This window comes from Fulvivirga sp. (assembly GCF_040218215.1).
Classification (GTDB): Bacteria; Bacteroidota; Bacteroidia; order Cytophagales; family Cyclobacteriaceae; genus Fulvivirga.
On record NZ_JAVJQL010000028.1, the window covers coordinates 576,717 to 634,387 of the forward strand.

Sequence of the window (57,671 nt, forward strand, 5' to 3'; positions counted from 1 at the left end):
TTTATCTTCTTAATCTTCAAGTGCTTAACATGGAAATTGATGCCAGCCCCAGCCGACCGATACTCTATAATTTAAAACCCCTTTAAATTTCTACGTTTTTAAAAAAATTGGAATAATTTAGAGTTTATGACCAGCGAAGAAAAGAAAGCCTACTTACTACTGAAGTCAGTCATTTTTCATTATCATGGGTTAGACGATGATGAAAGAGAGAATTTAAATACTACCGCTGAGGAGCTAGACGGTCATGATGAACTGGAGTGGGCCAATGAGTTTATCGCAATGGATTATTTCAACTCTTTTGAAAGAGCGCGGGAATACCTTAACGATGTGGTTGGCGATTATCCTAAAGAAAAAAGGGTGATGTACATCGATATGGTTTGGCAGGCTAACAATCTAAAAGGGTATGTTACCGAGCTTGAGGCTACAGCAATGCTGAAGCTTGCTAAAGACTGGAATGTAGAAGCCGATCTTATTGAATTAATCAAAAAGCTTTCTCAGGGCTAATTACAAACTCATCATGTCTTTAAACTTAGCTGCCTGACGTCTGCTCACTTCCACTTTATCCCCACCTTTTAAACGAACCATCAGACCCCCGTTAAACCACGGCTCAATACTTTCAACCCAGCTTAAATTTATAATATGCTTGCGGCTGGCACGGAAGAAACTTCTTGTATCCAGTTTTTCATCTAATGCATTTAAAGACTTATGAATCATTGGCCTGTTATTGTCAAAGTAAACTTTGATGTAATTACCATCAGATTCAAACACCCTAATATTTGAAAGGCTTACAAACCAGCACCTGTCACCATCCTTAACAAAAACCTGATCTTCCAAACCCAATTTCTTCTCTGTAGTTTCTGCAACCTTCGGTTTAGCTGTTGCTTCCGGAAGTTTAGAAATACTGTCTCTCAACCTATCCTCCTGAATAGGCTTTAATAAGTAGTCCAGGGCGTTTACTTCAAAGGCCTTTAAAGCAAATTCATCATAAGCCGTTGTAAAAATGACTTTAGGAACCTCATCCAGCATCTCTAAAAGCTCGAAGCCTGTCTTTCCTGGCATCTGAATATCCAGGAACAGGAGATCTGGAGATAATTCATTGACCATTTCATATGCTTCATCAACATTAGCTGCCTCACCAATTATTTCAATATTATCATATTCCTGAAGTAGCGTGTTTAGTTCCTTTCTTGCTAACCTCTCATCATCAACTATTAGTGCTCTCATATTTATTTTGTGGAATGATTAATTCTGTTAAAACGACATTTGGCGACTCATTGAAAATTTGAAGGGACGCATTATCGCCAAAAAGCAACTCCAACCTTTGTCGCGTGTTCTTCAAACCTAGTCCTGGTTTATTTCTAGAGGTACCGTTAAGCTTAAAGATACCACTATTTCTAATTTGTATCTTAAATTTATCCTCTTCCACGATGGTTTTCAAATATATACTGCCACCTTCCTTCAATTTTGAAATGCCATGCTTCACCCCATTTTCAACTAAAGTCTGAAGCATTAACGGAGGAACAAAAAACATGTTGGAATCAGGATGAATATCGTAGCTGGTTTTTAGCCTTTCCTCAAACCTTATTGTCTCCAGGCCCAGATAATCTTTTACTATCTTAAGCTCTTCGTCAAACCTTGTGACCTTCTTTTTATCGGAGACCAGGGAGTTTCGAAGGATATTGCTTAGTTGTGTGATCGAGTTCTTTGATTTCTTAGGATTCTCATCAACCAGTGCTCTGATGCTATTTAATGCATTAAATATGAAGTGTGGGTTGAGCTGAGATTTGAGGTTATTGAGTTCAATCTCGTTGATGGCCGCCTGATGCTTTAGTGAAATATTATACCGCTCAAAATAGTGATAGATGAAATATAGCACAGACCAAAGAAAAAAGATTAGGGCATAAACGGTTGAAAGTCCCAACAGATTAGAAAAACTCCAGGCTATTTTAGGGTTATACATACCTAAAGGCACAGAGATCATCATTCTGAGAATATAGACCAATACTGCCAGCACAAAAACCGATGCCACAATTCTAGGAATAAGTTTGGCCATATTAAGTGCCAACCAATTTTTAGCTATTACAAAGTTTCTGAATAAATGAGTGGTAATGAGAAAAAGCAAGGCCTCCAATACCCAAAAAGCTATCTGAAAAACAGAAAGCTGCATATCCCCTAATAATAGAAAGCCAAGAATTTGCACAAATGCAAATGTAAACCACCCTCCAATCTGAAGCGACCAATATAGTTTTAGCTTATTCAAAGTTTGTCCTAATGAAATGTTAAAATTAGGCAAAAACCGACTAGTAGATGATTATTTTTTTATCAATGGGATAAATAGAATTTTGAAGGGCTTAATAATCCGTTCGGGCCAGAAATAGCAACAAAAAGCCAGCAATGAAAATAAGTACCCAGGAAAGAATAGTCATTAGCTTTTTGTGATCAGGAAAAACCTCATTCTTGATCATGCCCATAACAATGAAAGCCAGGCCCGCAGAAATATAAAGCGCAAACTCCCAGTATTCAGCTATGAATAATTGATACCCTGAAAAGGCAATCATGATAAGTCCAATAATATACTGACTGTTCCTTGCCATTATTATTTCCTATTTTTTGGAACAAACTTACGAATGATCAGTCTTGTGCCTTTATCATAAGTAAAATAGTTCCATACCCAGTTACTAAAAACTATAAGCCTGTTTCTAAATCCAATAATAGAGATCAGGTGGATAAACATCCAGATCATCCAGGCAAAAAAACCTCCAAACTTCAAATTGCCAGGTAAGTCAACCACCGCCTTATTTCTACCAACAGTAGCCATTGACCCTTTGTCCATGTATTTAAAAGGCACTAGCTCCTTACTGCTAAGCAATCTTTTAAAATTTTTCGCCAGGTGATCACCTTGCTGAATAGCCACGGGCGCCAGCATTGGATGCCCCCTCTCAAACCCCTCACCTTTCATAATCGCAATATCACCTATGGCGAAAAGATCTTTGATGCCATCTACCTGATTAAAATGATCCACCAAAATTCTTCCCCTTTCTATGCAGCTTTCAGGCAATCCGTCTGGATAATTTCCTTCCACACCTGCTGCCCAAATTAATGTGTGGGTTCTTATCTCTTTGCCATTGTTCAATTTGGCTACTGCACCATCATATGACTCTACGAGGGTATTCAGTTGTACATTAACATCAAACTTCTTCAAATACTTTAAAGCCTTATTAGAGGCGAACTCTGACATGCCGCCTAACAATTTCCCCGAACCCTCAAGCAGGGTAATGTGCATCTGATTAAAATCCAATTCAGGATAATCTTTTGGTAAAATATTTTTCTTTAGTTCTCCCAACGCTCCAGAGACTTCCACTCCGGTAGGTCCACCACCAACTACGGCTATATTCATTCTTGAGTTGATCTCCTCAATATCATTGGCAATGGTGGCTGCTTCGAAATTTTGAAGGATATGGCTTCTTAAATCCAATGCCTGTGGAATCTGCTTTAAGGGAAAAGCGTTATGCATAATGGACTGGTTGCCATAATAGCTCGTTTTTGAGCCTGTGGCTATTACAAGATAATCATAATCGAGAGGGCCAATTTCTGTTTCAATCATCTTCTCCTCTGGATTAACCTTATAAACCTCGCCCATTCTAAAAAAGAAGTTCTTTACGGGCTCAAGCTGCTTTCTGAGCGGATCGGCTATTGAGTCAGGCTCCAACCCGGCTGTTGCCACCTGATATAATAATGGTTGAAATGTGTGATAATTGTTCCTGTCGAAGAGAACAATTTGAACGGGGAGATTTTTTAATTTTTTGACGAGTTTAACCCCGGCAAAGCCTCCACCAATAATAATAACTCTTGGATTTGATGTTTTAGGAACTGGTACCATTTACTTGCACTTTTTTTGGTTCAATTCACCTTTTTTATGGCGGTGTGAAGTTACATGCAAGAGATGTGATATATATTGAAAATCAGTAAAATATATTAAAGCTAATAAGGAACTCTTTTTTTCGTTTTAAGCTTTATACTATTACATCATTAATTCATAGTTGATGAGTTTTAAGGTTTTGGTTTGATAATAAAAATGCCGCTTTGTCAGTGGCATTTTTATTATCTTTTTATCACAATAGCTTCTTACTTCAAAGTATCGAAGAATTTCATGGCCGACTGGCCTAAATTATTGGAGATAATTTTTTTGTACTCTACACTTTCAAGAAACCCTCCATTCATAAACTCTGCCAGAATAGGCGACCAGTCATTAGACTTAGGCATAATTATCCCGAACTCTTCAGTTTTATCATCTCCACCAGGATGTCTTTTCACTGATTTTCTATTTTGAATGGCCTCAAAATAATAAGTAAAATCTACATTGGTAAATTTCTTTGAATCCGCCACAATAGCATCCATCGCCTGAGCAAATGAAGGAACGTACTCAATTTTCATTGCAGGAAAATACTGCTTCTTAATATCTAGAATTCGCTTTTCATTGGTTGAGTTCTTAATGGTAACAGCGGACATGCCTGCAAACTTTGATGAAATATCAGATAGCTGCGTCATTGTAGGCACGTTACTATTAGTCAATATCATACCAATGTTAGTTATATAAGGAGGGCTGAAGTTATAGACGCCTTTTCTGGCTTCAGTAATTGTTGTATTACTTAAACCAAATACACCGCCTTTTGAAGCTTTCACTTCATCCAGAAATTTTGTGAAGTCATTTGGGTTCTTGGCATTGTAACTCATCGAAACCTTGATGCCATGTTTTTCCTGAACATATTCCTGAAATTCCTTCATGATATCAACGCAAATGCCTGTCATTTCACCAGAGGCATTTTTAGAGGCAAAGCCCGGTGCTTCTGAATAGGTTAAAACCCACTTGGCTGACTTGGATGCTTTGGCTACAGCAAAAGTGTCTCCCTGACTTTGGGCAGTTGTCAAAGAAGAAAAAATGAGCAGTAATGCTACTGCAGAATAGAGTTTAAAAAGTGTTTTGAGCATGATGTTAACATTTTATTAAAAATGAAATCTATAAAAAAATATTAAACATCGTAACAAAAAACGCTAAAGTAGGAGGATTTTTAGGCTAATTCTTTGGCCAAAAAACGTGCTGTGTAACTATTTTTATTTTTAATTATCTGTTCTGGCGACCCCGAACAAACTATAGTTCCTCCACCTGATCCACCTTCAGGGCCCAAATCGATAATATGATCGGCCACTTTTATGACATCCATATTGTGCTCAATAATCAAAACGGTGTTGCCTTTGTCTGCTAAGGTATTTAGCACATCCAACAGGTGCTGGATATCCTGAAAGTGCAGCCCTGTAGTGGGCTCATCGAGAATGTAAAGTGTTTTACCTGTGTCTTTTTTGGATAGCTCAGTAGAGAGTTTTACGCGCTGCGCCTCACCACCAGAAAGGGTAGTGGCGTGTTGACCAAGCGAGATATAATCAAGCCCCACTTCATGAAGTGTTTTGATCTTGCGGACAATTTTAGGAAGGTGTTCAAAGAAATGAACGGCCTCTTCAACTGTCATTTCCAGCACATCGGATATTGATTTGCCTTTATACCTGACCTCTAAAGTCTCTCTATTATATCTTTTCCCTTTGCAGGTTTCGCACGGAATGTGAACATCTGGCAAAAAGTCCATTTCTATGAGTCTCAAACCTGCACCTTCACAGGTCTCACAACGACCACCTTTGACATTAAATGAAAACCTGCCTGGCTTGTAGCCACGAATCTTTGCTTCTGGTAATTCTGAGAATAAAGACCTGATATCTGTAAAAACCCCGGTATATGTAGCCGGATTAGAACGTGGAGTACGGCCAATTGGTGACTGGTCCACTTCTATAACCTTATCTAAATACTCAAGGCCTTCCACTTTCTTATATTCAAGGGGCTCAGTTCTGGAGCGATAAAATTTTTGATTCAGAATTGGGAAAAGGGTATCATGAATTAAGGTCGATTTCCCACTTCCTGAGACTCCCGTAACCAATGTGAGTGTTCCTAAAGGAATGTCCAGGTTTACATTCTTAAGGTTATTGCCTGTTGCTCCTTTCAACTTAAGATGTTCCCCTGTTCCTTTTCTTCTTTCTTTAGGGATTTCAATTTTTCTAGTCCCTTTTAAGTATTGGGCTGTTGTACTATTGAGTTTCAAAAATTCTTCCGGAGTGCCTTGTGCCACAACATGTCCTCCATGTCGGCCTGCACCAGGGCCAATATCAATAACATAATCAGATTCCATCATCATTTCCTGATCATGCTCCACTACAATGACTGAATTGCCCAAATCGCGAAGATCTTTTAAGGCCTTAATTAATTTGACATTATCCCTCTGGTGAAGTCCAATACTTGGTTCATCAAGTATGTATAAAACCCCAACTAACTGTGTTCCAATTTGCGTTGCAAGCCTGATCCTTTGGGCTTCACCCCCAGAAAGCGTTTTCAGAGGTCTATTTAAGTGCAAATAATCAAGACCAACATCCAAAAGAAAACCTATTCGCTTTCTTATTTCTTTCAGTACTTCTTCAGCAATCCTGTTCTGTTTATCATTCAGCCTGGACTCTAGCCCTTCAAACCAAGCCCTTAAAGTTTGGATATCAAATAAGGCAAGTTCAGCTATGTTCTTATTGTCTATAAGGAAATGTAGCGACTCTTTTTTCAGCCGCATGCCGTTACACTCGCTGCAAGTTTGAACGATTGTAAAGTCATTCACCCACTGCTGAATCTTTTCTGACCCACCTTCACGTTGCTTTTCTAAAAAGTGAATAATGCCTTCAAACTTAGTATTCCAGTCCGTGCCTGGATATTTTACTGAGCTTACCGCCACTGGCACATCGTCACCATATAGCAAAATATGAAGTACATCTTCAGGTATATTCTTTATTGGCGTGGTAAGGTTTACCTTGTTACGCTTTAGAATGGCTTCAATCTTCTTAAAGATCCAAATGTCCCTAAACTCGCCTAGTGGCAAAATGCCTCCTCTGCTAATGCTTAGGCTTCTATCTGGAATTACTGATTCTTCAGTTATATCTTCGGTAACACCTAGTCCATTGCACTTTGGACATGCGCCATATGGAGAGTTAAATGAGAAGTTGTTAGGCGCTGGTTCATCATAAGAAACCCCGCTTTTAGGATCCATCAGGTATTTAGAAAAATGATGGACTTCATTATTTTGGTCAAGAAGCATAATAACTCCCTTTCCTTCCTTCATAGCAGTGCCTAATGATTGACTGATTCGATATCGATCATCCGCCTTAGCTATTATTCTATCTACTACTACTTCTATATCGTGCGTCTTGTAACGGTCGGCCTGCATTTTAGGAACCAACTCCATAAGTTCCCCATCAACTCTTACTTTGGTATATCCTGATTTTCTGACCTGCTGGAAAAGCTCTCTGTAGTGTCCTTTTCGTCCCTTTACTATCGGTGCTAAAATGGTCAGTTTCTGTCCATCAAAATTGTTAAGAATGTGATCCAGAATCTGATCTTCAGATTGCCTGATCATTTTCTCGCCAGTAACGTATGAGAAGGCTTCACCAGCCCTGGCATATAACAGCCTTAGAAAATCATATATTTCTGTTACCGTACCTACAGTAGATCTTGGGTTACGGGAGGTTGTCTTTTGCTCTATGGAGATTACCGGACTCAGTCCATTGATCTTGTCTACATCTGGTCTTTCCAAATTGCCAATAAACGAACGGGCATAGGCAGAAAAGCTTTCCATATACCTGCGCTGACCCTCTGCATAAATAGTGTCAAAAGCCAATGAAGACTTACCACTTCCGCTAATACCGGTAATAACTACAAGCTTATTTCTCGGAAAGGTGAGGCTTATATTTTTTAGATTATGCTCACGCGCACCGATGATTTCTATGGAGTCGTAACCTGTATTGTCAACTGGTTCTTTCTCTAAAACTCCTTGTGATTTGGTCATGCAGATATTGGTGCCTTGTGAAATAAAAACACAAAGTTCGGTCTTTAGTTATTCTTTTACAATTGTAGTGCTAAATGAAAATCCTGATCAAAGATTTAGGCTACTTCTCTGCCTCTTGTAATTTCAAGCAGGTTGAACCAATCAGCGCTGTCCATTTTTACATCCAATGTTTTGGTTGCAGACTTTACCCTTTCAGGGTTCATAGTACCGATAACCGGAACAATAGGGGCGGGGTGGTTTTGTAGCCATACTAATAGTAAATCTCCAATGGACAAATTATACTTTTCAGCCATGCCTTGAACCTTCTTGTTTTCCAGAATACCTTTAATATTATTTCCTCCACCCACTGGTGACCAGGCCATTAAACCTAAGTCATGCTTTTGAAAGTAATCCAGGGTACCATCAAACATAGGTTCAGAAGCAAAAGCCGAAATCTCAATCTGATTTGTGACCAATGGAATACCGCAATCATTCTTCAAAAAACTAAACTGATGAGGTGTAAAATTTGAAACACCAAAATGCCTCACCTTGCCAGCAATCTTTAATTCATCAAATGCTTCACCAACTTCCCGTGGCCTTATAAGCGGATTAGGCCTATGGATTAATAATAAATCAAGATAATCTGCATTTAGGCTTTTCAGACTTCTGTTTACTGAATCAATAATATGGGCCTTTGAAGTATCATATTGCTTTGCCGTGTGATGCGGCCTGTTTTCGGAAATGAGTTTAATGCCACACTTGCTTACAAGCTGTATGTCTTCTCTCTTGACAGCGGAGTTTTTAAACCATTTGCCAAATATTCCTTCGCAGGTATAACCACCATAAATATCAGCATGATCGAAGGTTGTGATTCCAGACTCTAAAGCGGCCTCAACTAGTTTTTCAAACTGGTTTTGTTCGATTGAGTTAATGTGCCACATCCCTAAAACGATAGGGCTAATATTTAGTGTTGATCCTGAAAGACTAATTTTATTCATATGATAAAATTAGAAGCTTTTAAATTAAAGACAACTAACAACAGCCCCCTCCATCATAAAAATGAGTCGATTCTGAAATAAATATATCGTCTCTTTTTAAAGACGCCAGTGCTCCAGCAGTCTTATCACAAACAGACAACGGTTGATTTGGCATAAGCACATGTCCCTTGTGGTCATCAAAATATTCTTCATCACCATAATAAATGGCTGTTTTACCAGTAAAAACGCACGGCCCATCTGCTGGCATAGGATCTTTTATGGCACATACTTCCACACTCTCAATAAATATGTTAGTTTCAGTATCATAATGCTTTGGATCCAGAATTCTATATGGTCTTTTTGCCCTGATTTCAACAGTGCCAAAACCCACATCAGTAATCATTTTAATATAATCATTCAGTGGCAACGCCCCGCTTAAGCATAGCGCCCTCAGTCGCTCGTCATTTTGTAAAGCCTCTGGCATGGCCTGATCACAAACTGGATCTGAAAGCACCAATCTGCCATAAGGCTTCAAAACCCGATACATTTCTGAAAGTGCAGTCTTTAAATCATCTCTCGTGAAAATATTGAACAGGCAATTTTGAGCTGCTACATCAATAGTTTCATCCTCCACTGGTAAATTAAGGGCATCACCTTTTCTCAGATCAACAAATTCAGACTTAAACCAAGGGTTTTGCTTCTCCGCTTCTTTGAAATTTTGTCTGCTGGCATCAATCATCTCATCTACCACATCAAGGCCAACAACTCCACCAGTTCTTCTGCTAAAATAAGAGAACTGCAAAAGCTCCATACCTCCGCCTACACCCACATATAAAATGGTTGGGTTATTCACCAAATCCCTGGGATTCACGGTGCTGCCGCAGCCATAGTTCATGTCCAGCATGCGCTTTGGAATTTCCAGGCCTGGTAGCTGCCACACGGGCGTAGTAGTACAGCACAACCCTACATCAGGAGTTTCCGCTGCCCTTTTATAAACATCTTTAGTGGTTTCTAAATAAGTCTCCATTTATAATCTATTGATTAATTCTACGTATAATTCAGTTAGTTTTTCTTCAGCCTTTCCCGCAATTGCAATAATTTCAGCAATATCAACCGCCTTTAGATTATCAGGATCACAATCATCGGTAAGTACAGAGATAGCGCAGCATGGAAGACCCATATGATTGGCTACTATTACCTCTGGCACGGTAGACATACCAACAACATCAGCACCTATATTTCTTAAATATCTGTACTCAGCCCGTGTTTCCAGATTAGGGCCAATCACAGAAACATATACACCCTCATTGAGTTGAATTCCTTTCTCTTTTGCAATTGCCTTAAGTTCTGAGTTTAGCTTTTCATTGTATGGCTGACTCATATCCGGAAAACGTGGCCCCAGCTCATCATAATTTTTCCCGCGTAGTGGATTGTCAGGCTGAAGATTAATGTGATCATCAATCAGCATGAGCTGACCCTTTTTCCAATTCAGGTTCATGTTTCCCGCAGCATTGGAAAGGAGCAATTGCTTTATGCCAAGCATTTTTAACACCCTTACCGGAAAGGTGATTTGCTGCATGGAATACCCTTCATAATAATGAAAACGGCCGTCCATCGCCAATACTTTTTTACCATGGATTGTACCATACACTAATTTGCCATCATGAGACATGACGGTAACCAAAGGAAAATGAGGAATGTCTGAATACTCAATGGTCTTGATTACATCCATGGTGGCAATAAACTTACTGCCCAAACCAGTACCTAAAATGACCCCAACTTCAGGATTTTCTATGCCCTTGGACTGTAAATAGTCAGCGGCATCTCTTATCTGTTCAATCATACTTCAAATATATTGTAAAAGAATTACGCAACTGTACCCTGACAGCTTGAACCAGCTCCAGCAGTGCATCCATAGCAATGTTGATTGATTGCAATATTTCGTTTTGAAAGCTTTTCAAGATCGAAGTCCTTAATATGCTGGCCTGCCGATTTTTCCACCTTCATATCAAGCATCTGATTAAAATCACAATCATACATGTAGCCATCATAATCAATGGAAATGGTGTTTCTGCACATTACACCTTTTACTGCCGAAGGGTTAAATGCTGCAACTAGCTTTTCCATATAATCTTCATAGTTCTCAGTCCTTATCAAGAACTCCAAAAAGCGGCTTATTGGAATATTGGTGATGGTGAATAAACTATTAAATTCAATATCAAAGTTATTTTTGAGCTCCTTTTTAAAATCCCTCTCCAGTTCTGACTGATCACCTGGTAAGAAAGCACCACTGGGGTTATAAACCAAGTCCAACATCAGCCCTGAACCTGGCCTTCCATAACCAATGGCATTGAGCATTTTTAGCGCCTTAATTGATTTATCAAACACTCCCTCTCCTCTTTGTCTGTCTGTCTTATCAGGTTGATAAAATGGGAGCGAGGAGACTACCCTTACATTGTTTTCCTTGAAGAATTCCGGTAGGTCGTGGTATTTCGGATTAGCCAGAATGATGGTTAGGTTTGACCTTACAATTATCTCTTTGACACCAGCTTTGTTAGCTTCCTCAACAAACCACCTGAAGTCAGGATTCATTTCCGGTGCCCCACCTGTTAAGTCCAGCGTATGAATATTTGTTTTACGAAGAACTTCAAGACAATATTCCATCGTCTCCCGAGTCATGATCTCCTTCCTATCAGGGCCTGCATCTACATGGCAATGCTTGCAAACCTGATTGCACATGTACCCGACATTAACCTGAAATATTTCAATGGCACCAGGTTTTAAAGGGAATTCTCCTATTGGCTCTAATTTTTTCTTAAATGTTGGCAGCTTTCCTTCACCAAATATTCCGTTAGATAAAATCTTCACCTGGGTGGTTTTATCTGCAAGATCATGATGTTGGGCTAACAGTGATTTTGACATAGTTATTTTTTTACATCGACAATTTCTTGGCTTTATTCATCATCTGAACACCGTGAACCAAAGATGCACCGCCTCTGATAGCAGCTGCAACATGTACGGCCTCCATCATTTGCTTTTCAGTAACCCCTTTTTCCAATGTATCAGACGTGTAAGCATCAATGCAATATGGACACTGAATAGCATGCGAAACTGCCAGGGCAATCAGGGATTTTTCCCGTGCTGTAAGACCCCCTTCTTTGAATACTGCTCCATAATAATCAAAAAACTTCTTGGCCAAATCGGGCTCGAAGTCAGCTATATCTCCAAATTTTTTAAGGTCTGCGGGGTCGTAATAAGTCTTATCCATGTGTTAATTAAATTTAGATGATGAAGTTAAGGCTTTAAACACTTAAAAGGCAAAATTGATTTTGTTAACTCTCATCTAAATAATAAACATGTCAAGTATAGGACGTTTATAATAGCGAATTCCAAATCTGGTTGATTCAGAATGAAGGAATATGAAATGATAAGGGCAGTTCAAAAAGTCACTTACTCCTTTTACGACTTATTTTTTACTGCCCTTTAAAAAAATTAGATTGGATTAATCACCTAGCAAAACCAGGTGGCTCTTCCACTCTTGCGGAATACTATTAACATCCAAAATTCTTAATTCCTTTTCATCAATGCTAGCGGTTGACTTAGACAAAGTTTCCACTATGATGTCTGTTTCCAATTTATACATAGCACCTGTTGCTGGATCTACTATTAGCAGGCCTAAGGCCCCACCAAAAATCAAATTTCCAAAGTACCAGCCATCAATTTTACAATTTAGAGGTACTACTCTATCATCATAGCCATCAAGACTAAAATGTACTTGGTAACTGGCCCGTTTAAAATAACCCTGACCAGACTTAAGGCTTAAGGTCGCAGGAGTAGTTCCTTCAAAGACACTTCTTCCTTTTCCATCGGTAATTTTTAATTTGGCACTGGCTGGCTTGCTATTAATAACAATAGGATAGCTGCTTTTACTAACAATTGAGGCACAACTTGAGAATATTATCACTAATAAAACATGTAAGGTGTAATTCGTTTTTCCTTTCAAAAACATAAATTTTGATTTAAATAATACTAAAGAGTAAGTATTACAATAATCGTTAAATAATTATTAGTAAACCCAGATATCTTAATCTAAATAATAGGAATAGCAATTTGATATGATTTCCCTCGCCTCACTTTAAGATTGTCATCCCGAAGCCATGGGTTATGCCTTTTCAATAATTTATAGTTTATGCCCTGGTCTTTAGCGAATTGAACCAGATCTTTTATATCCGACTCTATGGTAACATAGCGCAATTTCTCTGACTCGTAAAGATGGCTGGCGTTAATGTTGAAACCGTATTTTTTTGGATTCTGAAATATCTCCTTAATGGCCAGCACCCTAAAAACATAACGTGAGGTTTCATCATTAAGCATCAAATCATAATAAGACCCCTCCTGTTGGTTATCCAGCGCTCTTCCCAATCCAGACATGCCCCTGTTGTATGAAGCCGCCACGTTTGTCCAGTTACCAAACTTTTTATAGGCTTTGTTTAAATATTTGCATGCTGCCTCGGTAGACTTAATTGGGTCATATCTTTCATCAACATCATTGCCTATTTCCAAGCCATTCTCCTTTCCTGCATCTTTTCTTATTTGCCAAAAACCTACTGCATTGGCAGGAGATACTTCGTTCATAAAGCCTCCCTCAATGGCGGCCAAATATTTAAAATCTTCAGGTATGCCATTTTCCCTTAGTATTTTCTCCATTTCTGGAAACCATTTGTTAGCCCTCTTCATAAGAAATATCGTGCTGCTGTGCCAATAGGTATTGATATGAAGTTCCCTATCCAGGCGCTCGCGTACATCGGGAATGTTAAGCGGCACTCGCTCCCCTGCAAATGTAAGGGTGTCGGGCAGCTGCAACGAGATGGCATTTCTATACTCTTGAAATTCCGTTGGAGGCAGGTCTATATTTTTAGGATAAAATGCCTGACTTGCCGGAGTTGGCTCATTGCCTCTTTTGCTTTCATTGTATTGTATGTAAGAACATACTACAATGAGCGTTAGTAATGAGATAGCATGTGGTAGGTATTTCATAGAATTTGAACTTATGGGCTTCGTTTAAACCATAACGCTTCCTACAGTTAAAAATTCGGTGAAAGGAGATATTTAGCATAAAATTCATCAATGGCTGCAACTGCTTCCGTTGGTGTATCCACTATCTTGAATAACTTAAGATCTTCTTCATTTATGTTTTTCTCAGCTAACATAGTTTTCGTTATCCAGTCTAAAAGCCCTCCCCAATAATCGCTACCTACCAGAACAATTGGGAATTTGCCAATTTTTTTTGTTTGTATTAAAGTCATGGCTTCAAAAAGCTCATCAAGAGTACCAAAACCTCCTGGCATAACTATAAAGCCCTGTGAGTATTTTACAAACATTACTTTGCGAACAAAGAAGTAATCAAAGGTGATCAGTTTATCCTGATCTATATAGTCATTCCCCTTTTGCTCAAAAGGAAGAATAATATTTAAACCTACAGACTTACCCCCCTGATCTTTAGCTCCTTTGTTTCCAGCTTCCATAATACCAGGACCACCTCCTGTAACTACACCATATCCATGGCGTACCAATTTGGCTGCAATCTCCTCGGCCATTTTATAATATTTATGATCTGGTTTAGTTCGTGCAGAGCCAAAAATGGAAACACAAGGCCCTATTTTTGCCAATTTTTCAAAGCCTTCAACAAACTCAGACATGACCTTAAAAATCACCCACGAGTCATAACTCTTAATCTCATTCCAATCCTTTTCTTCAAATGCCCTCAGAATTTTTTGCTCTTCATCATTGAGGTCTTCGATCTTGCGTATATTATCAAGTTTAGTCTTTTTCTGTGTCATAGCTTAAAAAATTAATGCGGGTAAACTTAAAGAATCGGCTTTACTTTTTATAACAAATCCTCCAGTGCTTTCTTAAGTTCTGGAAACTTAAAATTAAATCCCACCGACTGGATTTTCTCAGAGGAGACCCTGCTGCCACCTAATACCATGGCCGCTCTTTTTCCAAGGATGATTTTTAATATGAAGCCTGGTACGTTTGGCAAAAAGCATGGCTTACCAAGAACTTGGGCAACGGCTTTTGTAATTGTTTTATTCGTTTCCGGGTTAGGCCCTACTGCATTGAATATGCCTTTCACATCCTTATTTTCAACGGCATAAATGAACATCTCGCAGAGATCATCAATATGTATCCAGCTCATGTACTGATCTCCTGAACCTAATGGGGCACCAACCCCATATTTAATAGGTTTTGCAAGTTCATAAAGTGCTGCCCCTTTTTCGCTAAAGACAATGCCAATACGCAATTTGGCCGTTCTTATTCCTAAGGTTTCAATAGCATCAACTTCTTCCTCCCAGGCTTTGGTAACCGTGGCCAGGAAGTCATCCCCAAACCGACTGCCTTCCTTGACCCAAACACCACCAGTATCCCAACCATAATAGCCAATGGCAGAGGCTGAAATAAAGCTTTCAACTTTGTGGTCAATTTTTTCAAGTGTGGATTTTATAAGCTGTGTGGACTTCGTTCGGCTATCCAATATCTCCTTTTTTCTCTGAGGAGTCCACTTTTTGTCTGCTACACCAGCCCCGGCCAAATGAATTATGGAATTTACATTTTCAAAGGCCTTTTCATCAACAGTGCCTGCATTAATATCCCACTGAAAAGATTCTATACCATTTTTAATCCCAGATGAGCGGGACAGGTATTTAACAGTGTAATTTTTTGATTGAAGAATTTCTGTCAGGCGTGTACCCACCAGTCCGGTACCGCCTGTGATAAGAATAGTCTTGGGCATAGAAGTTGTTTTACATAATGCAAAACGACTGCGCCTATAAAATGTTATTAATTTGTGATAACAAGCCTTTTCACAGCAGCTTCACCTTTAACGGAAATCCTTATAACATATACCCCTGAAGACAAGTGAGGATTCAGCGTTGGCTGGTTGATAAAATCAACCCGGCCTTCAAAAACTTTATTATTGGAAATATCGAAGATTTCTACTAATGTAGAATCATCGCACTCAAAACAGCTCAATGTTATTGGGGCTTCTGAAACACTTGGATTTGGAAATACCTCGATAGACGATGAAGGAAGGCCATTGTTTACAAAAATGACATCAGAATATTCGTATACACCATCAAAGTCAATAATCTTTAATCGGTAATAAGGGCCTTGTCCGGTACTGATTTGCTGATTAAACTGATAGTTATTGACGTAGGTAGAGTTGCCATGTCCTTTTATCGTTTTGTGAAACGGTTTAAAGGCCAAATCCTGTTCAGCGTATTCAACCTGAAAATAGTCGAAGTTAACCTCAGTGGCTGTTTTCCAATTGAGATGTAATATGCTCTGGCTCATAAAACCGTTAAACTCAATTAACTCAACCGGTAATACCCCTCCATTTTCCACAAAGTTAAACAAGTCCTCATCCTCAGCTTCAAGGTCATTTTCGTCTTCAATATTTTCGTATGGGCTCGAAGCGCTACCACTACAGCCTCCATATCCATTACAACCATCAATTTGTCCACCACCAGTCACATTGGAAGTACCATAAACATATAGGTTATTGGAATTATTTACGTTACCATTAGTCACACTTAAATTTCCACCAACCACTATCCTACCTGTGTTATTTAAGTTGAATGCACCATTGCTTAAGTTCAAGTTGCCTGTAACTATCAAAACAGCTCCCGCTCCAAGAGTAATAGTTCCCTGGCTCATATTTAAATCTCCATCTACGTATAAAGTGTCATAAATAGTCAAGTTTGGTCCAGACCCAGCAATGTTGAGCGTTACTGCCGACCTTATATAACCATATAGATCAATCACTGATGCACTCCCATGAGTTGGATTTCCCGGGTTATCCAATGGGCTTGCTGCAGGAGTATGGCTCCAAGTGGCATCATCAGACCAAAGGCCGGTATAATTATCATTTGAAGTATAAGAGTTTTGACCGAACGACATTTGAAAGGTCATAAGGAAAGGGATCACCACATATAATTTTCTTACCATTGCAACCAGCTTTTTAAACAATATACAAATATAAGTACCTAACAATAAATGTTTTACCCGTCTGTATAAATTAATGCACGCGTGTATGGTTCAGACAATTAATGTCCATATTTGAAAGAACTTAAAGTAGGTTAAAATGGGCTTGGCAAACGTTTTAAATATTATGAATCAGAATGATGCTGAGAAATATTTCGCTCTATAAATTAAACTTTTGACGCAATAAATTTTGTCCAAAAAAAAAGGGGTACGGCTTTTTGAAACCTTAAATTTGTATCAGCAATAAAAGATTCCACTCAAATATTTAAAACAGAGAATAAAATCCAATGAAAAAGTTACGGTACACGATAATCGCTCTCTTTCTGACTATTTTGGTAAGCTGTAGTCAAAAAAATGAGACCGACTCATATGCAGGTTTAGATTATGAAGAAATATGTGAAGAGTTTGATAAATATGCCTTTGAACAAAAGGCATTGCTGGATCAAATAAGAGCAAAATATAAAAGTGATAAACATTTTATAAACTCATTCAATCAAGAACAAATAAGCTGGATTCAATATCAGGATAAAAGGCTTAGGGCTCTTTACCCTAAAGACTGGGATACATATTATAGAAAAAATTATGGAGAACCCGCGTTTAATGGGTGTAAGTGCAAAGAGTTGATAAGGCTCTCAAAAATCAGAAATGAAGACTTAAAAATCTATTTGGAAGGTCCGGATGCCGGACAAAAAGATTGCCCTATACAAGGGAACAATTAAAAAAAAGGGGCCTAGAGCCCCTTTTTTAATATTTTTTGGGATGAAATTAGAATGAGTATTTAATTCCTGCGCTAATTGAAACCCCTGGATTAAAACGTTGAAAGGTTTCATTTGGCGAGTCTTCAAAGCTTGAAAATGACCGCTCAAAAAACTGTTCCAATTTGTCATTGAGAATATTAGATACTCCACAATTAACCGTCCACTGCTGACTAGTACCAAATTTCTTATTCATATTGAAGTTTAAGCTATGAAATGGCTGGGAAAATACGTCAGGATCTAACCCTCCACCTACAATAACCAGTGTCTCGCCTTTTACATTATAAAATAATCCAGCATCAAAGCCTCTCTCGAAATCACTGTAGCCTATTCCCGCATTTACAATCCAAGGTGCCTGACCTGACATATTTCTTGTTTCATCAATTACTTCACCAGCCCTTGCATTTGTTCTTCTAATTGAAAGCTCTGACTCCTGCATATCAATAGTTGACTCTACAACGGTAACATTACCATTGACGCTCCAATTAGGGCTGATAAAATCCAGTGATTTTCTAAATTCAAACTCAACACCAAATAGTTGACCATCTCCAACATTACGTGGCTGATACTCCACATTGGTTCGTTGTTCGGGAATTCTGACCAATTCGATTGGATTTGCAAATGATTTATAAAAGGCTGAGAAAGAAACAATTTGTCCCCTCTTCATAAATAACTCCCATCGCAGGTCAATATTATCTATTAAGGTTTCAACTAAGTTGCCTTCCCAATTCCCAATTGCAAAAAGTCCACCATTAAAGATTCTATTAGATACTGGATCAAATATTTGAGCAAAAGAAAGCTCTTTAAATGAGGGCCTTGCTATAGTTCTGGAATATGACAGTCTTAGGTTCTGCTCCTCACTAAGGGCATATATAAGATTCGCAGATGGGAAGAAGTCCAAAGCATCCAGCACTTTGTCATTATCTAAAACATTTCCTAAGATACCATCAGCCTTTACCTCTGCTATAGCATCTTCTACACTCGCTCCTTGAGCAATTCTACTGCGTATATAACCTGCTGCCTGTTGATCTCTACCAGTATGTCTTTGAACAAAATTTTCGGCTCTTAAACCAACTATAGCTTTTAGTTTATCAGTCGGTGAAAATTCAGTGGAAGCATAAAATCCTGTATTGCTTGCATTTGCATTATATTCATTTGGGTTAGGATTACTGAAACCAGAAACCAAGAAAACATTGCCCGCTGGAAATACTGTCTCATCAGTCCATACTTCTGTACCATTTCCAGTCCAATCAAGTTGTTGACCATTTAAGAAATTCACGTTGAAGTCTACAATTCTATAATCTCTTTCTTTATAGGTATGACTTAAACCAAATTTAATTTTTGCATCTCTACCAAATATTTTTAGATCGTTGGTAATATCCACCTTTCCAACAATATTGATCTCGTCAAGTTCCCTCCATATTCTTGTTGGGTTTCCAGCAGCTCCTGCTGCAAAACGTAAGTTGTCATTTATTCTTGTGAAAGCAGTTTTTCTGACATCTGGATCATCTTGAGCAGATAAAGTTGTTGACCCTCTCCAATCAATGGTCCATTTATTACTCCCAAGGTGGTGCTCACCGTTAAGAAATATGTTTGTTATTTTTCTCTCATTATACTCCAGGTTTTCAGAAACCCCAGTATAACCTGATTTTCCTGTGGCAAGTTCGTCATCAACAAGTTCAAAGGCACCTGACCTACTCTGTCCATTTTGTAATCTCATGACAGTTAATCGGTATTTAGACAAATCTGTTTTGTAAGCTATTCCAGCTAAACCACCAAGCAAAACATTGTTTTCTGCTTGAAGCCCTTGTATTGTAAACGCTCTTTGAAAGTCCTCTTTTGAACGATCATTGAGGTCATTTTGATATTCACCATAAAAAGCGTCATCGTAAAACGTTGTATTATTTTTATAATTACCCGTTACCAGGTAACCTATGTTGTTTCCATTCCCAAGCTCAAACTGATTAGCCAGAGTCAAACCCAGGCTGTAATTCATAAAACTACTCTGCTGTGTCACCCCCATTGTTGGGCTAAATTGATTTAAAAAATTAGCCACTTCTTGATCACTTTGGGCATTAAGAGGTGTCGGAACACTATTCAAGTCAACATTTGATGGTAAATCACGCTCACCATTATCAAAACCTAACCAATCCGTGTTGCTGCCTTCGTAAGTTATATATTCATTGTTAAAGTGCATGGATGGGTTAAAATCAATACCAAAAGAAACATCAAATATCTTTTCCTCAGGAAAATCCTTTGTTTCAATATTGACTATACCTCCAGTAAAATCTGCGGGTAGTTCAGGTGTAAATGTTTTTAAAATCACCATGTTGTCGATCAGATTAGTAGGATATATGTCTATCTGAACACTATTTCTATCGGGATCTAATCCCGGTATGTCCATGCCATTTTGTGTTGTTTTGGTATATCTGTCTCCAAGTCCTCTCACATAGATGTACTTGCCACCTTCAACTGAAACTCCAGTAACCCGCTTAGCTGCAGCACCTGCATCACCATCACCAATCTTCCGAAAACTTGCGGCTGTAATTCCATCCATAACATTGGCAGATTTACGTTTTACGGTTTGCAAAGCTTCTTCTGTATTTCGAATGGCCTCAGCAGTAACAACTACTTCTGCCAGCTGCTCCACGTCCTCAGCCATTATTATTTGATCAATTATCGTTACTCCATCTGCTTTAACCTCAACACCGGTTACTGTAACAGCAGCGTAGGAAATAAATGAAGCTTGTATGCTGTATGTACCTGGGGCCGTCTTAATTTCAAATTTACCATCAAAGTCTGTCACCGCTCCAGTAGTTGTCCCCTGAATAAGTACTGTAACACCTATCATAGGCTCACCATTGCCCTTGTCTATAACGGTGCCTCTAATGGTCCCCTTTTGAGCAAAAGCAGATAATGCGGTGCCCATAAACACAAATAATAAAATAAACTTGTTCATATAATTTACGTCAAATTTTCTGCAAAGCTATTCATAGAGCGTAGAGGTGCTCAACATTCACTATTATTATAGTTTTAATATTTCAAAGCCAATATTGGCCTTTACATAATATTAAATTAATCCGAGAGCATATTGACAAGCGGTGTCGGTAGACAAAGGCTTCTTATACATTAAAAACCTGACTTAATCGTAAATTAACGATAGTTAACAATTACTTAATACAAAAAGAGAGGCTGCCATCAGGCAACCTCTCTTTTCATTGTCTTACGTGTTGTTATTACAGTCCTAATGCTTCCAAAGCACCAGAGTTTCCAGCCCAAGTCCAGGCAAAGTCAGCCGCAGTTGGTCCATGAGATTTAGATCCAACAGCTACACCAAAAGTAAGTACTGATTCCGCTCCAGTAAAGAAGCCTCCTGAATTGTCAGCTAAATCAGTTTCCCAGTTGCTTGTATTGCTGTTAGCGTTAGTTCCAACCCCACCGAAGCTATCAATTCTACCAGCCTCGATTCCGAAGAAGTATAAATTGTTAAGGCTAGCGTTTGTATTGCCATCCCAATCTACAATTGCATCAATATCAGCACCACCGTAAATTACACCTTCACTAAATATGTGGTCTTCGCCTCTTGTTACAGAACCTTCAGGGCCATCCAGTTCGAATGCTGAACCTGTGTTCGGAGTAACGATAATGAAATTTGTAACACTTCCATTGTAGTCCATATCAGTATCCATTGAATCATCAAATGAATTCCAAATTACCGCTCCATCAACAGAAACACTTCCACCGAAGAATTCAATACCATCATCAGCATTTGCTACTACTTCAACATTACTAATTGTAGTTCCTGCACCTACACCACCTAAAGTCAATCCATTGATCTCATTTCCAGAGCCTATGTTTGTTCCGCCATGTCTGATTGAGATGTACGATATAGTACCTGAATTATCATTTTCATCGTCTCCTCCATAGAGGCCATTCGGATCAGATGTAGGAATACCTTCTATTTGAAGTTCTGTCTGATTTTCCTCATCAGTAGTAAGGTTTTTACCAGTAATAGGTGCCTTACCTAATATTATAACCCCTCCCCAAAGACCTGATTGAGTCTCAGATGTAGTACTTGCATAATTACCAGCTGCAATATCTGCCGGATCAATAGGATCTAACGTAGAAGTAAAAATGATTGGGAGAGCTGCTGTACCATTGGCATTTAGTGTACCTCCCCTTGCTACCAAAAGAGCCGTTGCTGCTGCACCTTGTCCCTCATTACCCTTAACAACCGTACCAGCCTCAATGGTGAGTGTAATACCATCAGGAACTGTTACTCGCGTATCAAGTTGATAAATTTTATCAGCAGTCCATGTTGTGTTTTCCTCAATTTCACCTCTCACAATTACAATAGGAGTTTCTACAGGTTCCTCTGCTTCACCTACTGATAGTACATGAGTTACAACATCTGTATCACCATCAACGTCAGTGGCAGTAAATGTAAATACTATGTTAGTGTCTTCATCTTCTGCAACTGCAGTATAGGAGAATTCATAACTAGCAGTAGTAGATCCAGTTAAGTCAACTGTTTCGAGTGCTGCATCATCCTTGGTAATAACCAAACTCACAAGTCCATCTGCACCTTCTACAGTTGCACTTACAGGACCTAAAGTTCCTAAATTCTCTACAGTAGCTGTTGCAGGAATTCCTGAAATAGTAACGCCATTGTCAACAGCAGGATCATCATCGTCACTACAAGAGGAGATATAGAACATTACTCCGAATGCAGCTAATAAACTTAAAATCTTTTTCATCGCTTAAATTAGTTTTTAATTATATGCTTTTTAAAATGTGCCACAAATGTGGTAAGCAAATGTTAAGTCAAGCCCGTATTGATATTAAGCGTTTATTAACTATGTAAACAAAAGTTTAATCTAATGTTAAGCGCTGAGGTCTGCAAATAAAAAAAGGCCTTTATAAAAAGGCCTAAAAATCTGTTAATCAGCAATATATGTGCTTATTAATTAATTGTTAATTGGAATTTTATTCAAAATTGTAGCTACAATATCTTTAGTCTTAATATTGTCAGCTTCTGCCTCATAATTCAAAATAATCCTATGGTTCAGCACATCTGCAGCCACTTCCTTAATATCTTCTGGCAGCACATAATCACGTCCGTCAAAATAGGCAATGGCCTTTGAAGCCAAATTCAAATTAATTGATGCCCTTGGTGATACACCAAATTGAATATAATGCGCCTCGTCATTTAAACCATATGCTCTTGGATCACGTGTAGCATACACCAACTCGATAATGTATTTCTCTAAAGACTCAGAAATGGTAGTTTGATTTATCTCATTACGAATGTCAAAAATATCCTTCTTATCAAGAACTGTGTTAACTGTAAAGTCAAACGACATGTTAGAGATTCTGCGCATCACCTCCAGCTCCTGATCTTTGGTAGGGTAGTCAACATTTACTTTCATCATAAACCTATCCACCTGTGCTTCCGGTAAAGGATAAGTACCTTCCTGATCTACCGGATTCTGGGTAGCTAATACTAAGAAAGGCCTGTCAAGCTGAAATGTGGTCTCACCAATCGTTACCTGCTTCTCTTGCATGGCCTCTAACAAAGCAGACTGCACTTTGGCTGGAGAACGGTTAATCTCATCAGCCAAAATCATATTGGCGAATATTGGCCCCTTTTTAACTTCAAAATTAGCCTGCTTCTGATTGTAAATCATTGTACCAATCAAGTCGGCAGGAAGCAAGTCTGGTGTGAACTGTATTCTTTGAAAATCGAGGTGCAATACCTGAGCTAAGGTACTTACCGTTAATGTTTTTGCGATCCCCGGAACACCTTCAAGTAAAATATGGCTCTGCGTGAAAAGGCCGATTAACAAGCGGTTGATTAGTGCCTCCTGGCCTACCACAACCTTGCCCATCTCCTTGAAAACCTGCTGTATCTTCTCCTGATGATCTTTCTTTTTCTCTACGCTTACTGATTCTTCCATAGGTTTTATTCTTTCCAGTTAGTGCTTAACGAAATAAGCCCGATTTTGATTTACCTTTAATTAAAAAAACTGACGATTTTGATTTAAATCAAAATGTCAGGGTAAGCCTGACAAAAATGATCTTTCATTTTTCGTCTGGCTTAAAATTAGCGCAATATTAAAAAATATGGCTCAAATATTTGATAAACACAGATATACCTTTGGTAAGTGGTGTTTAAATACCTAAGATCAATAAGTCTTTGTTAAATTCACTTATGCGCAGATTTGTTATTGGCGATATCCATGGTGCAGGCAAGGCTCTAATCCAGTGCCTTGAAAGAAGTCAGTTTGATTTTAATAAGGATCAGTTGATAATGCTGGGTGATGTTTGCGATGGCTATCCTGAAACAAACCGAAGTATAGAGATACTGCTCAAGATCAAGAACCTGATTTTTCTACTTGGCAACCACGACTGGTGGGCACTACAATGGGCAAAAGGCCACGAACCAGATGCCGCCTGGCTACAATTTGGAGGACTTAACACTATCAAGTGCTATCCGCATGGTATGCCTTCCAGCCATGTTGCACTGCTTGAAAATGCTCCATACTACTATGAGCAAGACAACAAGTTGTTTGTACATGCAGGTATTGATCCAAACCTAAAAGTTGAAGAACAGGATAAGTATACCTTAATCTGGGACAGGCACTTTATCCAGGAGGCGATTGCTCAGCACATTAGAGATGAAAATATTTCGCTTACAGATTATGAAGAAATATTTGTAGGCCACACCCCAAGCCATAGAATGGGGCATTTTAAACCTGTGAAATTTTGTGAAGTATGGATGATGGACACCGGGGCAGGATGGGGGGAGTGCCTGTCTATGATGGATATTAATACAAAGGAAGTATATCAAAGTGATAGGGTTGAAACGCTTTATCCTCCGGGGTCTGGGAGGTAACTCTTTGTCATTGCGGAAATTTTCTTTTTACATTTTTCAAATAGAAAATTATCCGTAATCTCTTCTGAATATAATCTAGATACCGGATAAAATTGATTGTATTATAATTTACAATCAATTTTTCCGGCATGACGATGTTAATTAAACTCCAAAAGCCTTGCTTCCGGACTATTAATATAGCTCTGAATATAATGCTCTATTTCTACAGTAGGTTTGGAATTATTTACCAAAGACCTGGCATCTTCTATGTTAGATATTGATACTTCTTTATGGCAAAACCCGAAACCCAGGTAATTACCCGCCTCCACTAATATCAAAGAATGCTCATCCTCTTCCCGGCCTTCCCCAAGGATAACAAAAGACCTATCCTCATCATAAAATGATTTTATTAATCCTTCCACCCGCGCATTATAGTCTGACACCTCCTCTTTTCCACAGCATGCACCACGGCAGTAGCCTAAGGCAACATCATAACATTCATTATTCGCCTTTTGAATACCTGACAGTTTAGGGCATAATTCAAACTCTTTGACCTTGTTCATTAGGTAGTGAAAAGCATCCGTATGGCTATTGAACTGGATAAGACCCTTTAGCCCCTTTACCTGCTTGTTGACATTGAACCTGATATAGCCCTGCCGGTCTTCATACTTGTAAACACCCCACTGATTGGCAATGTATTTCTGTGAGCGATTATATTTTGGCCAAAGTCTTTTAATCTCCTGAGATTCTAATACCAGCGCTATCAATTCATTCCCAGTCAATTCATAATCAATATGATGGATTTCATTACGAATCGCCTGGTTTCTGTTATTCTTGGAAGTGCCAGAAAAATGACTGATGATCCTTTTCTTAATATTAATGGCCTTGCCAACGTAGATCACCTCACCTTGGGCATCTAAAAAATAATACACCCCCGGACTTTCAGGCAGTGCCAGAAACTCAGCCTTTGGCAGATTGGGCGGCAATATGGTCTCTTTTGAATTGTGTTTTAAAGCTGCCCTTACCGTATCTTCATCTTTTTCCAGCAATTGACGAAATAGTATAGCCGTTGCTTTAGCATCTCCGCCCGCTCTATGCCGATTATCAATTTGAATACCCAACGACTCGCACAAGTTACCGAGACTATAAGACCTATGGCCAGGAATAATCTGCCTGCTGAGCCGTACCGTGCAGAGTTTTTTATTGTTAAACATGTAGCCTTCTGACTCCAGTGCCCTTTTTACAAAAGAGTAGTCAAAGGATACGTTATGTGCTACAAAAATCTTATCTGAAAGGATATCGTTAATTTCTGCAGCTACATCAGCAAAAACAGGAGCGCCATCTACCATTTGCTGGGTGATGCCCGTCAGGCCTGTAATATAGCTTGGTACCAGCTGCTCAGGATTGATAAGCGTTTCATAGGTTTCGAGCTCCTTTTCACCATCATGAATAACAATAGCGATCTCTGTTATTTTGCTCTTACCGGCAAAACCTCCTGTTGTTTCGATATCTACAATGGCATACACTATACTAAGGTAGAGGAATAACCGATTTTATTCAACGGGATAAAGCGAGGATGAAAGAATTAAAAAAATAATTTTTCATCCAAAACGTATTGCATTTTTAAAAGGCTTACTTAAATTTGCACCCACTTGAAGGAAACGCCTTTGAGCAGGCATTGAAAAGCGAGAGTAGCTCAGCTGGTAGAGCGCAACCTTGCCAAGGTTGAGGTCGCGGGTTCGAACCCCGTCTCCCGCTCAAAAAAAAGAGCCACGTTAAGCGTGGCTTTATTTTTTGCGACTATCTACGGATAGTTAATGCCCGGGTGGTGCCAATGACGCGCTTTGCGGTCATGGTCGTGACATTCTTTGGAATCGTCACGAGAATTGGTATCATCAGGAGTAACGAGCTAAACTAGTAACAACTAGTTGATGCCCGGGTGGTGGAATTGGTAGACACGCAGGACTTAAAATCCTGTGACTATTGCGGTCGTGCGGGTTCAAGTCCCGCCCCGGGTACATAAAGCCCTGATAACATGAGTTGTCAGGGCTTTTTTGTTTCTAATTCCCGTATTCCAAATGTACTCAAGAGGCATTTGAAGAAAAAACCGCGGCTGCTTAAAATTTAGAAGGCTGCATCACTGCAACATGCGTTATCACAGGTTGCCGTCATGTTCTGCATGGTGGTATTATCACCTTTACCTAACTCCCCGCCATGCCATGCCATGTCAAGAACTGCGGGTATTGTCCTAAAATAAGTTATTCGTAAATATCCTTTCTGTGGCCAATCTTTCTTATCTCAACTATTTTAATGACATCTTCTATCAGGTAAATTACCCTATAGTCTCCTATTCTTATTCTCCATAAATTTTCGTTGCTGCCCTTTAATTTCTTGCTACCATCCGGGCGTGGGTCTAACTCTAACTGATCAATGGATGCGGCTAATTTTTTTATCATCACAGAAGGCAGTTTAAAAAGTTCCTTTTGCGCCTTCTTCTTAAACCTAATGTGGTACATTATAACTTACCTGCTGCTTTTAATTGCTTCTTCACATCTTCCCAACTGATTTCTTCATCGTCTTTTCTGCTTTCCGCAATAATCGCATCCAACAAATCTTCTACCTTGTTCTGATGCTTTTCAAGCTGATCTAAATCTATCTGTACAAAACGCTTATTATGGGTTTCGTCTTTTATAAATGTTATCCCTTTCATATTTGTTTGTTTTTCTAAAATTAACAGGAAAATAGTATTATTTGTGCCATATCTTCACTTCTAATTGTATTTTTAATACTATTTCCCATCAATAGTAAACAATTTGTCCTTCTTGCTTCGGTCTCATTTTGTACATTCATACCTCAAGTGAGGAAAATTAATAACATATTATCAGGCTTTATTTCAGGCCTCTTATAATATAAACTGCTTATCAAATATTAAAACCAAAGCTTCCTTTCCGTCATGTTTCGTATGGCACACTCGAGAGGCATTTGAAGAAAACACCGCAGCAGTTTAAAACTTAGAAGGCCACATCACTCCAACTTACGTTATCTTTTTTTCTTTTAAGTACTTACATATTTAGACATCTTGTTGTCTAAGTACCATAAATTAACCCTGGGGTGTTTCATGACCGTATTAGTTTTTAAAACTTCTTTAAGTTCAAAGGAAGATGTTAATCATATTGGAGCAGTATTAAATAGTCACCCTCAAGTTTTGACATGGAATGTAGATTTGGAGGATTGCGAGAATATTCTTCGGATTGAAACAAAGGACTGTGCTTCAATGGACGGAATTAGGGAAAGTGTTCAAATGTTGGGCTTTGACTGCGAAAATCTTGATCACTAGCCAATGAAGCGCATTAAGTTAGAAAGGGTAATCATTATAACCATTGCCATGACCATTATTGGTGGTTTACAATCCTGGTATGATCATGTCACAATAGGAAGTATGTTTTCATTGGGTGAAAGCGAAATTTATAAATTTCAAACTGCCTTGTTATTTAATTTAATTTCCGGTGCTTCAGGTGGTTTGGTTGCATCCATAACACTCAATTTTATTGATGATAAGTATCGAACTAAACCTTATTATCAGGGGCTCATCATCATTGTATCAATGTTTATGTTGGTTTGGGCTATTCGAAATACTATTGAAGCGTTTATCTTAATGGAAACAGAACCTGCCAAAGGTTTCGTTTTTGCTTTTGATGCTATCGACATGAGAAACATCATTTTTTGGATGACAATAGTATTGCTCTCCTATTTTTTCTTGCAAATGGAAAACAAGTTTGGGCCAGGTAAACTGACACAGATATTTTTTGGTAAGTATAATATTCCAAGGGAGGAAGAAAGGGTATTTATGTTTCTGGATTTAAAATCTTCTACCACCATAGCGGAAAATTTAGGAGGTATAAAGTATCACCTCTTTCTTAAGGAATTGTTTTCTGACATAACCACACCTATTTTAGAAACTGGTGGCGAAATATACCAGTATGTTGGTGATGAGGTTGTGTTATCCTGGCCTACAGAAGGGTCTGGGAATCTGAATTACATCAGGTGTTTTTTTGCCATTCAACAATTATTAAAGTCAGAAGAAAACAAATACCTTCAAAGATTTGGTGTTAAGCCATATTTTAAAGCAGGCGCTCACCACGGCACTGTTATAGCTGGTGAAATAGGTGTGGTTAAGCGGGATATTACTTACTCAGGAGATGTGCTCAATACCACGGCACGAATACAAAGCATGTGCAACGAATTACATAGTAGTTTCCTGATTTCAAATGATTTATTGGACCTGCATCCAATCCCTTATTCAGACTGGATAATTGAACGAAAAGGTGAAATCCAACTCAAAGGAAAAAGTGAGACCATTGAGTTGATGAGCATTTACAAATACTAATGCTGCTGTTTAAAAATAATTGTTTTAAAGTCTTTACATATTCCTGATTTCATTGTCCAAAAGGTCAAACTAATAAACCTCCTATGGACAACTTTATAATTATTAATTTACAGGCCATCATCGGCACGATCAGTATTATCCTTGGATTCAATTGGTGGATTAAACCTCGATTAGCTAACCTTTCCATTCATGATGCTCTACTACCGTTTGTGTTTCTGAATACTTTCCGATACCTCGGTTTACTCTTTATGACGAAGGAGCAATTTTATGATGGATTTCCAAGTGACTTTTTAACAACTGTTGGATTGTGGGATCTGGCCACAGCCATTCTTGCTATTATAACTTCCATTGCACTGAAAGGTAAATGGAAATTTGCCATTCCATTGGTTTGGGTATTCAACATCTTCGGATTTGCCGATTTAATTACTGCATTTCCTCAATTCTTTGGGTTAAAACTCTATGATCAAAACTTAGGCGTGATTTGGTTAACGTTTGTCACTTTTGGATTAGCAGCCTTCCTTAGCCATATCTATATATTCGGAAAGCTGATAAAAAATGCCAGATAAGATACAGCATTAAGAATATGAAAAGAATACTACCCTTCATTGCTATCCTAGGCATAGGAGCCTTTGCCGGCAATATGATTAATATAGGTCTAAGCTATTGCATACACTGGCAATCACTTGAGCCTACTATTTTTATGGAATCCTTTAAAGTGGATTTTCCACTTTTACTTGGACCTACAGCAGCTACATTAATACCTGCTTTTATTGCAACTATCTGGCTGATTTTTATAACGAAAGAAAATAAACCAGCCAGACGCTATTGGATATTTGCATTTGTCGCCTTATTGATAATAAATATCCAAACCGCAGCCTATCATTTACCCATGAACCTGGACTTTATGGAATTAAAATACAGTGCAACTGTAGCTACAAGTAAACTACGAGGCTGGGTGTTCTTCCATTGGGTTAGAATAGTGGCAGCTATTATCGCAGGAGTTTTCGGGATAAAGGCGCTCCAACAAACTCAATAGAAATAGTGTAAATTAGAAACAAAATATGAACCCGCTATCTTCTTCTTATCCTTCCGAAAAATCAGATGCAGAACTTATCAGCCGAACTTTGGAAGGCAGTAAAAAGGCTTTGAACCAATTAGTTGAAAGGCATCAACCGTATATTTATAACATTGCCTGGAAGATGGTTGGCAATCCAGAAGATGCTGCTGATTTAAGTCAGGAAGCACTTATCAAAATCATCTCTAACCTTGGTAAATTTAAATTTAAAAGCTCCTTTCGTACTTGGGCTTACAGAATCGTAGTAAATCACTTTCTGAATGAAAAGAAGAAGCGTCCTTCCATTTACCCCCCTACTTTTGAGGAGTTGGGACTTGCATTGGATGCCGCTCCAAGTATTGAGCTAAGTGCTGACGAAAAGGAAGATAAAAATGAAGAAATTCGTGAAGTGCGTTTAAATTGTTTGTCTGGCATGTTGCTCTGTTTAAACAAAGAACAACGCCTTATTTATATAATAGGGGATATATTTGGAGCGGATCACAACATTGGGTCCGAAATAATGGAAATAAGCCAAGCTAACTTTAGAATGAAGTTAAGTAAGGCACGGAAAGACCTTTATAATTTCATGCAAAATAAATGTGGATTGGTAGATAAAAGCAATCCGTGCAGATGTCACAAAAAAGTGACAGTGGCACTCGATATGGGAATGATTAAGGCGAAAGATTTGCTCTACAACAAAAAGGAATACTCTACTTTCAGAGATGAGATAGAGCCAGATGCTCACTACTTAGTGGATGACTCGGAGATGAAATATGCAGAGCTACACCGTGAACATAGTTTCAAAACTAATTTTGAGAAAAAAAACTTCCTGAGCAAGATACTTGACGATGCCAATTGGAAAAGCAGGTTGAACCTAAACTAGGAGTTGCCGTTATCAGGCAAAATATTAAAAGCCAGAGGGCTCAAAATATAACACTTGAGCCTGCTATTTCTTTAAGGTAAAACAACCGCTCACTCCTCAGCCAGAGCCACAATATCTTCCAGAGCTGGATAACCCTGATACCTACCAATTGCCCCCGAGTGACATTTTAAGTATTTTCGCATCTTAATTACAATTTGAAAAATGCTAACACTCCTTTCTCCTGCCAAATCATTCGACTTTGAAACTCCCGCTCACACTACTCTGTCTTCACAGCCTGACTTCGGTGTTGAGTCAGCCCGACTGATCAAAAAAGCAGGCACTTTCTCCAAGAAAAAACTGGGTGAGCTTATGAGTATTAGTGATGAACTAGCAGCACTTAATGTAGCCAGATATCAGCAATGGTCTCCTGATCCTTCTCCTGATGCTACCAAACAGGCCGTTCTTACTTTTAATGGTGAAGTATACCGCGGACTTAGTGCAACCGAAATGGATGACCAAGATTTACAATTTGCTCAAAAACATTTGAGAATTCTGTCAGGGTTATATGGTGTCCTTCGTCCTCTTGATATGATACAGCCCTATCGACTGGAAATGGGAACTAAACTCAAATATTATAGCTATAAAAACCTTTATGAATTTTGGGGAGATAAAATTACAAAGAAACTCAATAATGATCTTGATGGCACCAAATGGGTAGTCAACCTGGCCTCAACAGAGTATTATAAATCTGTGAAGGAGTCTAAGTTAAAGGCAACAGTGATCACACCTATTTTTAAGGACTTTAGCAATGGCGAGTATAAAGTACTAATGACCTATGCTAAGAATGCCAGAGGTGTCATGGCCAAGTTCATTATCAAAAGTCAAATTACTGATCCTGAACTATTAAAGGGATTTAATGAAAATGGCTATGTCTTTGATGCTGCTCAATCTGAAGGCAATAACTGGGTATTTGCTAGAGGTTGATTGACTTTTAAACCCAATCACTCCTCCGCCAAAGCCACAATATCTTCTGGAGATGGGTAAAGGTCCTTAATCTTGGCTTTGTACTCTTTGGTGAATCTGGATTTGAACAGGACATATTTTTTGGTCTTAATCAAATGTCCGCCCATTCCTTGTTTTACCGCCAGGGCATCAGCCTTTCTTTCAGACCTCTTTAAAAATGAAGTGCTTGTTAAGTATTTGAAACCAAAACCAATCATATTGAAAGCGGTGCGCTCTTTGTAGTCCATAATATGACCCAACTCATGGGCAAACCAGCCCACCAATATTTCTTTTGGCAATTGGTTCACAATCATGGTGGTGTCCTTCATAGACAAATTTTTACTGATCAGCACTTTATAATGGCGTTTCTCCTTTTTGGCAAAAAAGGTCCTGATTTTGGGCTGAGCCTGCATTACGCAGTTCTTAAGTTTCCTTTTGTATACAAAATCGATACTGTAATCATCAAGCTCTGGGAAGAAGCTCAGTGCCTGAGTAATCTCTTCAGAAAGTTCCTGGGGGATAGATTTATTAGACAAGTTTTGAGCATTGGCATTAGCCAAGAGCAAAATCATCAATATAACCGAGCTGAAGAAAGCTTTAAATTTTACCAAACTATAGACTGTTTTTTTGAGGGTATATCCGCACAATATACTAATTAGTAACCAGAAAACAGCGTATTAATAAACAATCAGGCCGCTTCTTGCTTCATTTGTGCTGCCAACTCCTTGGCCTCAGCCTTATTTTTGGAATATTTGATATGCTTCGGCACTCCACGAAGATCCCAGATCAGCCCAAGCCAGCTCAACACTTTCAGCCCGTAATAGGTAATGTCAATTTCCCACCAGAAGAACCCTTGTCTTGCCGCCACCTCATAATAATGGTGGTTGTTATGCCATCCTTCACCTAAGGTCAATAGTGCTAACCAAAGGCTGTTTTTAGACTCATCCCCAGACTCATAACGCTGCTTACCAAACTTGTGCATGATGGAGTTGATGGTAAACGTGCCATGATAGGTAAGCACCGTACTTAAAAAGAATCCTATAAACAAAGTAGACAGCCCTGCGCTAGTAAAAAACATTAGAATGCTACCTCCATTTACATAGGCACCAAGAGCAGTAACTAAAATTGCCAGAACAGTTGGCGGCACAAGGTAATGCTTATTTAGCCATACCAACTCAGGATATTTGGCATAGTCACCAATGGTTTTAAAATCTGTTTCTTTAAAATCAGGTCCGATAATCCAACCCACATGAGAATACCAAAAACCATAAAGCTTCATAGAATGCGGATCTTTTGGTGTATCGCTATGTCTATGATGGTGCCTGTGATGCGCTGCCCACCAAAGCACCCCTTTTTGTGCCGAAGTCATGGCAAAGAAGGCAATCCAAAATTGAAAGAACCTTGAAGTTTTATAAGATTTATGCGCAAAGTATCGGTGATAACCACCTGTAATCCAGAACATTCTGAAAAAATATAGCGCTGCGCATACTAGCCAGTCAAACAAGGTTGCCCCTGTCCAAATCGCCAATAATGGGATTAGATGTACAATGGTAAAAGCTATCTCTTGTTTTAAGATTGGCTTGCGTCTTTTTTCTAATACAACTGATTCGGACATGCCGTAGATTTTTATTTACAGTGCAAAGTTAACAATTATCACTTTGGAATGAACAAACAGATTATTTCGATTTCTTGTTCAGTATTCCTTTTATTTCATTGAGTTTTAATAACGCCTCAACAGGGGAAATGGTATTGATATCCAGCAGCTCCATCATAGCCATTACCTCTTTAAATCTAGGGTCAGCCTCAAAAAGATTCATCTGATAATTGGCCTTTGGCACTTCCTGCAATTTTTTTCCGGTATCGTTCTTATGCTTGTCTTTTTCCAGGAAGTGCATGATCTCGTTGGCCCTTATCACTACCTTATTAGGCATACCTGCCAATTGCGCTACATGAATACCAAAACTATGCTCGCTGCCTCCTTCTTTCAGCTTCCGCATGAAAATGATTTTGTCACCCACCTCCTTTACGGAAACATTAAAATTCTTAATTCTCACAAAATCTTCTGAGAGCTGATTAAGCTCATGGTAGTGGGTGGCAAACAACGTTTTTGCTTTAAAATCCTGATGGTTATGAAGATACTCTACGATAGACCAAGCTATAGAAACTCCATCATATGTGCTGGTACCTCGGCCTATCTCATCCATCAAAATCAGGCTGCGATCACTCAGATTATTTAAGATACTGGCTGTTTCAATCATCTCCACCATAAAAGTTGACTCGCCACGGGACAAATTATCTGAGGCGCCTACTCTGGTAAAAACTTTGTCAACGATGCCAATCTCTGCTGAAACGGCTGGCACAAATGAACCCATCTGGGCCATCAACACTATAAGTGCTGTTTGTCTTAACAATGCAGACTTACCCGCCATATTCGGCCCGGTAATAATCATAATCTGCTGACTATTATTGTCAAGAAAGACATCATTGGGCACATAAGATTCACCAACAGGAAGTTGCTGCTCTATGACCGGATGTCGACCTTCTTTTATGTCAATTTCAGTCGTATCATTTACTTCAGGCTTGATATAATTGTTGTTTCTGGCAATTAATCCAAAAGATGAGAGGCAGTCAATAGCACCAATAACCCTGGCATTTTGCTGTATCTGAGTTACATAATCAGCAGCTGTAGTCACTAATGCTTGAAACAGTCGCTGCTCAATTACAAAGAGTTTGTCTTCAGCATTTAGAATTTTCTCTTCATAGACTTTAAGCTCTTCGGTAATGTACCTTTCTGCATTGACCAAAGTCTGCTTACGAATCCATTCTGCTGGTACTTTATCCTTATGGGCATTGCTCACTTCAAGGTAATAGCCGAATACTTTGTTGTATGCGATTTTTAGAGAAGTGATTCCAGTTCGCTCAATTTCGCGCTTTTGAGCCTTTAATAGATAATCTTTACCCGAGTAAGCGATTTGTCTTAGCTCATCCAACTCCTCATCGATGCCATCATTGATCAGATTTCCCTGATTGGATAAAAGAGGCACATCTTCCTTAAGCTCCTTTTCTATTTTCTCCAGCAGGAATTCACAAAGATTGATCTGGTCGCCCATCTTCTTGATTTCAGGAAGTGGGTGGTTTATCAAAGCTTGATGAATAGGCTGTGTTATTTTCAGTGCCTTCTTGAGCTGATTCATTTCCCGCGGGTTGATTCTACCCACAGCTACTTTAGATATCAGCCTTTCAAGGTCTCCTATTTGTTTTAAATAACCCCTGATCTCCTCCAGCATGTCTTCATTTTCATGAAAAGCTGACACAATTTTATGGCGCTCCTTTATTGCGTTTGCATCCTTCAAGGGCAGTACCATCCACTTTTTCAGCATTCTTGAACCCATCGGGGTTTCGGTCTTATCCAGCACCTGGATCAACGGCACACCACCATCATTCTGGGGATAAATGAGCTCGAGGTTTCGAATCGTAAACTTGTCCAGCCAAACATATTTTTCTTCATCGATTCTGGAAATGGCCGAAATGTGATCCGTTTCCCGATGCTCCGTCTCTTCCAGATAGTGAAGGATGGCTCCCGCAGCTATTATGGCTTCACCCATCTCTTCGATACCAAAACCCTTCAAAGATGAAGTTTTGAAATGGTCGGTTAGCTTATCATATCCATAGTCAAAGCTGTAAACCCATTCATCTATAGAAAAAAGATTATACTCATCATGAAAAAGTTGCTCCGCCAGACCTCTGTCAGACTTGCTATAAATTACCTCAGAAGGATTAAAGCCCTGAAACAATTTTGAAATATAGTCTTCCTTCCCTCTGGCAGCCATGAATTCACCAGTGGAAACATCTAAAAAGGCTACACCAATTTTATCACCTCCCCAATGGATGGAGGCTAAATAGTTATTAGACCGCTTCTCTAAAACATTATCATTAAAAGAAAGTCCGGGAGTAACCAGTTCAGTAACACCACGCTTAACAATACCCTTGACCGATTTTGGATCTTCCAGCTGATCACAAATGGCCACACGATTACCGGCTCTTACAAGTTTTGGTAAATAAGTATCCAAAGAATGATGAGGAAATCCGGCCAACTCAATATGGGAGGCAGAACCATTGGCTCTTTTTGTGAGTACAATGTCCAGCACCTTGCTCGCCCTGATAGCATCCTCACCAAAAGTTTCGTAAAAATCACCTACCCTGAAAAGCAGCAGTGCGCCCGGATACTTTGCCTTAATGGCATTGTATTGTTTCATTAATGGAGTCTCTTTTGCGTCTTTTGTTTTGGCCATTGGGTGGTACTTTTTGCAGCTTACAAAGATTCAATATTTTAAGGTTAATTAAAATTTATGAGCGCAGATAGCGCATTGTTTTAGAGGCATTTGGCATTAAAAAATTCTAACAACTTGTTTTTAAACTGATTATATTTGGTAGATGCCTAAAGATGTAACAACCAACTGGGAAGTAAAGAACAATGTGCAAATGAAAGCGCTTAGTATACTAGTCATTGCCTCTTTGGTTATGGCCTTGGGCTTTTTGACTTACGCGCTTCTGGGTCATCCAACAGACACTTCATTTTTTATTATTAATGGTATTCTACCTGTACTGATAATTGTTCAGTTTCTATTTTTAAAACCATCAAGCATCACGGTGACAAAAGAAGGACATCGTTTAAAAATATCGAATCATAGCCTTTTTAACAGGAAAAAATCGAAAGACCTGGACTTGAATATAGATGACGTTAAAGGTTTCAAAGTGTTAAAAGCCAGAAGCATAGTTGGAGGGAAGCTTGTTATTGAATATTCTAAAGACAACACCCTTTCATCGGTGTCTTTAAATTTGCGCAACTTTACATTTCCAAGAAGGAATAAATTGTTGCAATTAATGTCTGATACCTTTCAATGAGAAAATTAGCCAATGAAGAGTTGGACCGTAAGTCCATAGAAGAGTTTAAAGAAGCAGATAAAATCCCGGTCTCCATTTTTTTGGACAATGTAAGAAGCCTCAATAATGTGGGTTCTGCTTTTAGGACAAGTGATGCCTTTTTGATTGAAAAAATCTACCTGGGTGGTATTACAGGTACACCTCCACATCGGGAAATTCAAAAGACCGCTCTTGGTGCCACTGAATCTGTGGCTTGGGAGCATGTGCCAGAACCATTGCCTTTTCTAAAAGGGTTGCAAGCAAATGGCTATAAAATCATTAGTATAGAACAGGCAGAAAACAGCACCTCTCTTTTAGACTTTACTCCTGACAAGAGTGAAAAATATTGCCTGGTTTTTGGTAATGAGGTTTTTGGTGTTGATCAGGAAATAGTTTCTGCTTCAGATGTGGTGATTGAGATACCACAATTTGGCACCAAGCACTCGCTGAATATCTCGGTGAGTTTGGGCGTTGTGATTTGGGAGTTTTATAAAAATTTAAGCGCTTAAAAATTCAGAGCCTCCTTTAAGGCATTATATCCGCTCCTGCTTACTGAAACTTTATCCCCAGATTTTAGAATAGCGATAAAAGCATCTTTAGAGTATGGCTCCAGTTTATCAATCCCGGCTATTGCTACAATGAATGAGCGATGAACCCTCACAAACTGATCTTTAGGCAGGCTATTTTCCAAATATTTCATGGTCAGCTGTTTTAGATACTTTTTGCCCTCACTGTAAATAGCCACATAATCATCCTGAGCTTCAAAGTGACTGATATTGTCAACACTAAGAATCAATATTTTGCTGCCATTTTTAATGACAACCCTATCTAACTGCTCTTGTGCCTGCTTCGATTCTAATACTTTTTCAATAGTAGCAGCAGTGGGTTGCTTGTTCTCTACCTGTCCTATGGCTTTGGCCAGTGCTTCCTGAAACCTGGCTTTTGAATAAGGCTTAAGTAAATAGTCTGCGGCACTTTGTTCAAATGCTTTTATAGCATATTGGTCGAAAGCTGTACTAAAAATAATGATTGGCCTCTCGTCTATTATTTCCAACATTTCAAAGCCTGTTAATTTAGGCATTTGAACATCGAGAAAGATAAGATCGGGTTTATGCTCGGCTATAGCCTTGGCTCCATCAAAACCGTTGGTACATTCCGCCACAACTTCAACAGTGGAATTCTCAGAAAGAAACTTCTTAATTAAATCCCGGGCGAGTTGCTCATCATCTATAATTATCGCCTTTATCATTAAGTCGTAATTTGTGGTATTTGAAGGTGAATAGTAAAAATATTCTTGTTTTTTTCAATGGTTACCAGATCAGAAGGGCCATAAATCAGTTCCAGCCTATTTCTAATATTCATGAGTCCAATACCTTTCCCTTTTTGAGGAGCCGAGGTAGAATCATAATTATTGGTGATTGAAAGAAATAGAACACCATCATCACAATGGCACTTGGTCGATATTTCCACCTTCTCCAATTGTCCATAAACACCATATTTAATGGCATTCTCATAAAGTGGCTGAAGGATCATTACAGGTAATGAATGCTTCATGCAGATCTCATTGATATCTTGCGAAAGACTAAGTCTGTCGCCAAACCTGATGCGTTCAATATCCAGGTATAAATTCATCTGCTTCAGCTCTTCCTCAACAGTATGCAATTCTTTGTTTGATCGCCCCAACGACAAACGAAGAAAATCAGAAAGTTTGATTACCATTTCGTGTGCCAAATCGGGATTGGTAAGGGTAAGGGCACTAACAGAATTCAGACTATTAAATATGAAATGAGGGTTTATCTGCGACTTCAGCATCTCCAGCTCAGCATTTTTTAAAAGGTTCTGAAGCTGAAGTTCGTCCTTCTCCTTTTCTTTTAAATTAGTTGTGTATTGAAGCAAATAATAAATGAGCACAACAATGGTCATATAAAATGATCCAAGAAATATGTGCCAAGGCATGGCCATTCTAAAATACTCCTTATGTGAAGCATCAAAATTTACGAACTGATTTACAAATGCATCGCTGCCGAAAGTAAGGATGGTAACACCAATTAATATGGCGGACCCTTGATTGAAAATAGCCGCTGTGATGCTTTGCTTATCGTTAGAAATGTAACGAACCACGTACCAATAGGACAGACCAAATCCCATGACGGGTAGGTTAAAAATAAGGCTATGCTTAGTAGCCAGGGTGAGATTAAAGTCTAATTGAAAGACTAAAACAAAAACATGGGCAGCCACGATTGCTGCCCATGCAATTGAATAAAATAAGAGCGGTTTTCCTAAGAAGGGGTGGCGCATTTTTTACTTGTTGTATTTGATATCTCCGCCACCAAACATAACAAATCCCTTGATAATGAGTACTTTATTAGGATGAGACATCACTTTGACCGTGGAAGTTCTTTGATCACTAAAGCCTCCCAAAACTGATGTAACATCTACTTTTATCGTCCAATCCTGTGGCACTATTATAGAAGTGCCACCAAAAATTGCCAGTATGTCAAGTACATTTTCACCCTCTGAAAGGTTGGCATTTCTAAGATCTACTGATGACCCACCAAACATTGCTGAGAGTTTGCCCCCTCTGAAGTTTTGAGAATCGACCACAATCTCGCGACCTCCAAAGACGGCAAAGTCATCAACATAATCTATTTCATTTTTTTTTTCACCGTCAGCAACTTCTTTGCCACGGTTTCTTCTAAGTAATAATGATACCCCAATAGCAATAAAAACTGCCGGCCAGAGGATATGCCAGATATCCCTCATTCTAAAGTAATAGAAATCTTGCACTAAGAATAAACCACCTATTATTATGAGGATAAATCCTTCAGGCTTCTTCTTGCCTACCACTATGTAAGTACCTATAACTACCAATAACATTCTCCAAGATATCACTAAGTCAGATACCCAATAAGGTAAAATGTCCAAATTGTCCAGCAGAAGTACTGCACCAATTCCTACGAAGATGAGGCCTAGCCAAAACCTTCTGTCGCTTATATTTTCATTTCCCATTTCTTTTGATGTTTTTGTTTGTTCAATTTTACTAAGGATATAGCCGTAAAGTTTATGTCAATCGGTGAATGCCGAACTGGTATCGGTGAATGCCGAAATTAAAACAGTAAATATTACAACCTGTCTACAGGAATTATTTTCTAAATTTGCTTTCATCCTGAAATACAGAAAAGATTAACACATAATGGATTACAGAATAGAAAAAGATACTATGGGCGAGGTGAAAGTACCTGCCGATAAATATTGGGGTGCGCAAACCGAGAGGTCTAGAAACAATTTTAAAATAGGCCCGGCAGGTAGTATGCCTTTAGAGGTTATTTATGGTTTCGCTTATCTTAAGAAAGCTGCTGCTCACGCCAATCATGATTTAGGGGTACTCAGCAAAGAAAAGAGAGACCTTATATCAGCAGTTTGTGATGAGATTTTAGAAGGCAAGCATGATGATCAATTTCCATTGGTGATCTGGCAGACAGGTTCTGGAACACAATCGAACATGAATACCAATGAGGTAATATCAAATCGTGCTCATGTTCTTGCCGGAAACAAACTAGGAGAGGGTAAAAGTGATGTACATCCTAATGACGATGTAAATAAATCACAGTCGTCTAATGACACATACCCTACCGGCATGCACATAGCCGGGTATAAAATGATTGTAGAGACAACCATACCAGGTGTCGAAAAGCTTAGGGATACATTAAAGAAAAAGTCAGAGGAATTTATGTCAGTGGTTAAAATTGGCAGAACGCACCTTATGGATGCAACTCCTTTGACCTTAGGACAAGAATTTTCTGGTTACGTATCTCAATTAAGCCATGGCCTTAAGGCATTGAAAAATACATTGGCTCATTTATCAGAATTGGCATTAGGCGGAACTGCGGTAGGTACAGGTATCAATACTCCTGAAGGCTATTCAGAAGTTGTGGCCAAGAAAATTGCTGAATTTACCGGTCTCCCTTTTGTTACGGCTGAAAATAAATTTGAAGCCCTGGCCGCTCACGATGCCATTGTAGAGTCACATGGGGCATTGAAACAATTGGCCGTAGCATTAAATAAAATTGCTAATGATATAAGAATGCTGGCCTCAGGTCCAAGATCGGGTATAGGTGAAATCAATATTCCTGAAAATGAGCCTGGGTCATCCATCATGCCAGGTAAGGTAAACCCAACGCAGTGCGAGGCATTGACTATGGTTTGTGCCCAGGTAATGGGCAATGATGTGGCCATTACAGTAGGTGGTGCGCAGGGACATTATGAGTTAAATGTTTTCAAGCCTATGTTGGCGAACAACTTACTACAATCAGCCAGATTAATTGGAGATGCTTGTGTATCATTTAATGACAATTGTGCCATTGGTATTGAGCCAAACCACAAAAATATTGCAGAGCATGTTAATAACAGTTTGATGCTTGTAACAGCGTTAAATACTCATATTGGGTATGAAAAAGCGGCCAAAATTGCCAAAACAGCGCATCAAAATGGAACAACCTTAAAAGAAGAAGCCATAAATCTAGGATATCTTACTGAACAGGAGTTCAATGAATGGGTGAAGCCAGAAGACATGGTAGGTAGCCTAAAGAAGTGATTTTTTTAATTATTTGATTAAATTGACTATATTTTCAAAGTTTTATACCAACACTAAAGATAGAATGAAAAAAATAACCTTACTATTCACCATTATAATGGTTGGCGCCATAGTTTTCAATGCATCTGCTCAGATGGACAAGAAGGAGAAGAAAGAGTGGAAAAAGAAAGCCAAGGAATATGCAAAAAGCCCTGAGCAATTGAAGCAATTGGTTGATGATAACCAGGCCTTGCAAAGTCAGGTGAATAGCCTGAAAGCAGATAATACCGGCCTTCAGTCAAGAATAAGTGACAAAGATTCAAAGATTAGCGAATTGCAAGATGATATGGCCAAACTAAGAAGCGATTTAGCCGCTGCTAAAGCCGCTGCTAAAGAAGCCAAGCCAAAACCAGTAGAAATGACTGCTGGCGAGAAAATGATCGATGGTGTTGTATTCAAAGTTCAGATTGGTGCTTTTAGAAATAAAGACCTTTCTAAGTATTTTGACAATAATGAGAACTTCGGTGGCGAAAGTGCTGATGGCACTCAAAAAATAACTTTAGGCCAGTTCAGGGATTATTGGGAAGCAGATACTTTCAAGAAGTATTTGAGGGAAATGGGTGTTAAAGATGCCTGGATTGTTCCTTACAGAGATGGTGTAAGGGTAGAGATTAAGGATGTTCTGGAAGGTGTGGTTACTGAAAAGCCTGCAGATTCGGAATAATTTATTCTTAACAATAGACTTGTGAAAGCAGTACATTTGTGCTGCTTTTCTTTTTATATCAAATGCATATGGCTGAAAAAAGGTGGGTATTTAAGGACACTATTGAACCGGACGCTATTGACAGCTTGTCAAATTCCATTAATGTAAGTCAACCCATTGCTTCAATATTATTACAGAGAGGGGTAGCTAACTTTGACGCTGCCAGAAACTTTTTCAGGCCTTCCCTGGATATGCTCCATAATCCCTTTCTGATGAAGGACATGGACAAGGCAGTAGCCAGAATACTTAAGGCATTTGATTCAAAGGAGAAAATCCTGGTTTATGGAGACTATGATGTTGATGGAACCACTTCGGTAGCACTATTTTATGGATTTATCAATTCATTCCATTTCGACTCAGCCTTCTACATTCCTGACCGATATAAAGAGGGGTATGGTGTTTCCAAGCAAGGCATAGACTGGGCCAGTGAAAATGGATATTCACTTATAGTGGCTCTTGATTGTGGCATTAAGTCAAATCAATTGGTTGATTATGCAACAGACTTAGGTATTGATTTTATTATTTGTGACCATCACAGGCCTGGGGATTCAATACCAAATGCAGTTGCCGTTTTAGATCCCAAAAGAGAGGACTGTACTTATCCTTTTAAGGAGCTTCCCGGTTGTGGAATAGGCTTTAAGCTTATTCAAGCCATTGTCAACCAAAGACCCACAATAAAGGTCAATCCGAATGACTTTCTTGATTTAGTGGTTGTTAGCATTGCCTCTGACATTGTACCCATAGTTGGTGAAAACAGGATATTGGCACATTATGGTTTAATTCAATTAAACAAAAATGCGCGACCCGGACTCAAAGCTTTGATGCGCCTGGCTGGAAATAAAAAGGAGTTAACCATAACAGGAATTGTATTTGGACTCGCACCAAGAATAAATGCTGCGGGACGTATTGCCCATGCTCATGGGGCTGTTGACCTATTGTTGGCGGAATCAGAAGATGAGGCCTACCACTTTGGCGAAAAGCTGAATATAAAAAATAACCAGAGACGGGATTTCGACTCTGCCATTACTGAAGAAGCAGTTGAGATGATAGCCAATGATGTAGCCTTAATCAATGCCAAGTCAACAGTACTATTCAAAAGTGACTGGCATAAAGGTGTGATTGGCATTGTGGCATCCAGATGCATTGAAAAATACTACCGCCCAACCATTATTTTAACAGAATCTGAAGGCAAGGCAACGGGTTCGGCACGATCTGTACCGGGGTTTGATGTATATGAAGCAATAGATAGTTGCAGCCACTTGCTGGATCATTTTGGAGGCCATAAATATGCCGCAGGGCTTACTCTAGATATTGATAAAGTTAAAGAGTTTAAAGAGCAATTTGAAGCAGTGGTATCAGAAACTATTACTGAAGAACTGTTAATACCTCAAGTAGAAATAGATGCTAAAATCAACCTTGACTCTATTAGTGGGAATTTTTATAATATTCTAAAGCAGATGGAGCCATTTGGTCCTGAAAATATGACTCCTGTTTTTATGGTTGAAGATTTATATTTGGCAAGCTCTTTGACTGTCATCAAAGAAAAACATTTGAAGTTTAAAGTAGGTCAGACAAATAATAATTCCACTTTCGACTGTATTGGCTTTGGATTAGGCTATTTGGCGAATGAAATAAGTCAGGATATGTTGTTCAAAATGGCTTTTAATATTGAAGAAAATGAGTTTAGAGGAATTACAACCCTACAACTTCATATTAAGGATATAAAATTCGATTAGTTACCTTTGCGCCAATGATATTAAGATCTGAGAATTTAATTAAGAAATACAAGAAACGTACGGTTGTTAACGATGTATCTGTACAGGTAGAGCAAGGCGAAATAGTTGGGCTTTTGGGTCCTAACGGAGCGGGAAAAACAACTACCTTCTATATGATAGTAGGGCTGATTAAGCCAAATGAGGGTGAAATATTTCTTGATGGTGAAAATATCACAGATTTGCCTATGTACCGAAGAGCTAAGCTAGGCATTGGATATCTGGCTCAGGAAGCTTCTGTTTTCAGGAAACTAACTGTAGAAGAAAATATCATGGCAGTGCTGGAAATGCGAAATATTCCTAAGAAAGAGCAAAAGGAAAAAATGGAAGCCCTCCTCGAAGAGTTTTCTTTAACACATGTCAGAAAAAACCTTGGAATGGTGCTCTCGGGTGGTGAAAGACGAAGAACTGAGATAGCGAGAGCCCTTGCGGTTGATCCTAGTTTTGTGCTTTTAGATGAACCATTTGCAGGAGTTGACCCTATTGCTGTTGAAGAAATCCAAACGATCGTAGCCAAGCTTAAAACAAAAAATATAGGCATACTAATCACCGACCATAATGTAAATGAGACACTTTCCATTACCGACAGGGCATACCTTATGTTTGAAGGAAAGCTGCTGAAGTCGGGCTCTGCAGAGGAACTTGCAGCAGACGAGCAGGTGCGGAGAGTATATCTTGGTCAGTCCTTCGAATTAAAGCGTAAAATCTAATTGCCCATAGGCTAATAGTTTTCCTTTTTTTCATAATTTAACAGTTTAGGCATTTAAAAATATTCAGTGGATATATTCAATTCCATACTTACCTGGGTTATGAAAAAGCGGATACATGATATCGAGCTTTTTATTAAGTATCCGCATGAAGTACAGGGAGAAATATTCAAAAAACTAATTGAACAAGCAAAACAAACAGAGTTTGGGAAGAAGTACGATTTCAAAAGCATAAGTTCTCTTGAAGACTATAAAAACAGAGTGCCTGTACAGTCTTATGAAGAGCTTTTCCCTTACATAGAAAGGCTCATGCGCGGTGAGCAAAACCTCTTATGGCCTTCTGAAATCACCTGGTTTGCAAGGTCCAGTGGTACTACAAACGCCAGAAGTAAATTTATTCCCGTTTCCCCTGAAACATTGGAAGATTGTCATTTCAAAGGAGGCAAGGACCTGATTTCTATTTATGTCAACAACTACCCTGAATCCAAAATGTTTACAGGAAAGGGACTTGCAATAGGGGGTAGTCATCAGATCAATGAATTTAACCCTAATGAGAATTCTTATTATGGTGATGTTTCAGCTGTAATTATGAAAAACCTTCCTTTATGGGCACAATTCATAAGAACTCCCAGTCTCGAGGTGGCGTTGATGGACAAATGGGAAGAAAAGATTGAAAAAATGGCCAGTATTACTGCTGAAGAAAATGTGACCAGCCTTTCAGGTGTGCCCACCTGGACCATCTTGTTGCTTCAGAGAATAATGGAAATTAAGGGAACAAGCAATATTTTGGATGTTTGGCCAAACCTGGAAGTATTTTTTCATGGCGCAGTAGCTTTTACACCATATGAAGAGCTGTTTAAAAAGCTAATACCCAGTGACCAAATGAGGTATATGGAAACCTACAATGCCTCAGAAGGTTTCTTTGGAATTCAAGATAGAACAGACTCTGATGAATTATTGCTGATGCTTGACTATGGCATTTTTTATGAATTCATTCCGTTTGAAGAACTGGATAAAGAAAACCCAACCGTGCTATCATTGGATCAGGTAAAAGTAGGTCAAAACTATGCCATAATAATCAGCACCAATGCCGGGCTTTGGAGGTATAATATTGGAGATACGGTAAAATTTACTTCAACCGACCCTTATAGAATTAAGATTTCTGGTAGAACAAAGCACTTTATCAATGCTTTTGGAGAAGAACTTATTATTGAAAATGCTGAAACAGCCATAACAAAAGCCTGCAAAGAGACTAATTCTGTGATTGACAACTTTACTGCGGCTCCAATTTACTTTGACGAAGGAAAGCGTGGTGGCCATGAATGGGTTATTGAATTCCGTCAAAAGCCAGATAATCTGGAAACGTTTATAAAAATTTTAGATGAGAGATTGCGTGAAGTAAATTCTGATTATGATGCCAAGCGCTATAAGGACATGGCATTGCTTCCTCCAATTATTCATAGCGTAGATGAAGGAACATTTTATAGGTGGATGGAGAAAAGAGGAAAGCTTGGAGGGCAAAACAAGGTACCACGTCTTTCAAATAATAGAGATCACCTGGAAGAAATCCTGAAAATGATTCAATAAAAAAGCCCCTCTTATTGCTAAGAAGGGCCTACACTATAAACTATAATTGAAAATTAATTTTTTACTTCAATTGTGTTGTAGAATGTTTTCTTACCGCTAAGAACTTCTACATTATAACTACCAACAGGTAGTTTAGAAAGATCGAATCTCTTGCTAAAATTCAAATCACTACCCAATGAATTTTTGAAGATAATGTTACCAGCTGCATCTCTGATAACCATGGCAGTAGCCTCCTGATTTACATTTAAGTAGTTCAAATCCATCTTCTTATCAGAAACTTTAACATATGGATGGTATACTGTTTCGAAAGTAGGATGAGATATTACAATTGCCTCACTATCAATAGTAACAGGCATTACTTTGGTATATGTTTCGTTTTCCATTTCAATTGTGTATTCACCTGAAGTAAGGTTCTTCAAATCGAAACTCTTAATATATCCATTGCTGTTTGCTACATTTTCTGAGAACAAAACTTTTCCGAAGTTGTCCTTTAAACTGATCTTGAATTTTTCAGTTGCATCAGTTGCCATTCTAAGAGTCAAAACTTTAGCTTCTTTGTCAGAAACCTTTAAGAAAGGAAGACCTTTAGAAAATCCTAATAATGGTAGGAGGGTTAAAACTATAACTGCTCCAAATCTCTTTGCTTTTGTCATTTTCATAAACTTAATATTAAAAGTTATGATGCAAATGTAGGCCGGGGTATGCATGCATACTATGATAGGATTTTCCAATACCTATACTATTTTAACCCCTATGTAACATTTATGTTATATTAAGAGATAAAATTAAACAACTTTTGGTTTTATACATCGTTAAAGCAGGGTATATGTTATATAGCAAGCCAAAATTAGAGCAGATAGAACCCAGCTTTGGGAGCTCATTGCTTATCCAGCAATTCGAGAAGTCATCGCCAAATAAGGATCCGTTCTGGCATTTTCACCCGGAAGTAGAACTTGTGTACGTAAAAGGAGGAAATGGCAAAAGGCATGTTGGCAATCACATATCCTATTATCAAGATGGTGACCTTATGCTCATAGGCTCTAATTTGCCGCATTATGGCTTTACTGACAGGCTAACGGGAAATGAGTCTGAAACTGTCCTTCAAATGAAAGAAAACTTCCTTGGCCATGATTTTATTAATCTGCCTGAAATAAAGCCCATTAAAGAGCTAATTGAAAATGCCAAGCTAGGTATTGTATTTACAGGCGAGACCAAAGATAAGGTAGGAGCTAAGTTGGCAAACCTTAATAAATTACCTGCTTTAGAAAAGTTAATTGGCTTGATTGGTATCTTGAATGATATGGCAGTAAGTAAAGAATACTTCTACCTTAACCCAGAAGTTGTTTCCATGGAGGCCAATGCCATGGACTTGCACCGTACAACTCTTATCTATGATTATGTAAGAAAGCATTTCAAAAGAAATATTAGCCTTGATGAAATAGCCGAAGAATCATCCATGACCGTTCCGGCTTTTTGCAGATACTTTAAAAAGTTAACCAACAAGACGTTTACCCATTTTGTAAACGAGCACAGGATAGTGCATGCCTCCAAATTACTGACTGAAGGTATATTGAATATCACAGACATTTGTTTTGCCTGTGGATTTAATAACATCTCACACTTCAACCGACAGTTTAAAGAAATAACAGGAAAAAGCCCCTCAGAGTACAGGAAGGAATTTAAGAAGGTGTTAATGTAAAAAGAGGATGTCAAAAGTATTAAAATACGTGCTTGCGAGGATACGAAGCAATCTCATCACAGTTAGTGCCCATTTAATAGAGATTGCTTCACTGCGTTCGCAATGACGCTTACTTTTGATACCCTCTTTTGTTTTTAATTAAAGTCTTTGCCTTCTTCTAAGGTTTTAATGAAACCCTCCAAAAACTGCTTTGACTGTTCAGGTGCCATCTTTATCGCTATCCTTTCATATTTAAGCGCATTCTTATAGTCTCCCATGGCAGAGTATCCTCTTGCAAGACCATGAGGTGCCAGCCAATTGTCAGACCACTTTTTATTGGCTGCCTTAAATATTTCCATGGCCTTTGCATCTTTGTCCTGCCCAATAAGCTGTCTTCCATAATTATAATAGTTGCCAGCGTTAGCATCTGGCAGTTCAAGAGCTTCCTCCATCACTTTATCAGACTCATCATTTTTACCCATGGCTGTCAATACACCAGCCTTTAGTGCCATGGTGTTAAAGTTTTTTTGGCTAAAAAACTGTCCCTCAACAGCTGCAGAAGCGTACCTCAAAGCGGCATCCAGATGAATATTATTTTGAACCAGATAATTGGCGGCAGCCTGATATGATTGAATATTAAACCCTTCGCTACCCTGAAGCTTGGCTTCAAAATTAGCATAAACCAATTCAGGAGTATTAACCTTTATGTCGATAGGAATACGCTTCTTCTCCCAGTCAAGTGCCAAAGTTGCTTCATTTAACGAAGCATCCACAAAATGGTAGGTTAGCAAATTAGTTTGATCAATTTCCTCTGACTGAACATCTACTCTTAGGACATCATCAGCTTTATCATAAAAATAGCTGCCCCAGGCATCAGTTTCATTTGAAAAGATAAGTGTTGCTTTTCCATCTTCATAAACAGCCACATGGAAACCATACTTTCCGGCCTTAATTGGCTTGCCTGCTACTTCTGCATCTGTTGAAAATTCAATGATCGTATTTTCATTAGCCCCGGCACGCCAGGGTGCTTCTGTAGCTGTACCAAATCCTAGATTCGTAAATCCATAAGGAACAAGCTGACCCCAAATCTGACCTGAACGGTCATTGCCTCGCCCATCAATAACAGATGGTCTTGAATAAGTAACGGTGATGTCAGTTATTCCTACTTTCTGCGACACAGAAGCCGCACCACTTACTTGTGGCGTAAATACTACTCCTTGAGCCCTTATCTGGCTCGCAGCCAAAGCTGACATAGCAAACAGCCCTGTGAACAAATACTTTAATTTCATGATGTTGTGTTTTAGTTTAATTAATAAAGCAAGTTCGGACTGATATCCATTCAACGAAACAAGACCTTTGCAGTGCTGATAATTACATGATTTGTAGCCATTTATGATAAATGGTTTTAATTACAGTTTTGTGGGAGGCTACGATAAGACCTTTTTCAACGCATTATTAAATGCGTTTACTTCTTCTATTGTACCTGTGCTAATTCTCGCCCAATTATCCATAGGAGGAAAGGGTCTTCCGATAATGACATTCTGCGCTCTCATATCGCCAATTAATTGCATTGTCGGCACGCCAGCATTAAAAAAAACAAAGTTTGTATGCGATTTGATATATGATAATTTTAGCGAATCCAACGTTTTGTAAATGGCCATTTTTGCTTCTAGGTTTTTACTTACACTATACTTATAAAATTCATCATCAAGCAAAGCTTCTTTGGCAGCAGCTATGGCAAGTACATTCGTGCTTGCCATTACATTATTTTCCAGTCTTCTGGCTATATCAGGACGAGCAACTAAATACCCAACGCGCACCCCAGCAAGCCCATAGACTTTAGAAAATGTCTTGGACACTATCACATTCTTACCTTCCTTAACCAATTCAACCATTGAGGGATAATCAGGTTCGGTGATAAAATCATAATATGCTTCATCGCTAAATATGACGGCCTTATTTTCCAAAGAGTTGCAAAAATCCTTGAGCATATCTTTGTTCAAAAGTGTGCCAGTAGGATTATTTGGATTACAAATAAATATAAGTCTGGTTTTGCTGGTTACTCTATCAGCCATAGCCTGCAAATCGTGTTCAAGTTTATCATTCAATGCAACCCTGTGTACATAGGCGCCCTGATTCTCGGCATACCTCAACATAGCCTGAAAAGTAGGGTCAGCAGCTATTATCTCACCACCAGCAACGCCATAAGTTAGGCCCGTAGCACATAACCCTTCAGTGGAGCCTCCAGTCACAACTATATGATCTGCAGTAACCCCCTCCTTGTCAGCTATCAACTGAGTCAGCTCAACATTAGAAGGGTAACGGCAGCCCAGTTCAAAAGCATTGGTCATTGCCTCCCTTACCTTTTTAGAGGGGCCATACGGGTTTTCATTAAAATTTAATTTTACAGGCTCACCGTCCAAGAATGGTCTTGGTTCAATATCAAGGGCAAAGGCTTCTGTTTTAGACAGCAAGGCAGCTGTTCCTGCCAAACCAATAGATTTTAGCCATTGTCTTCTATCTATATTCCTCATAATTGCGATGGTTAAGCAATCAATATAGAAAATATATTACTGCATTGCTAATGCAATGTAAGCATCATCTAAAAATATAAAGGACTATTAATTGCTCTTCTTGGTCTTGACAAGGTATGTCTTACTTTCTTCTCCAACAGCAATTCTCTTGATGTTCTTGTGATGTGTCCACACTATAATTATGAATAAGAAAAAGCCAAAAATAATGAGCAAAGGTTCGTTTGTTTTAAATCTAGGTATGAATAACAAGAATGTGGGAAATGCTAAAGCACTTATAATGGATGACAAGGATACATACTTAGTTACTATAAGAGAAATAAGGAATACCACAATACACAACAGTGCCACCTCATAATGAATAGCGATCATCATTCCCAGAAGCGTAGCCACTCCCTTGCCTCCCTTGAAGTTTAAGAAAACAGAAAATATATGGCCAAAAACAGCTACAACACCAAATATCAACTTGAAGGTCACCAGGTTTTGCTCTTCAATCAGGTTCAACCTCAAAAGCAAAACTGCCACAGAAGTAGCAAGCATACCTTTTATGATGTCAGCAAGCATTACTATTGTTCCTGCACGCTTACCTAAAACCCTGAACGTGTTGGTGGCTCCGGGATTGCCGCTACCATGTTCACGTACATCGATACCATACATCATTTTTCCAAACCAAACTGCCGTTGGGATAGATCCAAGAATATATGCTAAAAATATACCTACAAGTAAGGGTGCTAATGCCATTTAGTAAAAGATTTAGTTTTTAAAAAATTGATAACAATAACTTCTTCGTGCGTTAACAAATATACGAAAAATGATGGGTCTTAAAAGCCATCGTCATCATCATCAAAACCGTCATCATCAGAATCGGTGGCTTCATCCTGCGGTAACTCTTCTTCTTCAACAGCGGCATCAAGGTTATAAATTTCATCAATGCCATAATACTGTAACCTAAACCTATTGATGAAATTTAAAGTTTCAGCTTTGTCTGCCGGGGCAAATACCAGATCTCCTATTTTCGCCTTTGAGCCATTGCTTTTTTTGCTAATAAGGCTATTGAAAGCATTGTTTGATGAGTACATCAAAAGCCTGTTGTCTTCAAAACTAAAGAAGTACCAGGAATCAGGGGAAGCTTTGACAAACATGTTAAGTCCTGCCGCACCATCTTCATTTCTCTTTATTTCAAAAAAACCTTCAAATGCTCCATTGATATCATTCCTCTGAATATTTGACATCCCTAATTTCCCCTCGCTATAGAAGGCCTTTTGGTCAACAGACCACTTCATATCTACATTTGAGAAAACCAGATTGGCTGATGTTTCTTTGGTAAACCCTGCCAGGGTTGTATACTCCTGTAGCGATCTTGACTCATACTCCCTTGCTGCACGCTCTCCTGCCAAATCGGCTAATTTGTAAAGCAGCTGGGTTTGATCTCCGAGACCTTCAGGAGCCCCTAAATTGGTAATTACATCTAAAAAATCAACTGCCATCATATCAAAGGCCTGGGCGGGCACCGGATTAAAGTTCATTGAAAAGAAACTGTTTAGGCTATATTCCTGATTATTCAAGTTTCCATGTCCTATAACCGATGAAATCACTGTAATATCTTTTTTAGGCTGCATAAAATTCGCCTTACCTTCAAAAATTATATCTGACGTTTTGTGATTATAGCGGAATATTTTACCCGCAAATGTCTTACCTGAGGCCTTAGCAGTATCTTCAATGGCAAACTCTTTTTTAATATTATCAAAATGCAATATGCCTGATGGCGTAAAGAAGTCCTCATCATCTGGCGTAAATTTTTGAGCAATAAAGGTGTGATAAAGGCTATTATCACCAGCAGAAAAGTGCAACCCTGCTTCTAATCTTCTCCCTTCTTCAGTTACTGCATTATCATAATTTACGGCCACCTCCGTCTGATCTGCACTACTTTCATATTGTATCCAGGTTTTATATCCCGGCTCATCAATATCAAGTTTAACGTAACCATCAAGTTCCATGGCAGGCTGGTGGGCATAAAGTATCATGTCACCCTTATAGTACATCCCGGGTGAAACAAGCAAATTCTGACCTTCAGTAACAGAACCATTGGCTTGAGTATGCTTTACAAATTGAGGTTCATTCTTTCTGGCACCAGGATTAGGAACATCCACCAAATGGAAGTTTTCCATCTTTATAGGAATAGTATCATTAAGGCTGTTTACAAACTGATAAGTGGCATAGCCAGAAAACTCATTTCTGGAAACAATATTAATAACCCCTTCAGTTAACCTGTGATAGCCATTGAGCGTATCAAGTACAATAGTAGTATTTGTAAGCTGCCCAATCTTGGAGTTTTCTAAAACAAGTACCTCATTGTTTTCAGGCGTGATTTTAGCATCTGCTACGATAATATAAGGAATACCGCTAACCTTCAGTTCTAAAGTATTAATATCATAGACTGCCTCAGTTGCCATAAAGCTCAATGAGTCAAGTTCTTCTCTGGTAGTATAGAAATATGAATTCTCAAGAGGAATATCCGCAGGCTTGGTCATGGTGATTTTTTCTTCGTTTAAATCCCATCTTGCCTCTGTAATGGAAGTTTTAAACTGGGCATATGGGAATGCTAAAGCGGCTTCACCTTCAACCTCAGGGCTTATCACCGCAAAATTGTCATCCAGGTCAAATTTCACCCTTACGTCATCACCATAAAGTGCAGATTTATCAGGGTTATCAGATTTGAGTTCAAATTGTGTATGTCTACTGCTAAAGCTATTGTGCTCTAATGTTATGTCATTGGATATAGATTCCGAACCTCGCGTTTCCAAAGTACCAGAGCCGTAAACCCCTTTACCAGTGATAATGGCCTTTCCATCCAAAGATGCAGTTTGATTATAAAACTGTAATGGCTCATCCACATTTTCAATGTACATACTATCCTTTTTAGGAAGCCAGTGCATCTTATAGTTGTTTAAGGACGCTTGGGGGAAAATGACACCATTATAATCCTCCTCCCTAATTTCCATATAATTACCCGATCCAGTTACAGAATCCGGATAGAACACAAAGTCTTTAGACTCTAAACTTGAAGTAAGGAAGTCTATCTTTCCATTTCCCCTGATACCGTCCTTGTCCAGCTTCAAGTTGTTATAAAAACGACCTTCGCCTTCATAAAGCTGGTATCCTTCTTCTGGTACCTGATGCTGAAAACCCAGCGAAAAATCTTTTTGAATTTGCAGCCGCTCCTCAAATACGGGGAACATCCCGCTAGAGATAAAGGTACCTTCAAAAGCAATGGCTGATGCGTCAGATCCTCCCAAACTATCAAGGTCAAATGGTGGTACCATAAAGTACATTGATCGGTCATAGACCCCTCCAAGCACCTGTTTTCTATCAAAATATACCACAGCTCCCTTTTCAGAATTGAATCTGGGGTAGTTTAGGTACTTTTTCTTACTCGATTTGTTTCCGGGTTTATTGACATATAATGTGCCCGATGAACTCTGAAGATTATTGGCCACTGCACCACCTCCCGTGGTAGAATCTGCCGAAACTAGGGAGTTGTCAACCTTTCTTCTCCCATTACCGCCTCTGCTGTTCTCATCTTTTACATAAAAGCGAATCGAGTCGATCTCATTAAGATAGATTAGAAAGGAGTCATATTTAAAAGTAAAATCCCTGCCTATATATTCGAAATTTCCCGCCAATACTCTTCCATTAAACGAAAAATCCCTGTCCTTTAAAAAGACAATTTCACTACTATCCGGCTGAACAATTACATTTAATGAATCACTGACTTTAAAGCTTTCCACGCCACGCACTGTCATGGCCCGCTTGCTAAAATTCAAAGTTGAGTTTGGCTTTTCATTGGTAACTGATTTTAAAATAATGTTGTCGTAATCTTTATTTCCACTTTTAGAATCATACATATGATAGGCCTTTTCTTTAAGAGTGACCATGTCTGATTGAGGATCATAGCCCACCAGACCTTTTTGCGCAAGGCCAATCATTGCTCCTCGTATAATTCTAATATCCTTTTTATAATGCTTGGCAAGGTCGGCTACATAAATCTGATTGGTGCCCTGCAGGTTGGCATAATAAATAGCTATGCTCAATGGATTAAAAGTATAAATCTTATCACCTAAAGATCTGTAATCCTCATAGTTGAAATGATCTGAAGACTCGAAGTATGCCGGCACAATATTTCTTGCCTGCAATATTGAAAAATCTATGCTGTCTGATTTTAAATCCCAACGAAGTATGTCTGCCGTAAAATCAAGGTTGAAGAATGTAGAAGTAAATGGAGTATTTCTAAACCCACCCTTGTCCTTTTGAGAAACCAGGTATTGCTTGTTATAGTCATATTTGATTCTGACTGCCGGGTGATAGATAGAGTCATTACCCTGATAAATGATTAGTGAAGCCCTGTCTGCCAGAACTGTAGAATCCTGAAATTCGAAAAGCTTTGCTTTAGCCCTAAATTTTTTAGCCGACTTATCTTGTGCTTCTATATACGAATAATCCCCCAATAAGGAAGCACTTTTCAGCCTTGCGCCATCAAGGGCGTAACCACCCTTATAAATAAAATTCTCACCAAGCCCTTTGACCCTTATATTGCTGTAGTAGCTTATAAATCTTGGGTATTTGGAATTGGCAGAATCATGTTTCACACTTTTGTATTCAAACACACCTTCTACAGGGTCATTGAGTCTTAGCTTATCAGTAAGTTTTACACTTTCCGCCTTCAACTGCGGCTTGCTCACATCAAAGCTGTACTCTGCTAAACTGGCAAATACCGTATCAGGACTTAACCCCGCCATAGACCAGTCAAACTTGCCTCCCTTACCTACGAAGGTGTTAGAGTTGACTATATAGTCGCCCGATGTATTACTTAGAAAAACGGAATCGTAGGGCGTTTTGAAATTCAACGAAACCTTCTCAAAACGAACAACTGCCCCTTCAATAATTGGCATCACAACAGACCCTCTTACCGCATCAATCATCGCCTGATCTTCATTGTAACTTTGCTCTTCGTAATCATCTACATATTCTTCCTCTTCCCACTCATCGTCATCCCACTCGGTATCCCAGTCTTCATCTGCAGGTTCTTCATCAAAATCTTCAAACCACTCATCTTCAGCAGGCTCTTCAACTTCTTCTACTACCTCCTCCACAACTGGTGGTTCTACAAACTCGAAGTAATAATCAGCATCCCCTATATAGAGATTGTTTGACTTTGCGAAGAATAAAGCCCTGTTTTTAAATAATGAATTTGAGAACCTAAGAAATTTAATGGTCTGTTCATTATCATATGTAGCGATAACACGATCTGCGGTGTTTAAATAATCCGTAATTTTCTGATTATCAGCAGCTTCTACCTGAATAGCATTGACAAGAGCTGCGCAATATACTTCCTGATAAGGACGCAGTTTATAACCCTTCGCTTCCATGGCCTGCATCTGGGTAACTACCTTCTTTTTCTGATCGTCTCCAAGCTGAGACCATATTAAGGCAAAATTATCACCTATTTCTCTCGCAGTTGCTCCTCCAGTATTATTTAGTAAAGTGCTTACCGAATCACCAAAAATGGTAATATCATCTGGCAGCACCCTTTTTTGTCCATAAATGGAAGTTGCCGTGATCAGAAAAAGACCAAGGAGATATGGTTTTAAATTAATCATCAATTAACCCATGAAATTCTCAAATAAAAGTGAATAAACCAATTCAATAGAATTTGTGAGGGAGTGTTTGATTTAACGTAAATAAAATATGGAAGATTGCGCTGATCTAGTTTTTAACAAAAATTAAAGAAGACCAGTCACTCTTTTCGTTTTGACCCACTAGCTCAAGGCCCACTTTGCTTGCCTTAGCCACAAGATCATCATTGTCATGTGTATAAAAGCCACTTAAAACAACCGTGCCTCCACTTTTGGTAAATTTGCTATAGGCGCCCATCTCATCAAGCAGCACATTTTTATTGATGTTAGCCAATATAATATCAAATTCACCTTTTAAATCAATAGTATCAATGGTGCCGCCTAAAACTTGTATGTTTTGGCAATCATTCAGGGCAACATTTTCAGGAGCATTTTCAATACTCCAGTCATCAATATCATAGGCTATCACTTCTTTGGCTCCCAACTTCTCAGCCATCACTGCTAGAATGGCGGTGCCACAGCCGGCATCAAGCACTCTTTTACCTTTGTGATCTATACCCATTTGGTGTTTAAGCATCAGATAAGTAGTGGAATGATGCCCGGTACCAAATGACATTTTAGGAGTAATAATAATTTCATAAGGATAGTTGCCAAAGCTTTCATGAAACGTTGCCCTCACCAAACATTTGTCTTCAACAACAATAGGGTCATAGTTCTTTTCCCACTCTTCATTCCAATTCTTATTCTCAAATTCACTTGTAGAATAGGAAATAGAGGCCTTCTTGTATTTTTCAGTGAGCTGATTTAATACTTCAGCATCATACTCTTCAACCAGAACATAGGCGTCTACACCTTCATCGGTTTCCATCATGGAATCAAAACCTGACGCATATAGCTCTGCTATTAGTATCTCTTTAAAGGCCTCTGTACATGTAAATTTGACCTCAATGTATTGTGTAGACTTCATTTAGAAGGACTTGACAATATCCGTAAAGTCTCTTGACTTCAGTGACGCGCCACCAATCAGACCACCATCAACATCAGGGCAAGCAAATAATTCTTTAGCGTTATCTGGTTTGCAGCTTCCACCATAAAGTATAGAGAGGTTTTCAGCTATAGCATCACCATACTGACCTGCAACATATTTTCTAAGTGCAGCATGCACTTCCTGCGCCTGCTGAGAGGAGGCGGTTTTACCAGTGCCTATTGCCCATATAGGCTCATAAGCGATAACAACTTTAGAAAATGCTTCTGCCGATAGGTGAAAAAGGCTTTCCTTAATCTGGTTGCAAATGAATGTTTCGTAATTTCCTGACTCTCTGATTTCTAAAGACTCACCACAGCAAAAGATAGGTGTTAGGTTATTTACCAATGCCAAATCAACCTTTTTAGCCAATTGAGCATTATTTTCATTGAAATACTCTCTTCTTTCACTATGACCAATAATAACATGAGTAGCCCCGATAGAGCTGATCATGGAAGCAGAAATTTCACCAGTAAATGCCCCTGAGGCATTCTCGTTACAGTTCTGAGCAGAAAGATATATTTTATCAACATTTTTAATGAGATTCTTAACCTGAGGCATTAATACAAAGGGGGGTGCTAATATTACTTTCACATCACCTCTAACTTCATCAGCCACCATG

General features: G+C 38.8%; 53 protein-coding genes and 2 tRNA genes (2 of these 55 cut by a window edge). 20 read left to right on the top strand and 35 right to left on the bottom strand.

What is annotated here, in order from left to right; translation table 11 throughout:
- Both RIB54_RS20840 and RIB54_RS20845 read left to right on the top strand, forming a co-directional pair.
- Positions 1-86 carry the final stretch of a cyclase family protein gene (locus tag RIB54_RS20840; RefSeq protein WP_350102798.1) on the top strand. Its footprint begins 667 nt before the window's first position, so 86 of the gene's 753 nt are visible here — the last part of the coding sequence; the start codon falls outside the window, past its left edge; it ends in the stop codon at positions 84-86.
- 40 nt (positions 87-126) lie between these two features.
- Positions 127-504: a hypothetical protein gene (locus RIB54_RS20845; protein WP_350102799.1), complete on the top strand. Its 378-nt coding sequence runs from the start codon at positions 127-129 to the stop codon at positions 502-504.
- Here the strand turns inward: RIB54_RS20845 and RIB54_RS20850 are convergent, their stop codons facing one another.
- The 16 genes from RIB54_RS20850 to RIB54_RS20925 form a co-directional block, all read right to left on the bottom strand.
- Complete coding sequence (locus RIB54_RS20850; RefSeq protein WP_350102800.1) at positions 505-1,224, bottom strand: LytR/AlgR family response regulator transcription factor; 720 nt, start codon at positions 1,222-1,224, stop codon at positions 505-507. It abuts the gene before it with no gap.
- The gene (locus RIB54_RS20855) at positions 1,205-2,260 is read right to left on the bottom strand and encodes a sensor histidine kinase (RefSeq protein ID WP_350102802.1); all 1,056 of its coding nucleotides are present in this window, start codon (positions 2,258-2,260) and stop codon (positions 1,205-1,207) included. Before RIB54_RS20855 ends, RIB54_RS20850 begins: the two co-directional genes overlap by 20 nt.
- 91 nt (positions 2,261-2,351) lie before the next feature.
- Positions 2,352-2,594 (bottom strand): hypothetical protein, encoded by a 243-nt coding sequence (locus RIB54_RS20860; RefSeq protein ID WP_350102803.1) that lies wholly within the window; start codon positions 2,592-2,594, stop codon positions 2,352-2,354.
- A 2-nt stretch (positions 2,595-2,596) separates the two neighbouring features.
- Positions 2,597-3,880 carry an NAD(P)/FAD-dependent oxidoreductase gene (locus tag RIB54_RS20865; protein ID WP_350102805.1) on the bottom strand — a complete coding sequence of 428 codons (1,284 nt, stop codon included), beginning with the start codon at positions 3,878-3,880 and terminating at the stop codon, positions 2,597-2,599.
- Positions 3,881-4,125: 245 nt separating this feature from the next.
- Complete coding sequence (locus RIB54_RS20870; RefSeq protein ID WP_350102806.1) at positions 4,126-4,989, bottom strand: substrate-binding periplasmic protein; 864 nt, start codon at positions 4,987-4,989, stop codon at positions 4,126-4,128.
- An 80-nt stretch (positions 4,990-5,069) separates the two neighbouring features.
- On the bottom strand, positions 5,070-7,925 hold the full coding sequence (uvrA, locus tag RIB54_RS20875; protein ID WP_350102807.1) for an excinuclease ABC subunit UvrA: 2,856 nt from the start codon (positions 7,923-7,925) through the stop codon (positions 5,070-5,072).
- Between the two features lie 95 nt (positions 7,926-8,020).
- Positions 8,021-8,902: an aldo/keto reductase gene (locus RIB54_RS20880; RefSeq protein WP_350102808.1), complete on the bottom strand. Its 882-nt coding sequence runs from the start codon at positions 8,900-8,902 to the stop codon at positions 8,021-8,023.
- A gap of 34 nt (positions 8,903-8,936) precedes the next feature.
- Positions 8,937-9,908, bottom strand: a complete 972-nt coding sequence (arsM, locus tag RIB54_RS20885; protein WP_350066904.1) for an arsenosugar biosynthesis arsenite methyltransferase ArsM — start codon at positions 9,906-9,908, stop codon at positions 8,937-8,939.
- On the bottom strand, positions 9,909-10,724 hold the full coding sequence (locus RIB54_RS20890) for a purine-nucleoside phosphorylase (protein ID WP_350102810.1): 816 nt from the start codon (positions 10,722-10,724) through the stop codon (positions 9,909-9,911). It lies immediately after the preceding gene.
- 23 nt (positions 10,725-10,747) lie between these two features.
- Positions 10,748-11,803, bottom strand: coding sequence for an arsenosugar biosynthesis radical SAM (seleno)protein ArsS (gene arsS / locus RIB54_RS20895; protein WP_350102811.1), 1,056 nt, complete (start codon positions 11,801-11,803; stop codon positions 10,748-10,750).
- Between the two features lie 10 nt (positions 11,804-11,813).
- Entirely contained in the window at positions 11,814-12,149 is a 336-nt protein-coding gene (locus RIB54_RS20900; protein WP_350066898.1) for an arsenosugar biosynthesis-associated peroxidase-like protein, read from the bottom strand.
- Positions 12,150-12,383: 234 nt separating this feature from the next.
- A complete protein-coding gene (locus RIB54_RS20905; protein WP_350102812.1) occupies positions 12,384-12,890 on the bottom strand; it encodes a hypothetical protein in 507 nt (168 codons plus the stop codon).
- 80 nt (positions 12,891-12,970) lie between these two features.
- The gene (locus tag RIB54_RS20910) at positions 12,971-13,918 is read right to left on the bottom strand and encodes a lytic transglycosylase domain-containing protein (protein ID WP_350102813.1); all 948 of its coding nucleotides are present in this window, start codon (positions 13,916-13,918) and stop codon (positions 12,971-12,973) included.
- Between the two features lie 47 nt (positions 13,919-13,965).
- Positions 13,966-14,721 (bottom strand): LOG family protein, encoded by a 756-nt coding sequence (locus RIB54_RS20915; RefSeq protein ID WP_350102815.1) that lies wholly within the window; start codon positions 14,719-14,721, stop codon positions 13,966-13,968.
- Between the two features lie 47 nt (positions 14,722-14,768).
- Complete coding sequence (locus RIB54_RS20920; protein ID WP_350102816.1) at positions 14,769-15,674, bottom strand: TIGR01777 family oxidoreductase; 906 nt, start codon at positions 15,672-15,674, stop codon at positions 14,769-14,771.
- Between the two features lie 47 nt (positions 15,675-15,721).
- Entirely contained in the window at positions 15,722-16,888 is a 1,167-nt protein-coding gene (locus tag RIB54_RS20925; protein WP_350102818.1) for a T9SS type A sorting domain-containing protein, read from the bottom strand.
- Positions 16,889-17,211: 323 nt separating this feature from the next.
- On the opposite strand from RIB54_RS20925, the gene RIB54_RS20930 reads away from it, so the two are divergent.
- The gene (locus RIB54_RS20930; RefSeq protein ID WP_350102820.1) at positions 17,212-17,643 is read left to right on the top strand and encodes a hypothetical protein; all 432 of its coding nucleotides are present in this window, start codon (positions 17,212-17,214) and stop codon (positions 17,641-17,643) included.
- 46 nt (positions 17,644-17,689) lie between these two features.
- Here the strand turns inward: RIB54_RS20930 and RIB54_RS20935 are convergent, their stop codons facing one another.
- The 3 genes from RIB54_RS20935 to RIB54_RS20945 all read right to left on the bottom strand — a co-directional run bounded on the left by RIB54_RS20935 (position 17,690) and on the right by RIB54_RS20945 (position 23,636).
- Positions 17,690-20,638, bottom strand: a complete 2,949-nt coding sequence (locus RIB54_RS20935; protein WP_350102821.1) for a TonB-dependent receptor — start codon at positions 20,636-20,638, stop codon at positions 17,690-17,692.
- 277 nt (positions 20,639-20,915) lie between these two features.
- Positions 20,916-22,436, bottom strand: coding sequence for a beta-helix domain-containing protein (locus RIB54_RS20940; RefSeq protein ID WP_350102822.1), 1,521 nt, complete (start codon positions 22,434-22,436; stop codon positions 20,916-20,918).
- Between the two features lie 210 nt (positions 22,437-22,646).
- The gene (locus RIB54_RS20945; RefSeq protein WP_350102824.1) at positions 22,647-23,636 is read right to left on the bottom strand and encodes an AAA family ATPase; all 990 of its coding nucleotides are present in this window, start codon (positions 23,634-23,636) and stop codon (positions 22,647-22,649) included.
- Positions 23,637-23,890: 254 nt separating this feature from the next.
- On the opposite strand from RIB54_RS20945, the gene RIB54_RS20950 reads away from it, so the two are divergent.
- Positions 23,891-24,574: a metallophosphoesterase gene (locus tag RIB54_RS20950; RefSeq protein WP_350102825.1), complete on the top strand. Its 684-nt coding sequence runs from the start codon at positions 23,891-23,893 to the stop codon at positions 24,572-24,574.
- Between the two features lie 137 nt (positions 24,575-24,711).
- Here the strand turns inward: RIB54_RS20950 and RIB54_RS20955 are convergent, their stop codons facing one another.
- A complete protein-coding gene (locus RIB54_RS20955; RefSeq protein WP_350102826.1) occupies positions 24,712-26,079 on the bottom strand; it encodes an exonuclease domain-containing protein in 1,368 nt (455 codons plus the stop codon).
- 159 nt (positions 26,080-26,238) lie between these two features.
- On the opposite strand from RIB54_RS20955, the gene RIB54_RS20960 reads away from it, so the two are divergent.
- Together RIB54_RS20960 and RIB54_RS20965 are read left to right on the top strand one after the other, a co-directional pair.
- Positions 26,239-26,311, top strand: a tRNA-Gly gene (locus RIB54_RS20960).
- A gap of 175 nt (positions 26,312-26,486) precedes the next feature.
- Positions 26,487-26,571 (top strand) — tRNA-Leu (locus tag RIB54_RS20965).
- A gap of 240 nt (positions 26,572-26,811) precedes the next feature.
- Here RIB54_RS20965 and RIB54_RS20970 read toward each other — a convergent pair.
- Both RIB54_RS20970 and RIB54_RS20975 read right to left on the bottom strand, forming a co-directional pair.
- The gene (locus RIB54_RS20970; protein WP_350102828.1) at positions 26,812-27,069 is read right to left on the bottom strand and encodes a type II toxin-antitoxin system RelE family toxin; all 258 of its coding nucleotides are present in this window, start codon (positions 27,067-27,069) and stop codon (positions 26,812-26,814) included.
- Positions 27,069-27,263 carry a hypothetical protein gene (locus RIB54_RS20975; protein ID WP_350102829.1) on the bottom strand — a complete coding sequence of 65 codons (195 nt, stop codon included), beginning with the start codon at positions 27,261-27,263 and terminating at the stop codon, positions 27,069-27,071. The genes RIB54_RS20970 and RIB54_RS20975 overlap by 1 nt, the downstream gene beginning before the upstream one ends.
- Positions 27,264-27,671: 408 nt before the next feature.
- Here RIB54_RS20975 and RIB54_RS20980 point away from each other — a divergent pair, with 408 nt between their 5' ends.
- The 6 genes from RIB54_RS20980 (at position 27,672) to yaaA (ending at position 31,840) form a co-directional block, all read left to right on the top strand.
- Positions 27,672-27,890 (top strand): hypothetical protein, encoded by a 219-nt coding sequence (locus tag RIB54_RS20980; RefSeq protein WP_350102831.1) that lies wholly within the window; start codon positions 27,672-27,674, stop codon positions 27,888-27,890.
- Positions 27,891-27,893: 3 nt separating this feature from the next.
- A complete protein-coding gene (locus RIB54_RS20985; RefSeq protein WP_350102832.1) occupies positions 27,894-28,940 on the top strand; it encodes an adenylate/guanylate cyclase domain-containing protein in 1,047 nt (348 codons plus the stop codon).
- 83 nt (positions 28,941-29,023) lie between these two features.
- Entirely contained in the window at positions 29,024-29,506 is a 483-nt protein-coding gene (locus RIB54_RS20990; protein ID WP_350102834.1) for a DUF8737 domain-containing protein, read from the top strand.
- Between the two features lie 17 nt (positions 29,507-29,523).
- Entirely contained in the window at positions 29,524-29,976 is a 453-nt protein-coding gene (locus RIB54_RS20995) for an anthrone oxygenase family protein (protein ID WP_350102835.1), read from the top strand.
- A 25-nt stretch (positions 29,977-30,001) separates the two neighbouring features.
- Positions 30,002-30,877 carry an RNA polymerase sigma factor gene (locus RIB54_RS21000; RefSeq protein ID WP_350102836.1) on the top strand — a complete coding sequence of 292 codons (876 nt, stop codon included), beginning with the start codon at positions 30,002-30,004 and terminating at the stop codon, positions 30,875-30,877.
- Positions 30,878-31,078: 201 nt separating this feature from the next.
- Entirely contained in the window at positions 31,079-31,840 is a 762-nt protein-coding gene (yaaA, locus tag RIB54_RS21005) for a peroxide stress protein YaaA (RefSeq protein WP_350102838.1), read from the top strand.
- A 17-nt stretch (positions 31,841-31,857) separates the two neighbouring features.
- Here the strand turns inward: yaaA and RIB54_RS21010 are convergent, their stop codons facing one another.
- The 3 genes from RIB54_RS21010 to mutS form a co-directional block, all read right to left on the bottom strand.
- Entirely contained in the window at positions 31,858-32,430 is a 573-nt protein-coding gene (locus RIB54_RS21010; protein WP_350102839.1) for a hypothetical protein, read from the bottom strand.
- Between the two features lie 116 nt (positions 32,431-32,546).
- Positions 32,547-33,473 (bottom strand): acyl-CoA desaturase, encoded by a 927-nt coding sequence (locus tag RIB54_RS21015; protein WP_350102841.1) that lies wholly within the window; start codon positions 33,471-33,473, stop codon positions 32,547-32,549.
- Between the two features lie 61 nt (positions 33,474-33,534).
- A complete protein-coding gene (mutS, locus tag RIB54_RS21020; protein ID WP_350102843.1) occupies positions 33,535-36,150 on the bottom strand; it encodes a DNA mismatch repair protein MutS in 2,616 nt (871 codons plus the stop codon).
- Positions 36,151-36,292: 142 nt separating this feature from the next.
- Between mutS and RIB54_RS21025 the strand changes: the two genes are divergently transcribed.
- Positions 36,293-36,763, top strand: a complete 471-nt coding sequence (locus RIB54_RS21025) for a hypothetical protein (protein WP_350102844.1) — start codon at positions 36,293-36,295, stop codon at positions 36,761-36,763.
- Complete coding sequence (locus tag RIB54_RS21030) at positions 36,760-37,290, top strand: RNA methyltransferase (RefSeq protein WP_350102846.1); 531 nt, start codon at positions 36,760-36,762, stop codon at positions 37,288-37,290. The genes RIB54_RS21025 and RIB54_RS21030 overlap by 4 nt, the downstream gene beginning before the upstream one ends.
- Here the strand turns inward: RIB54_RS21030 and RIB54_RS21035 are convergent.
- The 3 genes from RIB54_RS21035 to RIB54_RS21045 all read right to left on the bottom strand — a co-directional run bounded on the left by RIB54_RS21035 (position 37,287) and on the right by RIB54_RS21045 (position 39,790).
- Positions 37,287-38,030, bottom strand: a complete 744-nt coding sequence (locus RIB54_RS21035; protein ID WP_350102847.1) for a LytR/AlgR family response regulator transcription factor — start codon at positions 38,028-38,030, stop codon at positions 37,287-37,289. The genes RIB54_RS21030 and RIB54_RS21035 overlap by 4 nt on opposite strands.
- Entirely contained in the window at positions 38,030-38,929 is a 900-nt protein-coding gene (locus RIB54_RS21040) for a sensor histidine kinase (RefSeq protein WP_350102849.1), read from the bottom strand. The genes RIB54_RS21035 and RIB54_RS21040 overlap by 1 nt, the downstream gene beginning before the upstream one ends.
- Positions 38,930-39,082: 153 nt before the next feature.
- Complete coding sequence (locus RIB54_RS21045) at positions 39,083-39,790, bottom strand: LiaF transmembrane domain-containing protein (protein WP_350102850.1); 708 nt, start codon at positions 39,788-39,790, stop codon at positions 39,083-39,085.
- Between the two features lie 184 nt (positions 39,791-39,974).
- Between RIB54_RS21045 and fumC the strand changes: the two genes are divergently transcribed.
- From fumC to RIB54_RS21070, 5 genes are all read left to right on the top strand, one after another.
- Complete coding sequence (fumC, locus tag RIB54_RS21050; RefSeq protein ID WP_350102852.1) at positions 39,975-41,375, top strand: class II fumarate hydratase; 1,401 nt, start codon at positions 39,975-39,977, stop codon at positions 41,373-41,375.
- Between the two features lie 64 nt (positions 41,376-41,439).
- Complete coding sequence (locus RIB54_RS21055; RefSeq protein ID WP_350066412.1) at positions 41,440-42,078, top strand: Ezrin/radixin/moesin family protein; 639 nt, start codon at positions 41,440-41,442, stop codon at positions 42,076-42,078.
- Positions 42,079-42,146: 68 nt separating this feature from the next.
- Positions 42,147-43,853 (top strand): single-stranded-DNA-specific exonuclease RecJ, encoded by a 1,707-nt coding sequence (gene recJ, locus RIB54_RS21060; protein WP_350102853.1) that lies wholly within the window; start codon positions 42,147-42,149, stop codon positions 43,851-43,853.
- A 14-nt stretch (positions 43,854-43,867) separates the two neighbouring features.
- A complete protein-coding gene (gene lptB, locus RIB54_RS21065; protein WP_350066408.1) occupies positions 43,868-44,599 on the top strand; it encodes an LPS export ABC transporter ATP-binding protein in 732 nt (243 codons plus the stop codon).
- Between the two features lie 66 nt (positions 44,600-44,665).
- A complete protein-coding gene (locus RIB54_RS21070; RefSeq protein ID WP_502879625.1) occupies positions 44,666-46,183 on the top strand; it encodes a GH3 auxin-responsive promoter family protein in 1,518 nt (505 codons plus the stop codon).
- Positions 46,184-46,236: 53 nt separating this feature from the next.
- On the opposite strand, the gene RIB54_RS21075 is transcribed toward RIB54_RS21070, so the two are convergent.
- A complete protein-coding gene (locus RIB54_RS21075; RefSeq protein WP_350102857.1) occupies positions 46,237-46,836 on the bottom strand; it encodes a T9SS type A sorting domain-containing protein in 600 nt (199 codons plus the stop codon).
- 173 nt (positions 46,837-47,009) lie between these two features.
- Between RIB54_RS21075 and RIB54_RS21080 the strand changes: the two genes are divergently transcribed.
- A complete protein-coding gene (locus RIB54_RS21080) occupies positions 47,010-47,882 on the top strand; it encodes an AraC family transcriptional regulator (RefSeq protein WP_350102859.1) in 873 nt (290 codons plus the stop codon).
- Positions 47,883-48,016: 134 nt separating this feature from the next.
- On the opposite strand, the gene RIB54_RS21085 is transcribed toward RIB54_RS21080, so the two are convergent.
- The 6 genes from RIB54_RS21085 to tpiA all read right to left on the bottom strand — a co-directional run.
- Positions 48,017-49,150: a DUF2911 domain-containing protein gene (locus RIB54_RS21085; protein WP_350102861.1), complete on the bottom strand. Its 1,134-nt coding sequence runs from the start codon at positions 49,148-49,150 to the stop codon at positions 48,017-48,019.
- Positions 49,151-49,288: 138 nt separating this feature from the next.
- Positions 49,289-50,395, bottom strand: coding sequence for a pyridoxal phosphate-dependent aminotransferase (locus tag RIB54_RS21090; protein WP_350102862.1), 1,107 nt, complete (start codon positions 50,393-50,395; stop codon positions 49,289-49,291).
- 87 nt (positions 50,396-50,482) lie between these two features.
- Positions 50,483-51,133: a glycerol-3-phosphate 1-O-acyltransferase PlsY gene (gene plsY / locus RIB54_RS21095; protein ID WP_350065828.1), complete on the bottom strand. Its 651-nt coding sequence runs from the start codon at positions 51,131-51,133 to the stop codon at positions 50,483-50,485.
- Positions 51,134-51,213: 80 nt separating this feature from the next.
- Positions 51,214-56,049, bottom strand: a complete 4,836-nt coding sequence (locus tag RIB54_RS21100) for a hypothetical protein (protein WP_350102864.1) — start codon at positions 56,047-56,049, stop codon at positions 51,214-51,216.
- A 106-nt stretch (positions 56,050-56,155) separates the two neighbouring features.
- Positions 56,156-56,992, bottom strand: coding sequence for a 50S ribosomal protein L11 methyltransferase (prmA, locus tag RIB54_RS21105; RefSeq protein WP_350102866.1), 837 nt, complete (start codon positions 56,990-56,992; stop codon positions 56,156-56,158).
- A protein-coding gene (gene tpiA / locus RIB54_RS21110) for a triose-phosphate isomerase (RefSeq protein WP_350102868.1) crosses the window boundary here: on the bottom strand, positions 56,993-57,671 show its 3' portion. Its footprint extends 83 nt past the window's final position; 679 of the gene's 762 nt are visible here — the last part of the coding sequence; the start codon falls outside the window, past its right edge; its stop codon occupies positions 56,993-56,995.

What these genes read in the sequence shown, in the direction of transcription:
- RIB54_RS20845 (WP_350102799.1), top strand. Translation starts at nt 127, where the DNA reads ATGACCAGCGAAGAAAAGAAAGCCTACTTACTACTGAAGTCAGTCATT.
- RIB54_RS20850 (WP_350102800.1), bottom strand. Translation starts at nt 1,224, where the DNA reads ATGAGAGCACTAATAGTTGATGATGAGAGGTTAGCAAGAAAGGAACTA.
- RIB54_RS20860 (WP_350102803.1), bottom strand. Translation starts at nt 2,594, where the DNA reads ATGGCAAGGAACAGTCAGTATATTATTGGACTTATCATGATTGCCTTT.
- RIB54_RS20865 (WP_350102805.1), bottom strand. Translation starts at nt 3,880, where the DNA reads ATGGTACCAGTTCCTAAAACATCAAATCCAAGAGTTATTATTATTGGT.
- RIB54_RS20870 (WP_350102806.1), bottom strand. Translation starts at nt 4,989, where the DNA reads ATGCTCAAAACACTTTTTAAACTCTATTCTGCAGTAGCATTACTGCTC.
- uvrA (WP_350102807.1), bottom strand. Translation starts at nt 7,925, where the DNA reads ATGACCAAATCACAAGGAGTTTTAGAGAAAGAACCAGTTGACAATACA.
- RIB54_RS20880 (WP_350102808.1), bottom strand. Translation starts at nt 8,902, where the DNA reads ATGAATAAAATTAGTCTTTCAGGATCAACACTAAATATTAGCCCTATC.
- arsM (WP_350066904.1), bottom strand. Translation starts at nt 9,908, where the DNA reads ATGGAGACTTATTTAGAAACCACTAAAGATGTTTATAAAAGGGCAGCG.
- RIB54_RS20890 (WP_350102810.1), bottom strand. Translation starts at nt 10,724, where the DNA reads ATGATTGAACAGATAAGAGATGCCGCTGACTATTTACAGTCCAAGGGC.
- arsS (WP_350102811.1), bottom strand. Translation starts at nt 11,803, where the DNA reads ATGTCAAAATCACTGTTAGCCCAACATCATGATCTTGCAGATAAAACC.
- RIB54_RS20900 (WP_350066898.1), bottom strand. Translation starts at nt 12,149, where the DNA reads ATGGATAAGACTTATTACGACCCCGCAGACCTTAAAAAATTTGGAGAT.
- RIB54_RS20905 (WP_350102812.1), bottom strand. Translation starts at nt 12,890, where the DNA reads ATGTTTTTGAAAGGAAAAACGAATTACACCTTACATGTTTTATTAGTG.
- RIB54_RS20910 (WP_350102813.1), bottom strand. Translation starts at nt 13,918, where the DNA reads ATGAAATACCTACCACATGCTATCTCATTACTAACGCTCATTGTAGTA.
- RIB54_RS20915 (WP_350102815.1), bottom strand. Translation starts at nt 14,721, where the DNA reads ATGACACAGAAAAAGACTAAACTTGATAATATACGCAAGATCGAAGAC.
- RIB54_RS20920 (WP_350102816.1), bottom strand. Translation starts at nt 15,674, where the DNA reads ATGCCCAAGACTATTCTTATCACAGGCGGTACCGGACTGGTGGGTACA.
- RIB54_RS20925 (WP_350102818.1), bottom strand. Translation starts at nt 16,888, where the DNA reads ATGGTAAGAAAATTATATGTGGTGATCCCTTTCCTTATGACCTTTCAA.
- RIB54_RS20930 (WP_350102820.1), top strand. Translation starts at nt 17,212, where the DNA reads ATGAAAAAGTTACGGTACACGATAATCGCTCTCTTTCTGACTATTTTG.
- RIB54_RS20935 (WP_350102821.1), bottom strand. Translation starts at nt 20,638, where the DNA reads ATGAACAAGTTTATTTTATTATTTGTGTTTATGGGCACCGCATTATCT.
- RIB54_RS20940 (WP_350102822.1), bottom strand. Translation starts at nt 22,436, where the DNA reads ATGAAAAAGATTTTAAGTTTATTAGCTGCATTCGGAGTAATGTTCTAT.
- RIB54_RS20945 (WP_350102824.1), bottom strand. Translation starts at nt 23,636, where the DNA reads ATGGAAGAATCAGTAAGCGTAGAGAAAAAGAAAGATCATCAGGAGAAG.
- RIB54_RS20950 (WP_350102825.1), top strand. Translation starts at nt 23,891, where the DNA reads ATGCGCAGATTTGTTATTGGCGATATCCATGGTGCAGGCAAGGCTCTA.
- RIB54_RS20970 (WP_350102828.1), bottom strand. Translation starts at nt 27,069, where the DNA reads ATGTACCACATTAGGTTTAAGAAGAAGGCGCAAAAGGAACTTTTTAAA.
- RIB54_RS20975 (WP_350102829.1), bottom strand. Translation starts at nt 27,263, where the DNA reads ATGAAAGGGATAACATTTATAAAAGACGAAACCCATAATAAGCGTTTT.
- RIB54_RS20980 (WP_350102831.1), top strand. Translation starts at nt 27,672, where the DNA reads ATGACCGTATTAGTTTTTAAAACTTCTTTAAGTTCAAAGGAAGATGTT.
- RIB54_RS20985 (WP_350102832.1), top strand. Translation starts at nt 27,894, where the DNA reads ATGAAGCGCATTAAGTTAGAAAGGGTAATCATTATAACCATTGCCATG.
- RIB54_RS20990 (WP_350102834.1), top strand. Translation starts at nt 29,024, where the DNA reads ATGGACAACTTTATAATTATTAATTTACAGGCCATCATCGGCACGATC.
- RIB54_RS20995 (WP_350102835.1), top strand. Translation starts at nt 29,524, where the DNA reads ATGAAAAGAATACTACCCTTCATTGCTATCCTAGGCATAGGAGCCTTT.
- RIB54_RS21000 (WP_350102836.1), top strand. Translation starts at nt 30,002, where the DNA reads ATGAACCCGCTATCTTCTTCTTATCCTTCCGAAAAATCAGATGCAGAA.
- yaaA (WP_350102838.1), top strand. Translation starts at nt 31,079, where the DNA reads ATGCTAACACTCCTTTCTCCTGCCAAATCATTCGACTTTGAAACTCCC.
- RIB54_RS21010 (WP_350102839.1), bottom strand. Translation starts at nt 32,430, where the DNA reads ATGATTTTGCTCTTGGCTAATGCCAATGCTCAAAACTTGTCTAATAAA.
- RIB54_RS21015 (WP_350102841.1), bottom strand. Translation starts at nt 33,473, where the DNA reads ATGTCCGAATCAGTTGTATTAGAAAAAAGACGCAAGCCAATCTTAAAA.
- mutS (WP_350102843.1), bottom strand. Translation starts at nt 36,150, where the DNA reads ATGGCCAAAACAAAAGACGCAAAAGAGACTCCATTAATGAAACAATAC.
- RIB54_RS21025 (WP_350102844.1), top strand. Translation starts at nt 36,293, where the DNA reads ATGCCTAAAGATGTAACAACCAACTGGGAAGTAAAGAACAATGTGCAA.
- RIB54_RS21030 (WP_350102846.1), top strand. Translation starts at nt 36,760, where the DNA reads ATGAGAAAATTAGCCAATGAAGAGTTGGACCGTAAGTCCATAGAAGAG.
- RIB54_RS21035 (WP_350102847.1), bottom strand. Translation starts at nt 38,030, where the DNA reads ATGATAAAGGCGATAATTATAGATGATGAGCAACTCGCCCGGGATTTA.
- RIB54_RS21040 (WP_350102849.1), bottom strand. Translation starts at nt 38,929, where the DNA reads ATGGGATTTGGTCTGTCCTATTGGTACGTGGTTCGTTACATTTCTAAC.
- RIB54_RS21045 (WP_350102850.1), bottom strand. Translation starts at nt 39,790, where the DNA reads ATGGGAAATGAAAATATAAGCGACAGAAGGTTTTGGCTAGGCCTCATC.
- fumC (WP_350102852.1), top strand. Translation starts at nt 39,975, where the DNA reads ATGGATTACAGAATAGAAAAAGATACTATGGGCGAGGTGAAAGTACCT.
- RIB54_RS21055 (WP_350066412.1), top strand. Translation starts at nt 41,440, where the DNA reads ATGAAAAAAATAACCTTACTATTCACCATTATAATGGTTGGCGCCATA.
- recJ (WP_350102853.1), top strand. Translation starts at nt 42,147, where the DNA reads ATGGCTGAAAAAAGGTGGGTATTTAAGGACACTATTGAACCGGACGCT.
- lptB (WP_350066408.1), top strand. Translation starts at nt 43,868, where the DNA reads ATGATATTAAGATCTGAGAATTTAATTAAGAAATACAAGAAACGTACG.
- RIB54_RS21075 (WP_350102857.1), bottom strand. Translation starts at nt 46,836, where the DNA reads ATGACAAAAGCAAAGAGATTTGGAGCAGTTATAGTTTTAACCCTCCTA.
- RIB54_RS21080 (WP_350102859.1), top strand. Translation starts at nt 47,010, where the DNA reads ATGTTATATAGCAAGCCAAAATTAGAGCAGATAGAACCCAGCTTTGGG.
- RIB54_RS21085 (WP_350102861.1), bottom strand. Translation starts at nt 49,150, where the DNA reads ATGAAATTAAAGTATTTGTTCACAGGGCTGTTTGCTATGTCAGCTTTG.
- RIB54_RS21090 (WP_350102862.1), bottom strand. Translation starts at nt 50,395, where the DNA reads ATGAGGAATATAGATAGAAGACAATGGCTAAAATCTATTGGTTTGGCA.
- plsY (WP_350065828.1), bottom strand. Translation starts at nt 51,133, where the DNA reads ATGGCATTAGCACCCTTACTTGTAGGTATATTTTTAGCATATATTCTT.
- RIB54_RS21100 (WP_350102864.1), bottom strand. Translation starts at nt 56,049, where the DNA reads ATGATTAATTTAAAACCATATCTCCTTGGTCTTTTTCTGATCACGGCA.
- prmA (WP_350102866.1), bottom strand. Translation starts at nt 56,992, where the DNA reads ATGAAGTCTACACAATACATTGAGGTCAAATTTACATGTACAGAGGCC.